Raw genomic sequence first — 56,718 nt, forward strand, 5'->3', positions numbered from 1 at the left:
GTCAGCGCGGCGCAGGAGGTCGGAATCGGCATGACGTTGTTGCCGGTGCTCTATCAGTACAGCGGCTTCGGGCAGACCGAGCCCCTGGCCCATCAACGGCGGTTCATCTCGTCGCCAGAGTGGATTCTGGAGCTGCGTCAGCGGCTGAAGGCATCCATGCCCGAACACGCCAATCTGCGCTATGGCGTGGCCCCGCATTCGTTGCGCGCCGTGTCCGAGGCGTCGCTGTCGACGCTGCTCGATGGTCTGAATGCCGATGACGACCAGGCGCCGATCCACATTCATATCGCCGAGCAGACCAAGGAAGTCGACGACTGCATCGCCACCCTCGGCCAGCGTCCGGTGGAATGGCTGCTGGCGCGCCAGCCCGTGGACAGCCGCTGGTGCCTGGTGCATGCCACGCACATGAACGACAGCGAATACGCCGACCTCGCGCGCAGTGGCGCTACGGCGGGCCTGTGCCTGACGACCGAGGCCAACCTGGGCGATGGTGTGTTCGATGCCCAGCGATATCTGGCGGCCAACGGTCGCTGGGGGATTGGCTCCGACAGCAATATCACCGTCAACCCCTGGTCCGAACTGCGCTTGCTTGAGTACGGCCAGCGCCTGCTGCACCGACGCCGCAACGTACTGGCCGACGTCAGCGCGCCGGTGATCGCCGACCGGTTGTTCAGTCAGGCGGTGATCGGCGGCGCCGCAGCAACCGGCCGGCGGGTTGCGGGGTTGTCGGTGGGGCAGCGCGCCGACTTTGTCGTGATCGACCGCGATGCGCCCAACGTCGACCCCGACAATCCGCGCCAACTGCTCTCTGCACTGGTGTTCTGCGAGCATGGCGGTAATCCGGTGCGCGACGTGTTCGTTGGCGGAAACAAAGTCATCGATAACGGCCAGCATGCGCTGCAGGTTAACGCTCTGCACGACTACCGCGCCGCCCTTGCCCAGTTGTTGAAGGAAACCGTATGAGTCACGACGCCGTATTCACCCTGCAGCAGGGCCACGGTCCGCTGCTGATCTCCATGCCGCATGTGGGGACCCATCTGCCCGACGACCTTCGTCACCGATTCAGCCCTACCGGGCTTGCCGTGGACGACACGGACTGGCATATCGAATCGCTGTACGACTTTGCCGGCGCCCTGGGCGCATCCGTCCTGCGGCCGCTGTGCTCGCGGTATGTGATCGACCTGAATCGCCCGGCCGACGGTGAAAACCTGTACCCCGGCCAGAACACGACCGGCCTGTGTCCGCTCACCACCTTCGACGGCGTGCCCCTGTACCTGGATGGGCAGGCGCCGGACGAGGCGGAAACGGCGCGTCGCCTCGAGTTGTATTGGCAGCCTTACCACCGCGCCCTGCAGTCGGAGCTCGAGCGAATCAAAGCCGCCCATGGCTATGCCTTGCTCTGGGATGCCCATTCGATTCGATCGGTCATTCCCCATCTGTTCGAGGGCGAACTGCCGGTGTTCAACTTCGGAACGGCCAACGCAACCTCATGCGCGGCCGGCATCGCCGAGGCCCTGCTGGCTTCGGCCAAGGATGCGGCGCCGGACTTGCCTGCAGTGTTGAACGGTCGCTTCAAGGGCGGCCACATCACCCGCACCTACGGCAACCCTGCACAACAGGTGCATGGGATTCAGCTCGAGTTGGCACAGCGCAGCTACATGCAGGAGGTCGCCCCCTATGCACTGGACCAGACGTTGGTGGCCCGGCTGAAGCCGGTGCTGGCGACGCTGGTGGCGCAGTTCATGGCGCTCAAACCCAGCTGAGTCTCACCACAAAAGCGCCACTAATGTAGGAGCAAGCTTGCTCGCGATGGATTCCGGAGCACCGCGTGTTATCCAGCCAACACGCGTTATCGTTGACGACCTTCGCTGGCGCCCAGCGCCTTGAGGTAGTCCGACTCCTGCGGTCGACCGGTGGACGCGACGACCCGATAGCCCAGGCCGTGCCCGTTGCCAGAAACCCCAGGCTGCATGCCGTGAGCCTGGTGTTCTCCGTGAAGGGCAGCTCCTGCCTCAGCGACTAATAAATGCCCATCATCCCTTCAATGCTGCGCACCATGGAAACCAGGCGTGGGCCGATGTCGTTTTTCAGCTGGCCTTCGTTCAGCATAAAGGCCGGTACGCCACAGTTGAAGACCAGAATTTCACCATCGGCCATGGCCCGCATCGGGACGGCGACGGCATGTATCTCACGCCGCAGATCGCCGTATGACACGCAAAAGCCACACTCATGAAACTCCTGGATACTCTCTTCGATACGGGTATGGAAGGTATTCCAGTCGTCTGGCGTCCGGACTTTGATTTCGTTGAGCAGCGCCGTGCGCTCTTCACGGGAAGAAGCGGCAATGATGGCGCGCCCCATCGCCGTGCGGGCCACGGGATAGCTCAGGCCGACGTCCGGCGGATGGCTCATCGGTCCGGCACTGCGGCTGCTTTCCAAGTACACCACGCTGAGCCGGTCACGCATGCCCAGTGACACCGAGCCGCGAATATGGTCCGCCAGCTCCTTCATGAAGGGCCTGGCGATCTGCCGGATATTGAGGCTGGCGAGCAGCGGGTAGCCCAGGGACAGCACGGCCGGGCCCAACTGATATTTGTTGTTCAGGCGGTTGAGGCGCAGATAGCCCAGTCGAACCAGGGTATAGGTGAAACGCGAGATCGTCGCTTTCGGCATCCCGGTCCGTGCGACTAGCTCCGCGTTGCCCAGTTGGGTCACGCGGGCGATGAAGCAATGCAGGATTTCAAGGCCACGGGCGAGTGTCGCGGCGAACTGCCGATCATCGGCGAACTCATCCGCCAGGTAATGCCTGGCCGGAGAGTGCCAATCCTGCGGTGCGAGATGACTGCCGGGCTCTGCGGGGCGCAACGCCGCCCGGGTCGTGGGTTTGGGCTTTTCATTCTTGTCCATGGCTCAGCTCCAGCGATTCAACAATCTAAGCAGATACTGTCATCGTTGTTCCAACTATTCGCACGGCCCTCGGCCTGTTGGCCGGCGGTGTTGTGCTCGACCAGTTCTCCACCAGGCTCGGTCCCCATGGCATTGTCATGAGCCTTGCCATCGCCTTTGGCGTGCTGGCGGCGCTGCTTTGTACCCTCGCCTATGTGCGCTGGCGCGCCAACGAAATCGCAATGCGCCACTCACGCAGGTTGCCCGCCACGCTGGCCATCCCGCTGATCGCGACGGCCACGCTGGGTATCGCGGCTGCGATTGTGCTGTTGTTGGTGGTAAAACTTTCGTGATCCAGCAGAGCGTTGAACTGCAGCGGCCACGAGACCCCGGCTTACAGGCCGAACGCACTGCGCTGTCATGGAGCCGAACCGGATGGGCAGTCTTGGCCAACGCCCTGCTGGCGCTGCGCTCGGGCTGGACCAATCATGAAGTCCCGATCACCCTCTTGGCATTCTCGTTGCTGTTCGCATCGGGAGCCGCAGTTTTCTATGGTGCGTGGCGTCGTCGGCAGTTGTTGAGCGCTCAAGCATCGATCGCGCCGCCTGCGCTTGCCATCGCGGCAGCGGCGGTTGTCACGCTGATCGCCTGTGTCACAGGCGTCGCCTCCATGGCAACGCAATGATGACTGTCCACAACCCATCGATACGCCGGTAATTCCGTGTAGGCGCTGGCTTGTCGGAACGCCGCACCGCAGCGAAGGCGGCCTCGAGCCTTGCAGCGGCCATGCAGACGCCTTCGCCAGCAAGCCGGCTCCTACAGGTCAGCGTTTTCCATAATCCATCCCGCCGGGACCGGCCGCAGTGTTGTGTCACACCGCGGCCGTTGGATCATTTTCAGGCGATTACGGGCAGGGCTATTGCTGCGCCCGGGCCTGTCAAAGGGGCAGGGTGGTCGGCCAGCGCTCTCATTGCTTGAGCGCCTTGATCGTTGCGGCAAAGAAGTCGTTGTCCTGGACGGTGGCCATGCGTTGTGGCTTGGGCAGGGCACTCCAGACCACTATCACCACGTTCTCCCGTGGGTTCACGTAGATGTGCTGGCCGAAGATACCGCGTGCTTCGAACGCGCCTTCGTTGGGCGTACCGTCGGAATCGGGGATCGGCCACAGCATGTAGCCATAGTTCACCTTCTTGCCATCGACGATCTTGGGCGACCCGGCTTCTTTGACCCAGTCTTTGGGCAGAATCTGCTGGCCATCGGCGACGCCGCCATTCATCAGGAACAGGCCAAAACGCCCGTAGTCGCGCAACCGGGCGGACAGGCCGCTGCCGCCGACTTCCAGGCCATTGGGCGATTCCAGCCACCACGTGGCGTCAGACTCCATGCCGACCTTGCTCCAGATGCGCTTGGACAGGTAGTCGCTCACGGGCATGCCGACAGCTGCGCGCACCAGGGCACCGGCGACGTGTGTCTCACCCGTGCTGTAGTTCCAGAGGGTGCCCGGTTCGGCGACCCGCGGCAGCGAGGCCATCAATTTCAGTACACCGCCGGGTGTGTGCGCATTTTGTATATCCAGCATGCGACGTCGATCGGACTTGGGATCGGTGTAAGCCTCGTTCCAGCCCACCCCGGAAGTCATCTGCACCAGGTTGCGTACCGTCACGCCATCATAGGCACTGCCCTTGAGTTCAGGCAGGTAGGTGACGATCTGGTCATCGATGCTCTTGATGTGGCCGTCCTGGATAGCGGCGCCGATCAGCGTGGCCGTGATGGACTTGACCACCGACATGGACATCCAGCGTGTCTTCTCGGTGTTGCCCAGCTGGTAGGTTTCATAAGCGATCTTGCCGTCCTTGATCACCAGCAAGCCGCTGACCCGATTCAACGACACGTAGTCGTACAGGTCGTAGTCCTTGCCATTGGATTGGAACTTGAAATTGGCCAGCGGTTTACCGGTCGGTAGCGCCAGGACCTTGCCGTCATGCTTGATGGTGCGGGTCGGGAACAGCCGGTCGATGTTGCGGAACGTATTGGCCTGCACGTCGGGCATCAAGGCGCCGTCATAGACTTGCTGAACGGTGCCGATGGTCTCGGCGGCATGCGGGTTGACCGCATTGCCGGCCAACGCCAGGGAGGTGGACAGGGCAATGGCAGAGGCCAGGACGATTTTCTTCAAAGGTAACGGAGCTGGAAGTACGCGCATTTTGTATTCACCAGATTGTTATCGTCAGTCAGGTATGGCAGGCAGCAGCCTGCCAACTCCGGATCAGTTGGGCGCCTGGTAGACGGATTGGCCTTCTACAATCGTTTCGAGCACCTTGATGTCCTTGATGGCCATCGGATCGACTTTCGCGATGTTGTCCGACAGAACCACCATATCCGCATACTTCCCGACCTCGATCGACCCACGGTCCTTTTCTTCAAAATTCTGGTAGGCCGCGTTGATCGTCGTCGCTCGAAGTGCATCGGCCACCGGAATGCGTTGAGCTGCGCCCAGGACTTGGCCGCTGGTGGTCACCCGGTTCACTGCAGCCCAGATCAGGCGCATCGGTTCCATCGGTACGATGGGGGTATCGGTGTGGATGGTGTAGATCAGGTCACGATCCTTGGCCGATCGCGTCGGGCTGATACGTTCCGCGCGGTTTTTACCCAGGAACAGGTCGCGATGCCGGTCACCCCAGTAATAGGTGTGCAGGACAAAGAAGGAGGGGATGGCGTTGAGACGCTTGACCTCGTCAAGTTGGTCCTCGCGCATCATCTGCGAGTGGATCACCACTTGCCGGGCATCTTTGCGCGGGAACACTTCTTGCGCTTTGCGGTAGGCGTAAAGCACATCGTCGATCGCCGCATCGCCATTGGCGTGAATCATCATCTGGCGGCCGGACTTGTGAACCTGCAATACCCGACTGGCCAGATCCTCACGGGTGAAGCGTGGGAATCCGCGGTAAGTCGTGTCGCCATGGAACGGCGTATGGTAGTGCTCGCCGAGAAATCCGGTATAGCCTTGAATCGACCCGTCCGAGAAGTCCTTGACCCCGCCCACCTTGATCTTGCCGCTTGTTAGCGCAACCTTGTCCACCGCGTCCATGGAGTCGAAACTGCTCCAGGTCACCACCCGGATCGGTAGTTTTCCAGCCTGAGCGGAGTCGTCGAGCATTTTCAACAGCACTGGCGTGGTCCCGGACCCGTGATTGGCCGTGGTGACACCGTGCGCCGCATACCATTGCCCGGCCAGGCGGATGCCCTCCAGTTGCTGGGCTTCGGTCAGCGCAGGCCTGAGTTTGCCAACCAAGGGCAATGCAGTCTCCTCCAGCACGCCATTGGGTTCGCCATTGGCATCCCTGCGAATGACCCCGCCAGGCGGGTTGGGGGTGTTGGCCGTGATGCCGGCAAGTGCCAGTGCTGCGCTGTTGGCGACCGTGAGATGACCGGATACATGGGTGATGTAAAGCGGCTGGGTACTGGAAACCTTGTCGAGATCGGCCCGTGTGGGATGGCGCTTTTCGGCAAGCAGCGTGTCGTCGTACCCCGAACCGCTGACCCACTCCTGCGGGCCGACCCTGGCCTGTTGGGCCTTCAGTAACCCGACGAGGTCGTCGATGTTGCGAACAGTACCGATGGGCGGACTGTTCAGGTCGGCCACGAATGTCCCGGTGATTCTGGAAATCGCGAAATGGCTGTGGGCATCATAGATACCGGGAATCATGGTTTTCCCCTTCAGGTCCACCACCCGGGTATTGGCGCCGATGTATCCGGCAAGGGCCTTGGATCCTCCCACCGCGACGATTTTGCCGTCTCGAACCGCAACCGCTTCAGCCGCACTATTGTCCTTGTCGACCGTCAACACGTTGCCATTGGTATAAACCACTTGGGCTTCTGTCCTGGACGGGTCTTCAGCGGCGTAGGCGTTGACCGCCAGTGAGGCAAGAAGCGCAAAGGTAAATTTCTGGTGCATTCAAAATCTCCTGGGTATCTGTTGCAGGGGGCTGCAACAGAACGGGAAGTCATTCAGCTCATGGACAGAGGATGTTTTTTTCGACCACGACCTCAGTCAATCCAGACTTTGGCCATGGTCAAGAGCAGTGGGAAGCGTCGGTTCAGGGGGTCACGAAGGCGGCTGAACCCTGCTTCCTGTCGGTCCCGTTCGTGTGGGATGGGCCGCTGTCATCGCGCGCGCGCTCATCGGCATCCGCCTGTTCTGCGGTAGAGAGATCCGAGGCCGTATGGCCGATACGCTTGAGCAGCAGAAGCATGCATACCAGAGAAACCAGGGCGTAGGACGCTGAAGCTATCGCCACGCCGATGATGCTGCCGGTCGAGTTGAGAATGCCTTGGGCCAATACCGGTGTCGCGCCGCCGACCAGCAACGAACAAAGCTGGTAGGAAATCGACAAGCCGCTGTAGCGCACCTTGGTCGGGAAAGCGCGCGCCAGGATGCCGCCGACGGCGCCATAAAACATGGAGTGCGGAATGGTGGCCAGGCACATGCCGAGCACCGCGATCCAGTAGATCTTGGTTTCCACGGCGAAGAACATCGCCGGCATGAGGATCAGCTCCGGAATGATCATCAGGGCGACGGCCTTGCGCATGTCCATCTTCGACACCAGCAGTGCGCCGAAGGGCTGGACAATGAACTGCACGACCAGGGAAATAACGATGACGCTGAGGAATGTGCTTTGTGCGTAACCCAACTCCTTGGTGGCCCAGGACAGGGCAAAGGTACTCTTGAAGTAAGTCACATGGATGATCGGCAATACACCGGCACCGAGCAGCACAATCTGCCAATGGTTGCGCAACACTTCCAGAATGGGCAGCTTGACGGTCTTCTTCTGCTTCATGAGTCGCTTCATGTCATCCGACTCTTCCAGCTTGAGGCGAATGACCATGCCGACGATCACCAAGGCTGCGGACAGCAGGAACGGAATGCGCCAGCCCCAGAGCATGAAGTCCGATACCGGAAGGGCACTGAGCCCGAAGAACACCAGGGTCGCCAGCAGATTACCTGCGGGGGAGCCCTGCTGGGCGAAGGCGGCATACATGATGCCCTTGCCCTTGGGCGCGTTTTCGCTGGCGATCAGAATGGCGCCACCCCATTCACCACCCACCGCGATACCCTGGATGATGCGCAGGACCACCAGGGCAATCGGGGCCCAGATGCCTATCTGCAGGTAAGTGGGCAGCAGACCGATGCAGGTGGTGGCCACCCCCATCATGACCAGCGTGATCACCAGGGTGGTCTTGCGGCCGATTTTGTCCCCCAGGTGCCCGAAGATAATCCCGCCTATCGGCCGCGCGACAAACCCGGCCCACAGTGTGAGGAAGGACAGCAAGGTGGCGGTGCCAGGCGCAAGGTCGGCAGGAAAGAACACCTTGCCAAAGACCAGGGCAGCGGCAATGCCATAGGCATAGAAGTCATACCACTCGATGGTTGTTCCGATGAACGAAGCCACTCCCGCCTTGCGGGCTCTCTTATGCTGCGCGGCAACTTCCTGGACGGCATTCATATTAAGTTCCTGCTTGTTATTATTTTCATATGACCCCTCGAAAACGGTGAAGAGGTTTGTTGATCGTATCGGCGCCCCCGGCGCTGGCAAGGTCCGATAGGTTGGAGCCTATACAGACGCAATGATAAAAAATAATGATTAAATTTTATTGTGTGATACGGGATTTCATATGGTCGAGCCGGTTTGAACACCAGCAGCACCCGGCGGCTGCAAGGCCTTGAATACTTCAAGGAAGCTCTGCGCAGCGGCGGACGGCAACACGGCAAGACGAATGGCGTGGATCTCGGAAAGTGCGCCAGTGCCGTTGATTTCGCAATAATGCACACCGTCCTTCCAGGTCGTGGCTAATGTCTGGGGCACCAGGGCTACACCCATCTCGTAAGCGACCATAGTCACCACGGTTTGCCAAAGGCGGGTCTCATGGCGAATTCGCGGGCTGAAACCGGCCGCCACGCAGCGGGCGATGATCAGATCGTGATAGTGAGGGGAGACTGTGCGTGGAAACAGGATGAAGTCGTCGTCCGCGAGGGACGCCAGGTCGATTCGCGATTGGTCCGCCAGCCGATGAGAGGAGGGCAGGCAGCAGAGAAATGGCTCGCGCAGAATAGGCTCGCAGCAAATGCTCTCGGGAAATTTGCTCCAGTGAACGAAACCTATATCAATCTGGCCGCGCTGCAATGCCTGCGACTGTTCGGCACTGTTCATCTCGGTCAGGACGATCTCGGTATCAGGGTGGTCCCGCTCGAATGCCTTGACCGCCTGAGGCAGGCCGCGGTACAGGATGGAGTTGACAAAGCCGACACTCAGACGCCCGGCGAAACCCTGGGCTGAACGCAAGGTCAGGCGCTTGGCCTGCTCGGCGCGCAGCAGCAGGTAACGCGCCTCGTCGAGCAGCACTTGGCCGGCGTTGGTCAAGCTCACCGACTTGTTATTGCGATTGAGCAACTGGATGTCCAGTTGGCTTTCGAGTTTCTTGATGTCGAAGCTCAGGGCCGGTTGGGAGATGAATAATCGCGCGGCCGCTCGTCCAAAGTGGAGCTCTTCGGCGACGGCGACAAAGTAACGAAGTTGCTTGAGATCCATGATGATCTGCCTCGTTCTACGATAAGTTTTGGTTATCGTAGTTGATTTACTTTGTATTAGATAGTTATCGGCGGCGACTCTACTCTTGGCTCACAAGAACCAGGAGAGTCACCATGAATGCCCTGCCGGAACGCGACCACGATCCACTGAATATCCCCGATAGCCGGGGTCTGAACCTGTTCGAATGCGATACCGGCCTGGCCGCTTTGCTCAAGGTTTATCTGCCGTCCGAACTTTATGCCAAATGGCTGCCGACCTGGCAGCAACTCGGCGCCCGAGCCGGTGGCGAGCTGGATGTGCTGGCGCTTTCGGCCGACAAGAACCCGCCGAAACTGTTGCCGCGCACCCGTCGTGGTGAAGACATTCAGAGCATTCAGAAGCACCCGGATTTCGTCGAGCTGGAGCGGGTGGCTTATGCCGAGCTCGGCCTGGCTGCGATGAGCCACCGTGACGACGGCACGCTGCCGCTGACCAAGTATGCCTTGACCTATCTGTTCGTGCAGGCCGAGTTCGGCCTGTGCTGTCCGGTCAGCATGACCGACTCCCTGACCCGCACCTTGCGCAAGTTCGGCTCCCCCGAGTTGGTGGCGCGGTACTTGCCGTCGCTGGTCTCGCAGGATTTCGACAGCCTGTTCCAGGGTGCCATGTTCATGACCGAGCAAGCGGCCGGCTCCGATGTCTCACGCACCCAGACCCGGGCGAGGCTGACGGATGGCGAGTGGCAATTGTTTGGCGAAAAGTGGTTCTGCTCCAATCCCGATGCCGACCTGGCCATGGTCCTGGCACGTCCCGAAGATGCGCCGCAAGGCATGTCGGGCGTGAGCCTGTTCCTGTTGCCCAAGCTGCGCCCGGATGGTTCGCGCAACGCCTACCGGATTCAGCGCTTGAAAGACAAACTCGGTACACGCTCGATGGCCAGCGGCGAGATCACCCTCGAAGGCGCCACCGCTTACCTGATTGGCGAAGTCGGTCGCGGGTTCCAGCAAATGGCCGACATGGTCAATATGTCGCGCCTGTCCAACGGCGTGCGCGCGGCCGGGTTGATGCGCCGGGGCGTCAACGAAGCGATGTACATCGCGCGTCATCGTCGGGCCTTTGGCAAGCACTTGATCGACATGCCGCTGATGCAGCGTCAGTTGCTGAAAATGATGTTGCCCACCGAGCAGGCGCGCTCGATGTTCATGCAAATCGCCACGCTGCTGCCCAGGGCCGATGCCGGCGATGAAGCGGCGCGCAAATGCGTGCGCATCCTGACCCCGCTCATCAAGTTCCGTGCCTGCCGCGACGCGCGCCGGGTCACCGGCGATGCCATGGAAGTGCGTGGCGGGATCGGCTACATCGAAGAATGGAGCGATGCGCGACTGGTGCGCGATGCCCACCTGGGTTCGATCTGGGAAGGCACCAGCAATATCGTGGCGCTGGATATCGGCCGCGCCGTGACCCGGGAGCAGGCCCTCGAACCTTTGCATCAGCATCTCGTCAGCGTACTGGCCGAGGCCGCCTTGCCGGCTGACAGCCATCGCTTGTTCGAGTCCGTGCTGCAACGGACCGTGGCGCGACTGGCCGAGGTTGCCCATGAGCGCCGCGATGAACAGGTGCGCCAGGCCGGTAGTTCGCTCTATCACATCGCCACCGCGATTTTCATGGCCTGGGAAGCCAGCCGTCAGCCGGATAACGCTCGCCGCCTGGCCTTGGCCCATCTGCTGCTGCAACACAAGCTTCTGCCCCGCGACCCGTTGAATCCCGAGCCTGCGATCGACGCCGGACTGCTGTCGCGCCTGGCCAACGAATGCCCGCTGTCGCAAGCCGAAGCCATGCAGCTGTTGCCGGTCTGAACGGCCCTCACCCTATTGAGCAGAGTGTACTTATGAATCAGTCCAAAGGGGCCCTCGAGGGCCTGAAAGTGATCGATCTCAGCCGAGTGCTGGGCGGGCCTTACTGCTCCCAGGCATTGGCGGACCATGGCGCCGACGTGATCAAGCTGGAACCCCTGGGCGGCGATGAAACGCGCGGTTGGGGCCCGCCCTGGGAGGGCGCGGACGCCTCCTATTATCGCGGCGTCAACCGCAACAAGCAGGGGATCGCCGTGGACCTGTCCCGGCCCGAAGGCATCGAGCTGCTGATGTCCCTGCTGGAAGGCGCCGACGTACTGGTCGAGAACTTCAAGCCCGGTACCTTGAAGCGCTGGGGCATCGATTACACCGAAGTCCTGAGCCAGCGTTTTCCCGGGCTGATCCACTGCGCGATCTCCGGTTTCGGTGGCGATGGCCCGTTGGGTGACCTGCCCGGTTACGACGCCGTGATCCAGGCGATGGCCGGGCTGATGAGCGTCAACGGCGATGCCGACAGTGGTGCGCTGCGCATTGGCCTGCCTATTGTCGACATGGTGACTGGGCTGAATGCCCTGGCGGGGGTTCTGCTGGCGCTCAATGAGCGCCATCGCAGCGGCCTGGGGCAGTCCCTGGACATCACCCTGTACGACTGCGGTGTGTCGTTGCTGCATCCGCATGTCCCTAACTATCTGGCTTGCGGCAAGATCCCGCAGTTGACCGGCAATGCCCATCCGAACATTGCCCCCTATGACAGTTATTGCACGGGCACCGAGCCGATTTTCCTGGCGGTGGGCAACGACGGCCAGTTCGCCAAATTGTGTGCGCAACTGGGCGCCAGCGAAATGCTCGAGGATCCGCGTTTTGCCAACAACGGCACGCGCTCGGGCAACCGCGAGGCGCTGAAGCAGGCGCTGGAAATGCACTTGGCCAGCCATGACGGAGCGGCTTTGGCGCAACAGCTGATCAGGGCCGGGGTGCCTTGCGGGGCCATCGCGACGATCGACACCGTGGTCGCCCATCCGCATACCGCGCACCGCGGCATGTTGGTGGATATCGGCGACGACTATCGGGGCATCGGCTCCCCGGTGAAGCTTTCGCGCACCCCGGCCACCTATCGCAGTGCGCCCCCCACCTTGGGGCAAAACACCCGTGAAGTGCTCGAAGGCCTGGGGCTGGATGAGCAGGTGATCGAAAAGCTCTATGCAACCGGCATCGTTCGCGGTTAACGCCGAACACCGATATCGCCAGTCGCGCTTGGGGCTGGCATTGGATCTACCCCTTATACCCTATGGCAGGAGAGCCCATGAGCCACGAGTCCGTTTGTCTTGAACCCTTGGTCCTGCTGGAGCAGCCCGCGCCGGGCGTGGCGCTGCTGCGGCTCAATCGGCCCAAGGCGCGCAATGCGCTGAACATGGCATTGCGTGAGGAACTGGCCGGGCATTTTCGGCGCCTCGATGAGTGTGTCGATACCCGCGTCATCATTCTCACCGGCAGCGACACGGTATTTGCCGCTGGCGCGGACCTCGGTGAGTTGGTCGACGCCACGGTGATAGATGTGTATGCACGGCATGCCGAGCGTCATTGGCAAGCCATTTCTGCGTGTAGCAAACCGGTGATCGCCGCGGTCAACGGCTTCGCCCTGGGCGGTGGCTGCGAGCTGGCGATGCATTGCGATCTGATCATTGCCGGCACCTCCGCACGTTTCGCCCAACCGGAAGTCAAGGTCGGGGTCATGCCGGGTGCCGGCGGCACTCAGCGTCTGGTGCGTGCCGTCGGCAAGTTCCAGGCGCTGCGCATGTTGTTCACCGGCTGCCAGGTGACGGCCGAAGAGGCGCTGCGCATGGGCCTGGTCAGCGAGGTGGTGGCGGACGCCGAGACCCTGGCGTCGGCCCTGGCGATCGCGGTCAGCATCGCCGCTATGCCGCAGATCGCCGTGGCGCAGATCAAAGAGGTGGTGCTTGCAGGCACGGATCTGCCGCTGGAGCAGGCGCTGGTGCTGGAACGCAAGGCCTTCCAGTTGCTGTTTGCTTCCAGCGATCAAAAAGAGGGCATGCAGGCCTTTCTGCAAAAACGCCAACCGGAGTACATCGGTCGATGAATCCACACTCATTGCAACGCATCGGTGTAGTCGGGACGGGCGCCATGGGGCAGGGCATCGCCCAGATCATGGCCCAGGCCGGCTTGAACGTCTTACTGTTCGATGCTCGCGAAGGTGCGGCGAGCGCGGCGCGAGAGCAACTGGCGGCGACCTTCGCCAAGTTGCAAGAGAAGGGCCGGATCACCCCGCAAGCGGCCAGCGAGGCGCTGGAGCATTTGCAGGTGGTCAATAGCCTGCAAGCCCTGGCTGGCTGCCAATTGGTGGTCGAGGCGATCGTCGAGAACCTCGAGGTCAAGCAGGGTCTGTTCCGGCAACTGGATGAGTTGCTCGATCAAACGACTGTGCTGGCGAGCAATACCTCGTCACTGTCGATCACCGCGATCGCTTCCGTCTGCAAGCACCCCGGGCGCGTGGCCGGGCTGCATTTTTTCAACCCGGTACCGCTGATGCGCCTGGTCGAAGTGATCGGCGGTATCGCAACCCGACCTGACGTCATCGAGCAACTGCAGGCGCTGGTCAAACGCGTCGGTCACTACCCGGCCATCTCCAAGGACTCCCCGGGGTTTATTGTCAACCACGCCGGTCGAGCCTTCGGCACCGAGGCGTTGCGCATGCTCAGTGAGGGCATCGCGCCGGTGGCGCTGATTGACGCCGTATTGCGCGACGGTGCCGGCTTTCGCATGGGGCCGTTCGAGTTGTTAGACCTGATCGGCCTGGATGTCAGCCTGCCGGTGATGGAGTCGGTGTATCGGCAGTTCTATGAAGAACCCCGTTATCGTCCCCATCCACTGTTGCAACTGATGCAAGCGGGCGGGCACCTGGGGCGCAAGAGCGGCCAGGGATTTTATCGGTACGAAGGGAAGGGCGCCGCACCGCGCTGGGTTCAGCCGGTGCCGCAGTGTCCGCAGCTGCCGCCTGTGTGGGTGGCGGGCGATGATGACATTGGCCGCACGCGCCTGTTGGCCTTGCTTGAGCACCTGGGCGCCGAGATCGAGCGCGGCCCGCACCCGTCCGCCGAGGCCTTGTGCGTGCTGGCCTCGCTGGGTGACGACACCGCCGAATCGGCCCTGCGGCACGACACAGACCCCGCGCGCACGGTGGCGATCGATACCTTGCTGGAACTCGATAGCCTGCGTTGCCTGATGGTCAGCCCGGCGACCCGGATGGACATGCAGAATGCCGCCCATGCGCTGTTCAGCGCCGATGGCGGCACGGTGGCGATGATCCGTGACAGCTGCGGTTTCATCGTCCAGCGCACCCTGGCCTCGATCGTCAACCTGGCCTGCGATATCGCGCAGCAGGGCATCGCCTCGGTCGCCGACATCGACATGGCGGTGCGCCTGGGCCTGGGTTATCCGCAGGGGCCGCTGGCATGGGGCGACCAGTTGGGCGCTACGCGCCTGCTGCAGATCCTGCAACGCATGCATGACCTCACCGGTGACCCGCGTTACCGCCCCAGCGGTTGGCTACGCAGACGGGCGCGCCTGGGAATGTCCCTGTGCCAGCCAGAAAACCTGATGCCGGCCTGATTTGACTCAACCCTTTTTTATCGGAAGCATTGCCATGCTTGATGCCTATGTTTACAGCGGTTTGCGTACGCCTTTCGGTCGACATGCCGGGAGCCTGTCCGGGGTGCGCCCGGATGATTTGGTCGGGGGCCTGTTGGCCCGGATCATGGAAGCGTCGAGTTTCCCTGCACAAGCGCTGGAAGATGTGATTCTCGGCTGCACCAATCAGGCCGGCGAAGACAGCCGCAATCTGGCGCGCAATGCCTTGCTCAGTGCGGGGTTGCCGATGAGCGTGCCGGGGCAGACCGTCAACCGATTGTGCGCCAGTGGTCTGTCGGCAGTGATCGATGCGGCGCGGGCGATCACCTGCGGCGAAGGCCGGCTGTACCTGGCTGGCGGCGTCGAGAGCATGTCCCGGGCGCCCCTGGTGATCGCCAAGGCCGAAAGCCCGTTCAGCCGGACCCAGGAAATGGCTGACAGCACTATTGGTGCACGCTTTGCCAACCCGAAGCTGGTGCAGCGCTACGGCAACGACAGCATGCCGCAGACCGGCGACAACCTGGCCGAGGTGTTTTCCATCACGCGCGAGGACGCCGACCGTTTTGCCGCCGCCTCTCAAGCACGCTACCAGGCCGCCTTGCAGGCTGGCGTGCTGGACGATGAAATCCTCGCCATCGACGTACCGGTCGGGCCCAAGGGCCAGACCCAGCGCATCAGTCACGATGAACATCCGCGACCGCAGTCCGACCTGGCCGCTTTGTCACGGTTGAAGCCGCTGTTTGCCGGTGGTGTCGTCACGGCAGGCAACGCCTCGGGAATCAACGATGGTGCCGCCGCCGTGCTGCTGGGCAACCGCGAGATTGGCATCGCCCATGGGGTACAACCCATGGCGCGGATTCTCTCCTCGGCAACGGTCGGGGTGGAGCCCCGAATCATGGGTATCGGGCCGCACCAGGCGATTCTGCGGGCGTTGCAGCGCGCCGGTATCAGTCTTGAACAGGTCGACTTGATCGAGATCAACGAGGCGTTCGCCCCACAGGTGTTGTCCTGCCTCAAGGCACTGGAGCTGAGTTTCGACGACCCGCGGGTCAATCCCAACGGCGGCGCCATCGCCATCGGCCATCCATTGGGTGCCTCCGGCGCCCGGCTGGTGCTGAGTGCCTGTCGCACCTTGCAACGCAACAACCTGCGTTACGCCGTCGTCAGCCTCTGCGTCGGGGTGGGCCAGGGCGTGGCCATGGTCATCGAGCGCGTCTGAGCCTGGAGCTCTGCGCAACCCCTTATATCAACAATAAAAAAGGGCGCTCAAGCGCCCATGGGATAGCTTTGTCATGAATCAGAATTCAACCCTGACACGCCTGGCACTGGGCATCTTCACCTGTTCCGTCGGCCAGCTCGCCCACGCCGACTTCATCAAGGACAGCCATGCCAGCCTGGGCTTGCGCAACATGTACCTCAACCATGACTACCGCGATCAGCCGGGCCCGGCCGGACAGAGCAAGACCGAGGAGTGGGCCCAGGGGTTCCTGCTCAATTACACCTCCGGCTTCACGGCCGGGGCCCTGGGTTTCGGCGTGGATGCCATGGTTCTGCAGGGCGTGACGCTGGACAGCGGCGCGGGTGATCATCGCGGCAGCTCGATGATTCCAAGCGACGGCAATGGCGCCGCCAATGCATGGAGCCGTCTGGGCGTGACCGGCAAATCGCGCCTGGGCAAGACCGAGGCGCGGCTGGGCACACTGATGCCCAAGTTGCCGATCCTGCAGTCGAACGACGGTCGCCTGCTGCCGCAGACGTTCGAAGGGGCACAACTCACCAGCCAAGACATCGATAACCTGACCCTCACCGCTGGCCGCCTGGAGCAGGCCACGTCACGGGCGTCCAGTGACCGTACCGGCCTGGCGGTCAGTGGCGGCACCCGGGAAAGCGATGAATTCCTGTTCGCCGGCGCCGACTACAAACTCAGCAAAAACCTGACCGCACAATACTATGCGGCCAACCTCGAGGATTATTACACCCAGCAGTTTTTCGGCTTGCAGCATACGCTCGTGCTGGGTGAAGGCCAGTCGATCAAGACCGACCTGCGTTACTTCGATACCGGCGCAAGCGGTGCCAACGGCTCAGCCCGCGGCCGCGCCGACGGTTACCGCGTCGGGGGCTATACCCAGGATAATTCCGGCGAAATCGATAACCGTACCTGGAGTGCGATGTTCACCTACTCCGTGGGTGGCCATGCGCTGACGGGGGGCTACCAGCAGATTTCCGATGGCAGCAACTTTGTCCAGCTCAATCAGGGCACGCTGCCCGGCAAAGGTGCCCAGGGCGCGAGTCTCTATCTGTTTACCGATCGCCTGCTCGCCAGCTTCAACCGTGCCGGCGAACGCACCTGGTTCGGTCAGTACGCCTATGACTTCGCTCCGTTGGGCGTGCCAGGGCTGCGTGGTTCAGTGAGCTATTTCAAGGGCGATCACATCAAGAGCGCCACCAACGTCGAGCAGCAGGAATGGGAGCGCGACCTGGCGCTGGACTACGTCATCCAGAGTGGCCTGTTCAACGGAGTGGCCCTGGGTTGGCGCCATAGCACACTGCGCTCGCAGGTTGCTCCCGCTCAAGACCTGAATCGTCTGGTGGTCAGCTATACGCTGGCGCTGTTCTGATTTCCTGGCCCACTGTTATACAAGGGACTCAGCCAGGTGCGGTGGAATTTACGGGCTTTCTACTTGGCGCGAGGTGCTGTGGCAGGCCACGAGCTTCTTGAATGGGGTCCATTCAATCAGAGAACAACTCAAACATCAGCTGACGCAACCAGCGATTGGCCGGGTCCTTGTTGTATCGCGCATGCCAGAACAGATTGATCTCGATGTTCGGCAACTCCATGGGCGGCGCAAGTACAGCGAGTCCGAAGGGTTGTTCGCAACTGATAGCAAATCGTTCGGGCACTGTCGCCAGCAAATCCGTGCGTTGAAGTATGTGGCCTATCGCGACGAAATGCGGCACCTCCAACCGTATGTTTCGTTCGATGCCTTCACGTGCGAGGAAGGTATCAACGACGCCGTGTCCGGTGTTCGCTGCTACCACACGAACGTGGTCATAGCTGCAAAAGCGCTCAAGTGTCAGCGGCTCCCGGGTGGCTGGATGGCCCTTACGGCACAAGCAGACGTAGCGATGGTGGAACAAGCGTTGTTGAAAAAAACCCGCTTGAAGGTGAGGAAGCAAGCCGACTGCAAGGTCAATCGCACCATTTTGCAACCCTTCGGCCAAGGTATCGACATTGTTGCGCAGCGTACTGATCGAGCAACCCGGAGCGCGTTCAGCCAAGGCATCCATCAGTCTCGGCATGAAGTAGATTTCGCCGATATCCGTCATTGCCATGGTGAATCTGCGTTTGCAGTGCAGCGGATCAAACGTGTCCTGCCGGCTCAGTGCATCGCGTAACGTTTGAATGGCTTGCGCAACCGGTTCGGCCAGTTGCCGGGCATAGGGAGTGGGTTCCATCCCCTGGTAGGTGCGCACGAAAAGTTCGTCGTTCAAGGTGGTGCGCAACCGCTTGAGCGCGTTGCTCACAGCAGGCTGGGTCAGTTCAAGATTATCCGCCGCAGTCGATACCCTGCGGTCGATCAGCAGTTGGTTGAACACCAAAAGAAGATTGAGATCGAGCTCCCGTAATTCCATAACGCCTCGTGCAGGTTGGCTCATGCCAGGGCAATAAACCCGTCGCCCCTCGTTGGGTCTGCACCGCTCTGAGATGGCCGCTGCAAGAGCCGCAAGCCTATCAATTGCCATGGCGTCGCGTCCATCTCAATGGCTGCGTGGCTTTTGCTCGTCCCTGATGTTTATTCACACTCGAAATAACAGGTATGTGGATCACTGCATTTATCACGCCTGACGCCTTGGCCATGATCACTGCAATGCCCAAATCCTGAACGGTTTACGTCACGCAAGAACGACACGCATACCGATCAGCCAGTTGGGCACCGCGCAACCTGCGCAGGCCTCTGAACCTGCACCTCTATAACAATGACAAAAAGAGCGATGCCATGCGTACGATCGATGTATCGGCCCTGATTGACGGGGCTCGTTTCAATGCCTTCCACGCGCGCGTACTGTTCTGGTGCGCACTGATTATCATCTTCGACGGCTATGACCTGGTCATCTATGGCGTTGTGTTGCCCTCACTGATGGCCGAGTGGGGCCTGAGCTCATTGCAAGCTGGAGCGTTGGGTAGCTGTGCGCTGGTAGGCATGATGTTGGGTGCGCTGTTTTTCGGATCATTGTCTGACCGGATAGGCCGACGTAAAACCATCATGATCTGCGTAACCCTTTTCAGTGGAGTTACAGCAATCAACGGCCTGACGCAGACCCCAGAGGCGTTTGCGCTGTGCCGGTTTGTTGCCGGCCTGGGTATTGGCGGGGTCATGCCGAACGTTGTCGCGTTGATGAACGAGTATGCGCCCAAGCAATCGCGCAGTACCTTGGTTGCCCTCATGTTCAGTGGCTACTCTTTGGGCGGAATGTTGTCTGCCGGCCTGGGCATGGTGCTGATTCCCCTGTGGGGATGGCAAGCTGTGTTCTATGTAGCCTTGATTCCACTGTTGGCATTGCCATTTTTAATACGACAGTTGCCCGAGTCGATGGATTTTCTTCTGCGCACCGGGCAGACGATCAAGGCCCAGTCGCTATTGGCGCAGGCCGTACCGAGTTATGTGCCAAGTTCAGCCGATCAGTTGAACCGTATAGCCGCTAAAGGCTCGAGCGTGTCAATTGCACAGTTGTTTCAAGAGGGGCGCAAGTTGAGCACCTTCATGCTCTGGCTGGCGTTTTTCTGTTGCCTGCTGATGGTCTATGCATTGAGCTCCTGGTTGCCAAAACTCATGAGTGCCGCAGGGTACGGATTGAACTCGAGCCTGGCGTTTCTGGTGGTGCTCAATCTTGGTGCGATCATCGGCGCGGTAGCCGGTGGATGGCTGGGCGATCGAATCGGCATTGCCAAGGTCTTGTTCGTCTTCTTCTGCTGCGGGGCGTTGGCCCTGAGTCTACTGGCGCTCAAAGCGCCATTACCTGTGCTCTATTTGCTCATTGCCGTAGCCGGTGCGTGCACCATAGGCACGCAAATCCTGGCCAACGCCTGTACCGTCCAATATTACCCGCCGCAGATACGGGCTACCGGCCTCGGTTGGGCAATGGGCGTGGGTCGCACCGGTGCAATCATTGGTCCATTGCTGGGTGGCGCCTTGCATGCCTCTTCGCTGCCGTTACAGGCGAGCTTCCTCATCTTCGCCATTCCGGGATTGGTCGGGGCCATAGCCATTCTGGTCTTTCTGATACAAAACGCTTCGAGTCGTCAGGGCACAGCGTCCAGGCAATATTCACATTGATGATGCTATGTATTGGAGTTGCGGTATTTATCAATAGCACTCAGCTGGCGATGATTGGGTGACTCCAATAACAATCAGTCTCATGGGTGCCTTGCTATGCATACTTCTCAATCTACCTTGCACATCGGTATTGTCGGCGGTGGTATCGCCGGCGTTGCCTTGGCCCTGGATCTGTGCCGTCACTCCCATCTCAGCGTGCAGTTGTTCGAAGCTGCATCGGCCTTTGGCGAGGTCGGTGCAGGTGTCTCCTTCGGCGCCAATGCCGTACGCGCCATCGCGGGTCTGGGCATTGCCGAACCCTATCGGCAGATCGCCGACCGCACGCTTGATCCATGGCAGGATATCTGGTTCGAATGGCGCCGTGGCGAGGATGCCGGCTACCTTGGCGCCAGCCTGGCCGAAGGGGTAGGGCAGTCTTCGGTGCACCGTGCGGATTTTCTCGACGCGTTGGCCAGCCAACTGCCAGAAGGCATCGCACAATTCGGCAAGCGCGCGGTTAGCGTAGAGCAGGATGACAAACAGGCCCGCGTGTTATTCACCGATGGCAGCGAACATCATTGCGATCTATTGATCGCCGCTGACGGCATCAAGTCTTCGATTCGCGATCATGTTCTTCAAGGCCTTGGCCACCCCCTCGCGGCACCCCGCTTCAGCGGCACCTGTGCCTACCGCGGGATGATCGACAGTCAACAGTTGCGCGCGGCCTACCGGGCTCGGGGTGTCGATGAGCACCTGGTCGACGTCCCGCAGATGTACTTGGGGCGTGATGCCCACATCCTCACATTCCCGGTCAAACAAGGCCGACTGATCAATGTAGTGGCCTTCACTTCCGACCGCAGTCGGCCTGACCCGACCTGGCCGAGCGATTCCCCATGGGTTCGCAATGCCACCCAGGAAGAGATGCTTGCGGCCTTCACCGACTGGGGTGATGCCGCGCGCGTGCTGCTCGAATGCATTCCGTCCCCCACCCTTTGGGCTCTGCATGAACTCGAAGAGCTGCCAGGTTACGTACACGGCCGCGTAGGGCTGATCGGCGATGCGGCCCACGCGATGTTGCCGCATCAGGGGGCCGGTGCAGGACAGGGGTTGGAAGACGCCTGGCTCCTGGCCCGCTTGCTGGCTGAGCCACAAGTGCTGGCGAGCCGGCCACAGGCTGTGCTGGAGGCCTATGACGCCATCCGCCGTCCACGTGCCTGTCGTGTGCAGCGCACATCCTGGGAAGCCGGCGAACTCTACGAACTGCGCGATCCTGTTGTAGCCGACAACGAGCAGATGCTGGGTAAAACCCTCGCAGAGCGTTTCGAGTGGCTGTGGGATCACGACATGCAGTCCGACCTGCAAGAGGCTCGCAATCAACTGGGTTGGAAAGTTCTCGGCTAATGCCATTGATATCGACGCCGATCCGGTGTGGCAGGCGACCCACATGGAAAGCCGCCTGCCTACGGCCTGAAATGTTAGAACCGTAGCAAACAGTCGGCAGAAGCCCCCCAGAGGTAGTCGAGTGCTACACCTGTTTTATGCGTATGAAGGGCTTCGCGAAACGAGTCCAGGCGCCCGCTCCATGATGACGCGAGGCGCCGGAACCGTTGACTACATTTCAAGCGATCAATCATTCGACACGCAGCACGGACGCTATTGACTCTCCTGCTTCAAGACGTTCCAGCAGGCCGGGTTCTGCACGATCACTGGCCAGTGCCTGGTCGATGACTGCGGCAAGCGCCTGGCTGTCGAGAATCAGTAAACCGTTATCGTCACCCAGCACCAGATCGCCCGGGTACACCTGAACCCCTCCGCACTGCACCGGTACATTCAACTGGCTCTCGGCGTTGCCGTGCAGTTTGGTGGTCAGCAGGCTGGTGCCACGGGCGAACACGGGCAGTCCGGCTTCGCGCAGTTCAAGGATATCGGTCACCAGGCCATCGACCACGATGGCCCTGGCGCCTCGCGCTCGAGCCGCACAGGCGGTGACCGTGCCGACACAGGCGTGACGTCGATCACCGTTCATGTCAATCACCAGCACGTCGCCGTCTTGCAGGCTTGCCAGGGCGCGGTTGACGGCAATGGCATCGGCGTCGATCACGCTCAGTGTGACGGCCCGACCTACCACTTTGACGGCACTCAGCATCGAACGAATGTCGGTACTGACAAAGCCGTCCTCGAGCAGATGGCCGAGGGTGGCGAAGCTGACCTGATGGAGCTTTTCAAGCAATTGAGTATCGGCGTTCATGGGTTACCTCCGCGTTGCGCAATCAATGAGTTCGGCCACACAGTCAATTTCCAGTGCCACCCCCCAGAGTGCCACGCAGACCGTGGTGCGTGCCGGTGGCGCATGGCCGAGCACCTCGGTATAGACCCGGTTGAAGGGTTCCAGTTGAGCTGGATCGGTGAGATAGCCGTTAACCTTGATCACGTGATCGAAGTCCGAGCCCGCCGCGATCAGGATGGCTTCCAGGTTACGCAAGGTCTGGCGCACTTGTTCTTCGAAGCCTTCGGGTTGCTGGTCCAGTCCGCCCACGGCGGGTATTTGACCGGCAGTGAATACCAGATGGCCGCTGACCACCGCCTGGGAGTAAGGACCGACCGGGCCGATTGTGCCGGGTGCTGCCTGGATGCGTTTCATGAGTGAGCCTCGCTGAGAATAGAGGCCCGCCGACCCGACATGGGCGGCGGGCCGGTGAATCAGAACAATGCCAGGGTGTAGCTGACGATCAGGCGGTTCTGGTCCTGATTGGCGTCGGCCTCGGAGTGCAGAACGCCATAGCGCCAACCGAAACCCAGGCCTTTGAACGAGCCGTCCTGGATGACGTAATCCAGGGCCAGGTCACGCTCCCATTCCTGCTGATCGCTGCCGCTAGTGGTCTTGATCTGGCTGCCTTTGAGATAAACCAGCGACGCGCGAAGGCCCGGCACCCCCGAAGCAGCGAAGTCATAGGCGTACTGGCCGAACCAGGTGCGTTCGCCGGCCCGGTTGAAGCTGGCGAGCATGCGGTCGGTGAACAGATACAGGCTTGCGCCACCGGCCCCTTTGTCCGCCAGGGAACCCTGGTTGAGCTGGACGAAGTTGCTGCCATCGGAAACGCTCTGGTAACCGCCGGTCAACCCGTGACCACCAAGGCTGTAGGTGAAGAGGGCGCTCCAGGTGCGGTTGTCGATTTCACCGGCACCGTTTCGGCTATAGCCGCCCACCCGGTAACCGTCAGCCCGCCCGCTGGCCGAGCCGTTGGCGCCGTCGGAGGATGTATCGAAGTAGCGCAGGTCAGTCTTCAACGACTGGCCTTCGCCCAGTGCGAGCACATGCTGCAGCCCGAAAAAGTGCTGGGTGTAGTAATCCTCGAGATTGGCCAGGTAATACTGGGCGGTCAGATCTTTAGTGACTTTGTAGTCGGCACCGGCGAACAGAAACTCGTTGCTCTCCTGACGCCCACCGCTGACCGCCAAACCGGTGCGATCACTGGAGCCACGCCCGGTAGCGTGCTCCAGACGGCCGGCGGTCAAGGTCAGCTGGTCGAGGTCGCTGCTGGTAATCTGGCCGCCTTCAAAGGTCTGTGGCAGCAGGCGACCGTCGTTCGCCAGCAAGATCGGCAGCTTGGGCATCAGCGTGCCGTAACGCATTTCGGTCTTGTTCAAACGGGCTTTTGCGGTCAAGCCCAGGCGGCTCCATTCATCGGCAGCGCCATCACCCTCAGTCGGGATCATCGAGCTGCCGCGATGGCGGCCCTGGCCGCTGTCCAGGGTCAGGCCCATCAGCCCCAGCGCATCGACGCCAAACCCCAGGGTGCCGTCGGTGAAACCGGAGGCGTAATTGAGCATGAGCCCCTGCGCCCATTCCTCTGTCTTGCTCTGGCCGGCACTGCCGGGCCGGTCGCGGTAGTCGTTGTTGAAGTAGAAGTTACGCAAGCCCAGTGTGGCCTTGCTGTCGCTGATGAAATCGGCTGAAGCGACCTGGCTCAGGGTCAAAAGGCAAGCGCCGGCGCTCACGCAAAACAGGTGCAGGGTTTTTTCCATGGTGTACGAATCCGGAGGGTGCGTGAATGGCAGCAGGATCAAGTGCAGGTGGATTTATTTTTGTTGTGGGTCACTTGGTGCTATTCAGCCCGCCCGGCGCTCAAGTCGCGCTTGAAGGTTTCGGTCAGCAGCAACAGGGCAATCAGGGAGATGACCGCAGAGCCGATCAGGTACCAGGCCACTGACGAGCCTTTGCCGGTCATCGCCAGCAGGGCCGTGGTCACGATTGGCGTGGCCGCGCTGCCCAGCAGCCCGGAGAGCATGTAAGCCACCGATAGGCCGGAATAACGCACACGGGTGCCGAACAGCTCGGCGAGGAAGGTTGCGATGGGCCCGTAGTTGGCGGCGAACGCGGTCATCAACAGGCCATAGCCGAGAAACACCAGCGGCAGCTCGCGAGTATCCATCAGCCAGAACATCGGGAAGGCGACCAGCGCTTCACCGACGATACCGGCGATGATCACCGGCTTGCGGCCGAAGCGGTCGGATAGTGCGCCGAAGGCTGGTAAGAGCACGATGCACAGCGCACAGGAGGCCAGTACCACGCTGAGCATGATGGTGCGGCTGAAGCCCAGGGTCTGGGTTCCATAGGTCAGGCCGAAGGCGACGATGATGTTGAAAGACGCGCCGGTCGACATGGTCGCCACGCCGCCGAGCAGGACTTGCTTCCAGTATTTGCTGAAGACTTCGGCCAGCGGCAGCTTGATTTGCGGCTCGCTGGTTTGAGCCTTGTGGAACGCAGGGGTCTCGGTGATGTTGAGGCGGATGTAAAGGCCCACGGCAATCAGCAGCGCGCTGGCCAGGAACGGGATGCGCCAGCCCCAGGCAAGCATGTCTTCAGCCGGCAGCAGCCAGGCGATCGCCAGGAAGGCCAGGTTCGCAATCATGGTACCGGCCGGCACGCCGATCTGTACCCATGAACCATACAAGCCACGCTGGTGAGCGGGGGCATGCTCGACGGCCATCAACACCGCACCACCCCATTCACCGCCCAGGGCCAGGCCCTGGATGATCCGCAGGGTCAACAGCAGGATCGGTGCCCAGATGCCAATGCTGGCGTAATCCGGTAATAGACCGATGGCGAAGGTTGCCGCGCCCATGGTCAAGAGCGAAATCAGCAGCATCGATTTGCGCCCAAGCTTGTCGCCGTAGTGGCCGAACAAGGCCGCCCCGACGATGCGCGCACCATAAGCCGAAGCAAAGGTGCCGAACGCCAGGAGGGTGCCGATCAAGGCATCGAACTCCGGGAAGAAAATCTTGTTGAACACCAGGGCCGAAGCCGTGGCGAAAACAAACAGGTCGTACCATTCCACCGTGGTGCCGATGACGCTGGCGACGGCGACTTTTCTCATGTTGACGCTGGGTTCGACCGTCGAGGTAGCGGTCGGGATGTACGTGGGGCTGTTCATGCCTTTTATCTCCAAATTGAGCGTCGGGCTCAGCGGATTGATTTATTGGTTGGCAGTGTGGGTAACGGTGATGTTGTGGCTGGAAATCGGTTTTTGTTGTTTTTCAGGCGCAAGCGGGCCCTGCCTCTGAGGTCGTGTGGATGACGCGACCTCAGAGGTTCGGTGTTGCTTGCACAATCAGTCGCTCAGGTGCCGGGCTCGCTGCAGCACCGCATTGAGCAGCACGTCGCAGCCCATGCGGACATCGTCAGGCAGGGCGTCTTCGGCTTCGTTGTGGCTCAGGCCGCCGACACAGGGAATGAAGACCATAGTGGTCGGGCAATGCCCGGCGAGGTGGATGGCGTCATGGCCAGCGCCGCTGACGATGTCCTGGTGGGGGTAACCCAGCATCTGGACCGCCGAACGCACGGCAGCCACGCAGTCGGCATCGAAGGGCGTCGCCGGGCTGAGCCAGTGACGACCGATCGACAGGCTCAGACCGCGCTTGTCTGCAACGAATTGCAGGTGCTCGTATACGGCTTGCTCCATTGCGGCGATCTGTTGGTCTTCGTGGTGGCGCAGGTCGACGGTAAAATTGATCCGGCCGGGGATGGTATTGCGCGATGACTTGGCGATCTCCAGCTGGCCCACGGTGACCAGCCCCTTGGGCGCGAAGTCTCGGGCGAGGGCTTCCAGCACGCTGGCCATTTGCGCGACGCCGAACAGGGCATCCTTGCGCAACGGCATGGGTGTGGTGCCGGCGTGGGCACTGACACCGTCAACCTGCACATCCAGCCAGCAGATCGCCTGGCCACCCGTGACAACGCCTACCGGCAGGCCGTTGTCCTCCAGGATCGGACCTTGTTCGATATGGGCCTCGAAGTAAGAATCGAAGGCCCGCTGCAGGGGCAGGTCTGCGCCATGGCCGATATCGGCCAAGGCTTCAGCGACGCTGATGCCCTGGGCATCACGGGCATCCAATGCGGTTTGCAATGGCAGAATGCCGGTGAACACCGCCGAACCGAACATGGCCGGGGTAAAGCGCGCGCCTTCCTCGTTGGTCCACACGGCGATCTCGATGGGCTGGCGGGTTTCGATGCCTTGATCGTTCAGGCAACGCACCACTTCCAGGCCGCTCAGCACGCCGTAGATACCATCGAAGCGCCCACCTTTGGGTTGGGTGTCCAAGTGGCTGCCCATGACGATCGGCGGCAGGCTGTTGTCCAGGCCTTCACGACGGGCGAAAAGGTTGCCGATGGCGTCGAACGCAATACTCAGACCCGCCTCACGGCACCAGCCCATGAACAACTCGCGACCGGCCAGGTCTTCCCTGGACAGCGCCAGGCGACAATTGCCACCGCGCTCGGTGGCGCCAATTTCGGCCATGTCCATCAGGCTGCCCCACAGGCGCTCACCGTTGACGTTGGATACTTTCATCATTCACCTCTTGTCGCGTGTCTTAGTAGCCCAGGGACGTATCGACCGGGTTGTTCAGGGGTTCACCACGGGCCAGCCGCCGGGTGTTTTCGGCAATCTGGCTGGCGATGCAGTCGTGGGACGCCGCCGAGGCCATGTGCGGGGTGACGATCACCCCGGGCATGCGCCACAGGCGATCGTCGACCGGCAGGGGTTCACGCTCGAAGACGTCGAGCACCGCACCGCGCAACTGACCGCTGCTCAATGCCTGTTGAAGATCGTCGATGCGTACGTGCTGGCCGCGACCGCAGTTGACGACCACCGCACCTGGCGCCAGGGCCTGGAAGGTTTCAGTGCAGAGAATGCCTCGGGTAGCCGAGGTCAACGGCAGCAGGTTGATCAAAAGATCGAGGCCTTCGAGAAAGCCGCTGAACGCCTGTTGGCCGCTGTGGCAGACCACGTTGGGTAGGTTTTTCACGCCGCGCGCCCAGCCGCGAACGCTGTAGCCGGCGCTGGCCAGGTCTTCGGCAATGGCTGCGCCCAACGAACCCAGGCCCATCACACCGACCTTGAAGTCCTTTGCCTGAATCTGTACCGGGCGCTGCCAGAGCTGGTCCGGCTGTTGCTGCAAGACCTGATCGAAGCGTCGGTGATAGTGAATCACCGCCCAGCGTACGTACTCGGTCATGCCTTGGCGGTGCGCGGGATCGACCACTCGGCACACGGGCAAGTCTGGGCAGCTGGGATCGGTGTGCAAGTGATCGACGCCCGCGGCGACCGAATGCACCAGTTGCAGGTTGGGCAGCGCGCCCAGACTGTTGGCCGGCGGGAACCAGCATGCCGCGACCTGGGCTTCACTAGCGACCGGGTCATCGGCCAGCACCACCCGTATATCCGGCGCCTGACGGGCAAAGGCCGCCTGGAGCTGGCCGAGCAGGATGCTGTCGCGCGACAGCAGTACGATGGTGTTCATGAGCAATAGGACTCGCGCTGATCTTCAATCAAGGTCAAGGCGGCATTCCAGCTCAGCCCCATGATCTCCTCGGCTTCGTCGCGGCCGAACTGTTCTGCAGTGTGTCGACAGACTTCTTCGCTGGGGTAGACCAGTTGGCTGCCACCGGCCAGCGCCGCGACCTGCGCCTGGCAGGCGCGCTCCAGGAAGTGAATTTCGTGGAAGGCTTCAGCCACGTTTCCTCCGGCCGCCAGCAGGCCATGGTTACGCAGGATCATGGCCTTGTGTGGTCCCAGATCGGCAACCAGTCGTTCGCGTTCGGACAGCGACAGCGCAATGCCTTCATAGGTGTGATAAGCCAATTTGCCGTAGAACTTCAGTGCATGCTGGCTGATCGGTAACAGGCCTTGCTCCTGGGCAGCCACGGCCATACCGGCTGCGGTGTGGGTATGCACCACGCAATTGAGATCCGGGCGGGCCATGTGGATCGCCGAATGAATCACGAAGCCTGCGGCATTGACACGGGTACGCTCGTTCGCACCGCCCACCACCTGACCATACTGGTCGATGCGCACCAGGTCGCTGGCTTTCATGCGATCGAAGATCACGCCGTAGCGGTTGATCAGGAAGTGGTGTTCAGGGCCTGGAATGCGCAGGGTGATGTGGGTGTCGATCAGGTCGGTCATGCGAAAGTAAGCGACCAGTCGATACAGTGCGGCCAGTTCGCAGCGGGCTTTCCACTCGGCGGGGGCAATGTTGTCGGGTGTGTACATGTGAGCTCCTTGTTAATGCGCAAATTGGGTGGCGGCGACAGTGGTGGTGGATTCGCCGCGCAGCCGGGCCAGGCCGCAAACGCCGATCAGCGACAGGGCAGCCAGTAAACTGAAGAAGATCGCCAATGGCATCCACTGGCCGGCATAGTGGCTGGCCAAGAGGGTGCCGATAATGGGGGTGGATCCCCCGGCGATGGCGCAGATCAGTTGATAGGCGATGGAGATTCCCGAGTAGCGCAAATGCGCTGGAAACGCCTGGGCCATGTAACCGGCGATCACCGCATAGAGGCCAGACAGAACGACCACGGCCATGGCAATGCCGAGGGTCATCAGGACGATGTTCTGAGTGCCGACCAGCAGGAACATGGGGTAGGGGACCAGCATGGACAGCAGGGCGGCCAACTTCAGGAAGCGGCCCTCACCGATGCGCTCGGCCAGCAGTGCGCTGATGGGTTGGGAGATGAACTGGATCACTGTGACCAGGAACAGGCAGTCGAGAATCGTCGAGCGCGCAATGCCCTGGTACTGCGTGACATAGGTGATCATGAACGTGTTGGTGAAGAAGAACCCGGCCGAGCCGATGGTCACTGCAGCCGCCGCGAACAGAATCTGCCGCCAGCAGGTGCGAATCACCTCAAGTACCGGATACTGTACGGTTTCGCCCTTGTCGGCGATTGCCTTGAACTCCGGAGACTCTTGCACGCCAAAACGAATCGCCAGGCCAATCATCATCAGCACACCACTGAACAGGAACGGCAGGCGCCAGCCCCATTCGGCGAATTCCTCAGGTGAAAGCGAGGTCACCAGGCGGAAGGCGATCAATGCCAACAACAAACCCGCCGGGCTGCCCAATTGGGCGAAGGATGCGTAGAAGGTCTTACGCTTGGCCGGGGCGTGCTCACTGGCCATCAGCACGGCACCGCCCCATTCACCGCCCACCGAAATGCCCTGGATGATGCGCAGTGCGATCAAACCGATCGGGGCCCAGATGCCGATGCTGGCATAGCTGGGCAACAAGCCGATGGCGGTGGTTGCCAGGCCCATCAGCAGCATGGTGAACAGCAGCATTTTTTTGCGTCCCAGGCGGTCGCCCAGATGGCCGAAGACCATGCCGGCCATGGGTCTGGCAATAAAGCCCACCGCAAAGGTGCCGAATGCGGCCAGGGTACTGAGCATGGAGTCCGAACTGGGGAAAAACACTTGCCCCAGGATCAGTGCCGCCGCGGTGGCATAGATGTAGAAGTCGTAGAATTCGATGGTCGTGCCAATGAAGGCTGCAGCCGCTGCGCGACGTGGCTGGTTGGTGTGAGTACGCATGCAAGGCCCTTCTTTAATTATTATTCCGACAGGGATCAATCGGATCACGGTAACGCTCTGTCCCTCTGGCGCTTCCGTGCTTTATCTCGTAGCCTCCATAATTAAGCAATTTGCTAATTCTTAATCGCCGATTAAGTCGTGCTAATAATGGACGTCAAGATGAGCAGCAAAAACACCAATGAAGAGCTGATGCAGGCGAGATGGGGAGGGCGGCGTTTCCTCAATGATCGTCTGGACTGGAACTTGTTGCGCACGTATCTGGCCATTGGTCAGGAAGGGAGCATCAGTCGCGCTGCAGCGCGGCTGTTCATTACCCAATCGGCTGTCAGTCAATCGCTCAAGCGGCTGGAAGAGCAGTTGGAGTGCGCCTTGATTTCGCGCAAGGGGCCACGCTTCGATCTCACCGAGGCGGGAGAGGAAGTGCTGCGAATTGCCGAAGAGATGTACGGCAACGTGTCGCGCATCGGCTCGGCCATCGAAGGCCCCCAGGATGATGTGGTGGGCAAGGTTCGCCTGCTCTCGATCAGCCGGGTGCAATCGACGGTCTATGATGATTTTCTTGCGAGTTTTCATCTCAACCACCCGCGTGTGGAGTTGGAAATAGAGGTTCTGCGCAGCTCCGACATTCTCAGTTCGCTGATGCAGAAGACCGCCACCGCCGGTGTCGGTCTATGTCGCATTGCTCAACCCAAGCTTGAGCAGCGTTGCCTGATACGTCAGCGATATGCCTTTTTTTGCGGCAAACGCCATCGTTTTTTCGGCAAGCGGGGCCTCGATCTGGCTGAGTTGCAAGGGGAAAATTTTGTCAGCTTCACAAGCGATCAGATTGGCGGCAATCTTTCGCCGCTTACCGTGTTTCGCGACCAACAGGGCTTCACCGGCAGGATCGTCGCTTCGTCATCAAACTTTGAAGAAATCCGCAGGTTGGTGATCGCAGGGTTTGGTATCGGCTGTTTGCCAGAGCACTTACTCGATGTAGACCTGTACAACGGCATGCTCTGGCGCCTGCCGCCCAGGGATGGTGTTTCGGATGTAGACATTCACTTGTTATGGAACCGCGAGCAAAAAATGACCCATGCAGAAACTGTATTTCTTGAAAGTTTCCAGCATGCCATTGCAGTCGCAGAACAATCCGTTGATCAGGAAGTCGGCAAGCAAGACTGACGTATTGATTGGCATCATCGGTGACGGGTGGTCTGCGCATTCCCGCAAGGCTGCTTGAGCCTTCGCGGCATACGCCGGTGATCAGTCACCTCGCAACACACCCGATCTACACTCCAAATATTGACCGACGTGCCCCTTCTTGCGGCTTGACAGCCGCTCTTAAAGTCATATAGCTTGAAATCGTATACTTTCTACCGAGTGGAGAAGCTGATGACACGTCTAAGAGTTTTTTTCGCATCTACCGCAGCGGCCCTGGGGCTCTCATTGGCAATTTCTGCACCGGTACAGGCCGATACCTTGTCGAAAGTTCGCGAGCGTGGAGTGCTTGTCTGTGGTGTGCACCCTGGCCTGGTCGGCTTTGGTGCGCCCAACAGTGCAGGTGATTGGCAGGGGTTTGATGCGGATTTCTGCAAAGCATTTGCGGCGGCGATTTTCGGGAAGCCGAAAGTCAAGTTTGTCCCGCTGTCCGATCAGGCACGTTTCACGGCGCTGCAGAACGGCGAAGTCGATGTTCTCTCCCGAAACACCACCTGGACCCTGACGCGCGATACCACGATGGGCCTGCAATTTCCGGTGGTGGATTTCTTCGATGGCCAGGGCTTTCTGATCAACAAGAAACTGGGCGTCACCAAGGCGGCGGAGCTCGATGGCGCTACGGTCTGCATTCAGCAGGGCACCACCAGCGAGTATGTGGTGCGCAATTTCTTCGACAAGCTGAAGATCTCGTTCAAACCTGTGGTGATCGAAAGCGGGACTGAATTCTTCTCCGCCTTTTTCGCAAGCCGCTGTGATGTGATCACCAGCGATGTGTCGCAGCTGGCGGTTATCCGGCTCAACTCGGGCAACCCTGAGAACTACGCCATCCTTCCTGATGTGATCTCCAAGTCGCCAATGGGTCCGGTCGTGCGAGGCGATGACAAGCACTTTGCAGACCTCATCAAGTGGACAGTTTTTGCGACCTTTACCGCAGAAGAACTGGGTATCACCAAAGAAAACGTCAAACAAATGCTCACCAGTAACAACGAAGACGTCCGGCGCCTGTTGGGTGTAACACCTGGCGTTGGGGCAGGGCTGGGTCTCAAGGATGACTGGGTGATCAATGTCATCTCCGCGGTAGGCAACTACAAGGAAATCTTCGAGCGCAACGTGGGTGCAAATACGCCCTTGCAGATGAAGCGTGGCCAGAATTCCCTGTGGTCGGACGGTGGTCTGCTGTACGCCCCGCTTTTCTGATCCGTGATGTGAATGGCTCAAACGCCGCATAGATGGCGAATCAGAAACGAGAGGTGAAGGTCATGTCGGCAAGAGATGGCGCAGTTAAACACCAGCACCGGGCAGTCACGTTGTTGGTCCAGCTTGTAGTACTCACGGCTGTCGTGATTGCGGTTTGGTATTTCGGGCACGTGATCAACGAGCGCCTTACACAGAAAGGGATCAATACCGGGTTCGGCTTTCTGTGGACTCGCGCCGGCTTCGACCTCAGCGAAAGCATGATTGCTTTCAGCGGTGACAAGTCCTATGCGTACGCCTTGCTTGCGGGGTTTTCGAACACGCTCAAAGTGGCGTTTTGCGCCATTGTGTTCTCCGTGCTGCTCGGGGTATTGGCGGCGCTGGCGCAGTTGTCAAAATTCGGCCTGGCCAGACGCATTGCCAAAGTGTATGTCTCGACAATCCGCAATACACCGCTACTGTTGCAGCTGTTCTTCTGGTTCGCTGTTTTTACTTACGGTCTACCGGTAGTCCGGGAGGCTCTGGAACCAGTACCGGGTGTGTTCATCAGTAATCGTGGGATCAATTTCCCATGGCCGTCTCCCTTCGCATTGACAGCGATCGTTGCGATCTTTTGCACCGTCGTAGCGTTTGTCCTCAGAAGCGTGCGGACCGGTGGCAGCACACTGAAAAACCCGGGAGCCTTGCTGATACTCCTGAGCCTGATTGCGTTTGTGTCCACGGCCTATGCCCTGTGGTCCGGGCAAATGACATTTGAATGGCCCGCAGCAAGCAAGTTTTCAATCGGCGGCGGTGGGCACTTTTCACCCGAGTTCATGAGTATGTTCATCGGGCTCTCGGTGTACACGGGCACCTATATAGCCGAAGCGATCCGTGGGGCCGTGCAGTCCATTGCTCAGGGACAGGTTGCAGCAGGTTATGCACTGGGCCTGACGCACTTTGGCGTGCTGCGTTACATCGTGATGCCACAAGCGTTCCGGATCGCGATGCCGGCGGTGGTCAGTGAACTGCTGAACCTGATGAAAAACAGTTCGCTCGGTGTCGCCGTTGGATACCCGGAACTGGTCTCGGCGGGAAATACCGCCATGAATCAAACGGGCCAGGCCATCGAATTGATCAGCATATTCATGCTGGTTTACGTCACGGTAAACATCATTACCACGCGGATAATCGGTCTTTGGGAGAAACATTATGCCTGGTGATCTGAATAATGGTGCCCAAGTGTCGATTCCCGCACCCCTAACGCTGATCCAGCGCCTCAAAGGCCTGGGCGCAGGTATGCCAAGCCGGATTGTGCTCGGCGCCCTGTTTCTTTGGGGCGTGGTTTTGGTGGGCCCGGGTATCTTCAAATGGTTGTTGCTTGATGCAACCTTTAGCGGCGATGCCGCGCTATGCCACCAGAACGGAGGCGCTTGCTGGGCGTTCATCGGCACCAAGCTCAATCTCATCCTGTTCGGGGCCTATCCTCCGGAATCGCTTTGGCGTCCGATCACCTTCGTTGCATTGATCGCGGCGGTTGCGCTCTGGTGTTTGTTTCGAGTCCGCCATCACACAGTGTCCATTGTGCTGTGGGTATTGGCCGCGTTGATTGGTTATCTATTGATGAGTGGCGGAGTGTTCGGTCTTGAATCAGTGGATCGTGCGCGTTGGGGCGGACTGCCGATTACCCTGCTGATCAGCATTGCCGGCCTTGTGTGTGCGTTCCCTCTGGGTGTGCTGCTGGCGTTGGGTTGTCGGTCGCAGATGCCGCTGGTCTCTGTTCCGTGCCGGCTTTATGTGGATCTCATCCGCAGTGTTCCGGCAATCACCATTGTCTTCATGACCTTTGCGATCATTCCGTTGATACTTCCGGACGAGCTTATTTTCGACAAGCTTTTTCGGGCAGGTATCGGTCTCTCGCTGTTTACCGCCGCTTACTTTTCCGAAGCCTTGCGCGGTGCCCTGCAAGCACTTTCAGTCGGCCAGCGCCAAGCGTCGGCAAGCCTGGGGTTCGGCTATTGGGGCAGTCATGCCTACGTCATCTTGCCGCAAGTCATCGCCCATTCGCTGCAACCGATCGCCAACATCGCCATCGCGTTCGTCAAGAACAGCTCGCTGTTGATGATCATCGGACTTTTCGATTTGCTTGGATCGGCAAGATCAAGCCTCTATGACGAAAACTGGCAAGGGTTCTACAAGGAGCTCTATCTGTTTGTCGGCGTCATCTACTTCGTTATCTGCATGTATATCCAACACTACGTCGCGTCGATTGAACGTGAGCGTAGGGCCCGCCTGTATCAATAATGGATAAATCCATGAAAGAAATAATAGAAGTACCGTTTTTATCTGACGCGCTCAGACGTTTGAATACTCCGACCTCTTTGCTGATTCGCTCGGGTTCGATGCTCTATACCTGTGGCCTGCCGCCGCTCGATCCGTTGACCGGGAATATTGTTCGAGGCACGATTGTTGAACAGACTCACGCGGTATTGCAGGTGATGAAAGTTGTTCTTGAATCGGCAGGGTCCTGCCTCGATAACGTGGTGAAAACCACGATCTTCGTGACGGATCCATCGATGATGGACGAGGTGAACGCCGTGTACCGCAAGTATTTCCCTGAGAATCCACCCGTCCGCTCATTCGTTGCAGTCAAGCCTTGGCCGTTTCCGTTTGATATTGAAATCGATGTGGTCGCCCATCTTTAGAGATCGGATTTTCTGTCAGATGCTCGATGAAGGAATGTATTCGATGAAAAATGACATTGCCGTATTTGATGCAACTCAAGTGGCCAAACTCATCGGTCAGATTGATGTGCTGTCCGCATTGCGTCGCATGTTCCTGGCGTTGGCACAGGAAAAGGCGGTGCAACCGCCACAACTGCGCAATCCGTTTCCCAATGGGCAAGGCAACTTTATCAGCTATCTGGGAACGCTTGGCGAAGAGCGGGTCTTTGGCGCAAAGCTCTCGCCCTACATCCCGCGTCCGGAAGGGGCCCTGGTGACGGCCTGGACGTTGATGATGTCGATGGATGACGGTCAACCTCGCTTGCTCTGTGATTCGGGACAACTGACGGTTGAGCGAACGGCGGGAACCACAGCACTCGCCGTCGATTTGCTCGCGCCCGCGCATGTCAGCAAACTGGCCGTGGTGGGAGCAGGGCGGCTGGGTCAGGCTCATGCCCGGCATGTCCTGGCACTGCGCGAGTGGGGGGATATCAGGTTGTACTCACCGAATATTGGCTCTCTACCAGCGTCCGAGCAACAGGCACTCCGGGACATCGATCCGCGCGTCAGTATTCATGCCGAACTCGCCAGTGCTGTCGATGATGCGGATGTCATCATGCTGTGCACCTCGGCCGGTCGAACGGTGCTTGACCCCGCCATGCTGAAAAAGCCGGCGCTGATCACGTCCATTTGTACCAATGCGCCCCTGGCACATGAAGTGCCGCCTGAGTCCTTGCTGAACATGAATGTCTATTGCGATTACCGGGCTACGACGCCCGACAGTGCAGGGGAGATGCTCCTGGCAAAAGACCAGCATGGCTGGTTGCCCGAGAGTATTTGCGGAGATTTGCCGGAGCTGATGACGGGAGTCGCCCGACTTCCCGATCCCGAGCGCCATACCTTCTTTCGCTCGATCGGATTGGGGCTGGAGGATATCGCCATTGCCAATGAGCTTTATCAGTTGCATATGAAGAACAACTGAGTAGAGGTTTGGAAAGTCGTTCTGCCTATTTCAGCGTAATAATAAGCCGGGGGATGGAAACATCCCCCGGCTTATTATTTGGGAGGCTGCCATGGCCGCCGTTACCGATACGCTGAAGCTGTTTCTCGCCGGCGACGTCATGACCGCCCGCGGCATCGACGCAGTATTGCCGCATCCTGGCGATCCGCGGCTGTACGAAGCTTACGTCAAGGATGCCGACGATTATGTCCGGCTGGCAGAACGACGCAATGGCCCGATTCCCCGTCCAGTCGATTTCCCCTATGTCTGGGGTGCTGCGCTGGATGAGTTCGAACTTCGCCAGCCACACGCACGTATCATCAATCTGGAAACTGCAGTGTCCCGCCGCGGACGGCCGGAGCCAAAGGGCATCAATTACCGCATGAGCCCGGAGAACTTCCCGGCGATCAGCGCAGCCGGCATCGACTGCTGCGTGCTGGCCAACAACCATGTGCTGGACTGGGGCGCAGCCGGCCTGGCCGACACGCTGGAGACCCTGGCGAGCAACGGTATCTGCAGCGCCGGCGCCGGGCACGACCGGCAATCTGCCGAAGCGCCCGCCGTGCTGTCGCAGCCTGGCCGGCGGCGCTTGCTGGTGTTTGGCCTCGGCGCACCCGACAGCGGCATCGCGCCGGACTGGGTCGCCACGGAGAGGCGCGCGGGCGTCGCGCGGCTGGAGGATCTGTCGATGCAAAGCCTGCGCCCGGTGGCCAAACGGATTCTCGAGGGCAAAAAGCCGGGGGATCTGGTGGTCGCCTCCATTCACTGGGGCGGTAACTGGGGGTTCGATATCCCGCGCGAGCAAGTCCGGTTCGCCCATGCCTTGATCGACGAGGCCGGAGTTGACGTGGTGCACGGGCACTCCTCGCACCACGTCAAGGGCATCGAGGTGTACCGCGAACGCCTGATTCTCTATGGCTGCGGTGATCTTCTGGACGATTACGAAGGCATCGAGGGCCACACAGCCTTTCGCGGCGACCTGGGGCTTCTATACTTTGCCTCGCTGGAGCCGGGCGGGCACCTGCAGTCGCTGGAGCTGATACCCACCCGCCTGCGGCGCTTTCGCCTCTGTCGCGCCGAAGGGGATGACCGTCAATGGCTGCATGACACCCTTTCTCGGGAGTGCGCACGCCTAGGCAGCAGCATCCAGCCGGGCGCGAAAAATGCCTTCGAGTTGCTTTGGTAGGAGTCCCTGGCAACTCCGAGTGATCAATGTTGCAGGATCTTGGAGAGGAAGTCCTTGGCACGCGGGGAGCGTGCTTCGGGGGTGCCGAAGAACGCTTCCTTTTTACAGTCTTCAATGATTTTTCCCGCGTCCATGAAAATCACGCGATCACTGACCTTCCTGGCAAAGCCCATTTCGTGGGTGACGCACATCATGGTCATGCCCTCGTCTGCCAGCTTGATCATGACGTCCAGAACCTCGCCGACCATTTCCGGGTCCAGGGCCGAGGTGGGTTCGTCAAACAGCATCACGATCGGGTCCATCGATAACGCACGAGCAATGGCCACGCGCTGCTGCTGGCCACCTGAAAGTTGCCCTGGAAACTTGTCTTTGTGGGCGCTCAGGCCAACACGATCGAGCATCTTCAAACCCCGTTTGAGCGCCTCGTCCTGGCCACGGCCCAGCACCTTCATCTGGGCGAGTGTCAGGTTTTGCGTCACGGACAGGTGCGGAAACAACTCGAAGTGTTGAAACACCATGCCGACGCGGCTGCGTAGCTTGGGCAGGTTGGTTTTCGGGTCCGAGAGGCTGATGCCGTCGACGACAATTTCGCCTTTCTGGAAGGGCTCCAGTGCATTGACCGTTTTGATCAGCGTTGATTTGCCAGAACCGGAAGGGCCGCACACCACGACGACTTCACTCTTTTGTATGGCGGTCGAGCAGTCGCTCAGTACCTGAAAGTTGCCGTACCACTTGGAAACATTTTTTATGTTGATCACGGTGGTTGTCCTGATGTGGTTGCAGATGGCGCAAGAGGGACGAGGACCTGATCGCAACCGGCTAACCAGGGTGTCTCCAACTCCTTCCTACTGTAGAAAGTATACGATTACTGATTCGCCAACAACAACAACAAAGCGATGAATCAGGCTCGTATTTCAGATGAATGGGGAGAGGGACTGGATTGCCGTTCGAGGGGCAGGGCTGAGGATGCCGTCCTTGTTCGTTTTCGTATAATCGTATACGGTTGTACATAATGATGTAGTTGTTACTCGTATCTGCCAACCCCAGACACGCCTTTAAATCGCTCCTGGCCACTTAGTGTCATATGTCTAACCAATCACCACTGAAATACATTGCAGGTCTGATTCCGCTGGCACGTGTGTCCGCGCCCCAGTTTGTGGCTGCTGTCATCAGGGAAGCGATTGTCACCGGCGCGCTTTCCGGCAGCGAACCGCTTCGTCAGGACCTGATCGCTACCGAACTCAACACCAGCAAGGTGCCGGTTCGCGAGGCGCTGCGCGAGCTTGAAGGTCAGGGACTGGTCCAGTTCATGCCGAATCGGGGCTTCATGGTGACACCGCCGTCCCTGAATGAAATGAATGAGTGCTTTGAGTTAAGAGCGGTTTTAGAGCCGCTGGCCGTCCGCCATTCGGTACCGCTCTCGACACCGGAGCAACTCGATGCTGTCGAACGCATCATCGATGAGTTCGAGAAAGTTCAGGATCCTCTCCTGAGCAGTCAATGGAACCTTTCGCTGCATACGGCGCTTTATGCACCTGCGCAAATGAAACACCTGGAAAATATGATCACCCGTGCGCACACCATTGCGCAGCGCTATACGCACATCTATATGCAGTTGCGATCCGCAGGGATTGATAGCCAGGACGAGCACCGTGCGATCCTCGCGGCGTACCGGGCAAAAGACGTGGAGGCGGCCGTTGCGTTGATGACAACGCATCTCAAGCAAGCATCGGATGAGGCGGCTGAGTACCTGAAGGACCACTTTGAGGTGTAGGAGCAGCCGGTCGACACTCGATTGCTTCGGGCGGCGTTCCGACGATGGACTCGAGGACGGCGCGTTTATTCAGAAAACACGCGTTATCGTTAACGTCCATCGCGAGCAGGCTCGCTCCCACAGGGGCGCAGCGTTTAGCCTGCGCACCTTCTTTTTTTCTCCTTATCTGGACTTCAATACTTTCGGATTGGAGTTGCCCCAGATCGTGTAGAGATCCGCCAACAATGCGCCGTTGATGGTCTCAAGCTCCGTCTGGGTAATCTCGTCATTGCCCTGTTTACCGTACAGAACGACCTCGTCTCCCGGCTGCACGCCCTTGATGCCACTGACGTCAACCATCAGCGTGTTCATGGTGACCTTGCCGATCACCGGCGCGCGTTGGCCGTGGATCAGCACTGAGGCTTTATTGGAGAACGCTCTTCGATAACCGTCGGAGTAACCGGCCGGGATGTTGGCGATCAACGAGTCTTTGCCCAGGGTAAAGGTGCGGTCGTAGCTGATCGAACTGCCCGCCGAGTAGGCGTTGACTGCCGCGACCCGGGATTTGAACTGCATCACCCGCTGGAATTCGTTATGCCCACCCACTGGGTAACCATAGAGCGCAGCCCCTGGGCGAACCATGTCCAGCCAACCTTCCGGCACCTCAAGGGTGGTGAAGGTATTGGCGCAGTGCAGGGTGATCCGGCTGCGGTCCAGTTTGGCGTGCTCGATCAGCCAGCCGGACTGTTCCTTGAATTTGGCCAGTCCCTGAAGCACATCTTCTCGTTCTTCGACCGGGAAGTGGGTCATGATTCCGACGATGTTCAGGTGATCCAGCCGGGTCAGATCCACCGCCTGTTGTTTTCCTTCGGCCGTGCTCATTTCCAGACCGTTGCGGCTCATGCCCGCCGAATTCAGCGCCAGGTGAACAGGCAGCTTCACGCCCTTGCGGGTGGCCAGTTCATTGAGCTGACGTGCAACCTCCAGGTTGCCGACCAGTTCTTCGATGTTGTAGCGCAGTGCATTCCCGACCTCTTCAACGGTAGCGCTGCGCAAACGCATCAGGCGTCCCTTGAAGCCTTTTTCCCGTGCAACACGCGCCTCCTCGTTGCTCGCCACGCCGATACAGTTGATCCCCATCCGGATGGCGGAAGGGATCAGTAAACCAATGCCGTTTCCATAAGCGTCGGCTTTCATCACCGCACACATCTGGCTTTTACCCGCCAGCCGTTGCTGGAGCTTGGTGATGTTCCCTTCGAAGGCCGCTTGATCTATCTCCAGCCAAGTGTTGGCCTGGCCTGATTGATTGTCGGCGCGAGGATGTTCAGGTGTGGGGTCGAGCAAAGGGGCGGCATTGACCACCGGCATCATTGTCGTCAAGGCCAGGGCGAGCGTCAGCGTGCTGAGCATGAAACGTGGCATATCGAGTCTTCCATACTGGATAAGGTATTAAGCCCGAAGCCTTACGTCGGCTGGTGCTGAAGGCTGCAGCAGCGAGAACAGGTCCTTGGGATCTTGCAGCTCCGGCACCAGTTGGATGTCGCTGCCAATGTCGAGTGTTCTTGCAACATCCAACACATAGCGCAAGGCGGAGTAGTCCTCGATGGCGAAGCCGACCGAGTCGAACAAGGTGACTTCCTCGGCGTGCTGGCGACCTTGAGTCTGGCCATTGATGACTTTCCAGAACTCGATGACCGGTGAGTCGACGGGCATCTGCTGTATTTCGCCTTCAATGCGGCTTTGCGGTTCGTACTCAACCATGACCCGCGCACGCTCCACGATGTCCCGGTGCAGCTCGGTCTTGCCGGGACAGTCACCGCCCACAGCGTTGAGGTGCATCCCAGGCTCGATCATCTCCGGCGTCAAGATAGTTGCGTATGCCTTGTCGGCCGTGACCGTGGTCACGATATCGGCACCACGTACCGCTTCCGCGACGGATTTGGCAACGGTCACCTGTATGGCGGGGTAGGCCCGCAGGTTGGCTACCAGCTTCGCCGTCGCGGCAGGATCGATGTCGTAGAGGCTGATTTCATTAATGCCTGACAATGTATGAAAGGCCAGGGCCTGGAATTCGCTTTGTGAGCCGTTGCCGATGAGTGCCATGCGGCGACTGTCCGGTCGGGCGAGGTAGCGGGCCGCGAGTGCAGAAGTGGCAGCGGTGCGAATGGCGGTAGTCAGCGTCATTTCACTCAGTAAAACAGGCTTGCCGGTATTGACGTCTCCCAGTGCACCAAACGCCATGACCGTCAGCATGCCATTGTGCGTGTTCTTCGGATGTCCGTTGACATACTTGAAGGCGTAGAGCGCTGCATCAGACACTGGCATCAGCTCGATGACGCCCTCGGGTGAGTGGTTCGCCAGGCGCGCGCATTTTTCGAAATCCGGCCAGCGTACGTAGTCTTGACGGATGTACTCGGCCATTTCGATCAGGCAACGCGGCAAGCCTTTTTCCTGCACCAGACGGCTCAGATCATTGACGTCAATGTAACGGGTCATATTGGGTTCCTTTGGGCGTTTTTGGGTGTGCCGGTCTGGACTACCTTTCGCTTTGGCGACTGAAACTCAGGAGGTGGTCCATGTATTTGCAACGGATCTATTGTCGAGGCAATGGAGAGAAGATTTCGGCCAATACTGACCCTGGATACAGCGCGAGAAGTCGAAAAACAGAGCGTGCACAGCGGAATCGGCCGGGTGACAAAGTGACCGCTCGGACCTCGCTCGCACGGCGCAAACGCCATGTGCTTCACGAAGCATCAGTTGCGCAGATGAAGAAGGCCTCCAAGACCCTCACATGTCCTGTGCCGCTCCCATCCCGTGGAGAAACAGTGACTTACGGCAGACGACAGAATCGGCTGTGAAAGCCCTTCGTTCAGCGCAGTTACGCTGTTTGAGCGAGGCGTTACGACACCAGCGCCACCCCGGAAATTGGCATTCTGACGGTCCGTTTCAAGCGCTTGTCGCTCGCTGCCTGAGATGGAATGCAACTCCGGCGACTGGCTGCTTACGGTCGAAAACAACAACAAAAACGGCTGCGGTGAAGACCGCATCGACTCTCTGCCCCTGTCAAAAAAGTGTGGTCCGACGCCAGCGCCGGATCGCGATAAATCCAGATAATCCGGGACTCAAGAAGATGAACATCAAATGGCTGACTTTGCCGGCACTCGCTTTGGTGTGCTGCACCACGGGCGCAAGCGCCAAGGAATGGAAGGAGCTGCGATTTGGCGTCAACCCAAGCTACCCACCCTTTGAATCCACCACGGCCGATGGCGGGGTTCAGGGCTTCGGCGTGGATCTGGGCAATGCGATATGTGCCGAGTTGAAGCTGACCTGCGTATGGGTCAGCAATGACTTCGATGGGCTGATTCCGGGACTCAAAGCCGGTAAGTTCGATGCGATCGAATCTTCGATGACCGTTACCGACGCGCGCAAAAAACAGATCGACTTTACCGATCGACTGTACGCCGGACCGACCGCCATCGTCACCCGCAAAGACTCCGGACTGCTGCCTACCGCCGAATCGCTGCGCGGAAAAACCATCGGTTACATGCAGGGCACGATTCAGGAAACCTACGCCAAGGCCAAACTGGGTCCGGGCGGGGTGAAACTGCGGGCCTATCAGAATCAGGACCAGGTCTATGCCGACCTGGTTTATGGCCGTCTCGATGCGTCGATCCAGGACAAGCTGCAAGCGCAGATGAGTTTCCTGACCTCGCCACAAGGGGCGGACTTCCACAACAGTGAAGGCATCAGCGACCCACTGGTGCCGTCAGAAATCGCCATTGGTGTGCGCAAGGACAACGAAGAGCTCAAAGGCATGCTCAATGCCGCCATCAAGGCCCTGCACGACAAGGGCATCTACGCGCAGATCCAGCAGAAACACTTCGGTGATCTGGACCTCTACAACAACTGATCCTCGCGCCCCGATCGATGTGTAGCAGCAACCGGGGCGCATCAAGACAGGTGACTGGCGTGAATTCCTTCCTGAATGTTCTGGGGGTCGACCTTTCGGCCCTGCAAGGCTATGGCCCTTTGTTGCTGCACGGCACCTGGGTCACCCTCAAACTGTCGGCGCTCGCGCTTTTGGTGAGCATGGCGTTGGGGCTGCTCGGCGCGGCGGCCAAGCTGTCGCCGCTGAAGCTGTTCAATCTACCGGCGACTTTTTACACGACGCTGATCCGAGGCGTGCCGGACCTGGTGTTGATGCTGCTGATTTTCTACAGCCTGCAAGGCTGGCTCAGCAGCCTGACCGAGGCCATGGGCTGGCCCTACATGGAAATCGACCCGTTTGTGGCCGGCATCATCACCCTGGGTTTCATCTACGGTGCGTATTTCACCGAGACCTTTCGCGGGGCGATTCTGAGTGTGCCGCGCGGGCAACAGGAAGCCGCGGCGTGCTTTGGCCTGAACCGTTGGCAGCGCTTTCGTTTCGTGGTGTTCCCGCAAATGATGCGTTTTGCCTTGCCGAGCCTTGGCAACAACTGGCTGGTGCTGCTCAAGGCCACGGCGCTGGTATCGATCATCGGTTTGTCGGACCTGGTCAAAGTCGCGCAGGAGGCCGGCAAAAGCACGTTCAATATGCTTGATTTCCTGCTGCTGGCCGCAGCGCTTTACCTGCTGATCACCAGCGCTTCGAACTATGTTTTGCGCGTGCTGGAACGGCGCTACAACCAGGGTGTACGGGGGATGGCGCGATGATCGAGTTGATTGCCGAATACTGGAAACCCTTTCTGTTCAGCGACGGTGAAAGCTTCACCGGATTGGCGATGACCCTGTGGTTGCTGGTGGCGAGCATTACCATGGGGTTCTTCCTGTCGCTGCCCCTGGCGATCTTGCGCGTCTCGCGCTGGGGTGTTTTGCGTTGGCCGGTCCAGCTGTTTACCTACATCTTTCGCGGCACGCCGTTGTATATCCAGTTGCTGATTTGCTACAGCGGGATCTACGGCATCGCTGTGGTCCGTTCGCAGCCATTGCTCGAAGCGTTTTTCCGCGATGCAATGAATTGCACCCTGCTGGCGTTCACCCTCAACACCTGCGCTTACACCGTGGAAATTTTCGCCGGAGCGATCCGCAGTATTCCCTACGGTGAAATCGAAGCGGCACATGCCTATGGCCTCAGTGGCTGGCGCCTGTATCTGCAACTGATCCTGCCTTCGGCGCTGCGCCGTGCGCTGCCGTACTACAGCAACGAAGTGATCCTGATGTTGCACGCGACGTCGGTGGCCTTTACCGCAACGATTCCGGACATCCTGAAAATCGCCCGAGACGCCAATGCGGCGACCTTCATGACGTTCCAGGCATTCGGCATTGCCGGTCTGCTGTACCTCACGCTCTCGTTCGGGCTGGTCGGGGCGTTTCGCCTGGCGGAGAAACGCTGGCTGAACTTTCTGGGCCCGGCCCACTGACTTTCATCATTCATCCAGAGCGGTGCCGATAAGCGTGCCGCTCCAGGAGTACTCGCATGTACAAACTCACGGTTGAAAATCTGTATAAACGTTTTGGTGACAACGAAGTGCTCAAGGGCGTCTCGTTGAACGCACGGGCAGGGGACGTGGTGAGCATGATCGGTGCCAGCGGTTCGGGCAAAAGCACCATGCTGCGCTGCATCAACTTTCTGGAGCGGGCGGACGAAGGCGCTATTGCCTTGGATGGCGAGCGAGTCCTCACCCGTCAGGGCGTCGGTGGCATGCGCGTTGCTAACCCGAAGCAGTTGCAGCGTTTGCGCACGCGACTGGCGATGGTGTTCCAGCATTTCAACTTGTGGAGTCACCTGACCGTGCTGGAGAACATCGTGCTGGCGCCGTGTCGAGTCCTGGGCATGAGTCGCAAGGCCGCCGAAGAGAGCGCACGGGCGTACCTGGACAAGGTCGGCCTGCCGCAACGGGTGGCCGATCAGTACCCGGCGTTTCTGTCGGGCGGGCAGCAACAACGGGTGGCGATCGCCCGTGCCCTGGCGGTGGAACCGGAAATCCTGTTGTTCGACGAGCCCACCTCGGCGCTCGACCCGGAACTGGTCGGCGAAGTCCTGAAGGTGATTCAGGCGCTGGCCGAAGAAGGCCGGACGATGTTGATGGTGACCCACGAAATGGGCTTTGCCCGGCAGGTCTCCAGCCAGGTGTTGTTCTTGCATCAGGGGCGGGTCGAGGAGCAGGGTGATGCTACGATACTCGACCGGCCAAACAGTGAACGTTTGCAGCAATTTCTATCGGGTCGTTTGAAGTGAGGCAAGGCGTACATGGCGGATATCCGCGATCTGTCGATCGTGCTTGATCGTATCGATCAGGCAATCATTGAAGTGTTGCGCCACGAAGGGCGCATCACTTATCAAAAGCTTTCCGAGCGCGTGCACCTGACCCCCAGGCCTTGTCTGGAACGGGTACGCAAGCTGGAACAGCTTGGGGTCATTCGCGGCTATGGTGCGATTCTCGATGAGAAGAAACTGACACCGGGCTTGTCATTGCTGGTGCTGGTGGCGTTGTCGAACCAGAGCGGACGCGCGGCGCAAAAGGCCTTCGAGGCCAAGGTCCGTGCCTGCCCGCAGGTGCTGGAATGTCGCCTGATCAGCGGCGCGTTCGACTACAGCCTGCGCATGCGCTGCCGTGACATGGAGCATTACCGGGTGTTGACCGAAGTCTGGTTTGACGACCCGGATTTGCACATCGACAAACTGGTCAGCCACCCGGAGCTGGCGATGGTCAAGACCACCATGGAGTAAGCATCAAACGCAATAGAACCTGTGGGAGCGGGCTTGCTCGCGAAAGCGTCGTGTCAGTCCACATTGATGGTGGATGACACGACGCTTTCGCGAGCAAGCCCGCTCCCACATTTGATTTGTGTTGTTCACCGAATCGGCTGAAGGGTCAGAATCTTCAGCCGTTTTCATCACCGCCAAAGCCGTTATCAACCGGGTTTTTCCCACTTCAAAACAGACAATGAGCCTCTCTCGACCCTCATTGAGTCTGTGCCCATGCAAACCACCAATACGGTTCTAATGATTCGCCCGACACGTTTCTCCTTCAATCAGGACACAGCGGCGAACAACCGTTTCCAGCGTCCGGCAACCGTTGCTGAAGACGTGCAACTCAAGGCCCTTGCCGAGTTCGATGGCTATGTTGACGCGTTGCGTCGGCACGGCGTCGAGGTCCTGGTGCATAACGACCGCGAAGCGCCGCATACCCCGGACTCGATCTTCCCCAACAACTGGTGGAGCAGCCACCCGGACGGCACCCTGGTGCTGTACCCGATGCAGGGCCACAACCGGCGTCTGGAGCGGGACAAAGGTGTACTCGACGGATTGTTGGACCAATTCCGGGTCGAGCAGGTACTGGACCTGTCCAGCCTCGAAGAGCAGGAGGTTTTCCTGGAGGGCACCGGCAGCATGGTGCTGGATCGCCAGCAGCGGATTTGCTACGCCGGGTATTCAACCCGCACCCACGCCCGGGCCCTGGATCGGTTGGTCAGCCATTTGGGCTATGAACTGTGCGCGTTCAACGCGGTGGACCGCCAAGGCGTGGCGATTTATCACACCAACGTGATGATGAGTGTCGGCACCCGCCTGGCGGTGGTTTGCCTGGCGTCCGTGCCCCAACCGGACGAACGTGAGGCGCTGCGTAAACGGCTCGAAACCAGCGGCAAACAGGTCATCACCTTGAACTGGGCGCAGCTGGAATCCTTCGCCGGCAACATGCTGCAAGTGCACAACGCGGCGGGCGAGCCGCTGCTGGTGATGTCGCGCACAGCCTGGCAATCCCTGGACGCCGATCAGCGTCGCTTGATCGAAACGCACACCACGCCGTTGCCGGTGAACATCGACACCATTGAGCGCATCGGTGGCGGCAGCGCGCGCTGCATGCTGGCCGAGGTGTTTTTGCCCAGACAGCAGGATGCCAGGGAGCAACTGCGATGATCGTTCGTCCTGCAACGCCTGATGAGCAACAAGACCTTCATCGCCGTCAAGGCTGAAGGCTGCGAACACCGGGATGGCATCGACATCTTCGACGGTGGCCCGCAGATCGAATCCGCCACCGCGGCCATCCCTGCGGTGCGCGACAGCCAGGTGCTGCAACTGAGCATTGGCACACCGGGGCAGCAAGCGGCGACTTACCTGATCCGTAACCGCCCGTTTGCCGAGCCCCACATCCCTTAGGGCGAGTCACTCTCTGCGTCCCGCCTGCTTTTGGCCGATTGTAATCAGTCGCGACCATCGTCATTCACAGTTCCGTAAACGGGTTTCCAGAATCAGATGCGTATTTTCCGCAGGGAGAGCGGTGCCTGTTCTTTCTGTGTGACGGGATGATGTTAAAATATGTTATTCCGAAAAAATACTTCACATAATCCGTTCATTGGTGGATTATCTGCCCAGCCGGTATGACAACCGGATAACACGACAACAACAGGACCGCCTTGATGTTCGATGAGATTCCGACTCACGTGCTGAACGACAGCTCCTCTCATCGGGTATATCCGCTCGGTGCTGATCCTGTCTGCCGAAGCCCTATCTACAACGCGGCCAACGTCTGCACCTTGCTGACGCTGAAGCAGTCGCTGCTTTCCTCTGGAGTACCCCATGAATAACAAGAATGTCGGTGTAGTCGGTCTGGGCGCGATGGGGCTGGGCATCGCCCGCTCGTTGTTGCGCAGCGGTTTCAATGTGCATGCCTGTGATGTGCGCGCTGCCGTAACGGAGCAGTTTGCCGGGGAGGGCGGTGTGGCTTGCCTGTCACCGTCGCACATGGCCGCTGAGTGTGACGTGATCATTACCGTGGTGGTCAACGCCGAGCAGACCGAGACCGTATTGTTTGGTGAGGGTGGGGCCGTGGCCTCTCTGCGGCCGGGCAGCCTGGTGATCGGCTGCGCCACAGTCGCTCCGACTTACGCCGTGGATCTTGGCCAGCGCCTGGCCGCGGTGGGCCTGCTCTATCTGGATGCACCGATTTCCGGTGGCGCCGCCAAGGCTGCCGCTGGCGAGATGACCATGATGACCTCGGGCCCGGCCGACGCCTATTCCAAGGCTGAGTCGATCCTGGCGGGCATGGCCGGCAAGGTGTATCGCCTGGGTGACGTTCATGGCCTGGGGTCGAAGGTCAAAATCATCAACCAGCTGCTCGCCGGGGTACATATTGCCGCGTCTGCCGAAGCCATGGCACTGGGCTTGCGTGAAGGGGTCGATGCCGATGCGCTGTACGAAGTGATTACCCATAGCGCCGGTAATTCCTGGATGTTCGAAAACCGCGTTCCGCACATTCTCAAGGCTGACTACACGCCGTTGTCCGCGGTGGATATTTTCGTCAAGGACCTGGGCCTGGTGCTGGATACCGCCCGGGCCAGCAAATTCCCTCTGCCACTGTCGGCCACCGCTCACCAGATGTTCATGCAGGCGTCCAGTGCAGGCTTCGGCCGTGAGGACGACTCGGCGGTGATCAAAATTTTCCCGGGCATCGAATTGCCGACTGCCAAGTCCTGAGTCCGTTTGAGGAACACCCCATGACAACATCCACCGCACGCCCGCTGCTGGGCTGCATAGCCGACGATTTCACCGGGGCCACGGACCTGGCCAACATGCTGGTGCGTGGCGGTATGCGCACCGTGCAAAGCATCGGCATCCCGAGCGCGCAAGTGGCTGCCGGGCTTGATGCCGATGCGATCGTCATTGCCCTGAAGTCGCGTACCACGCCAGTGGTCGAAGCGGTCGAACAGTCCCTCGCCGCGCTGGCCTGGTTGCGCGAACAAGGCTGCGAGCAGATTTTTTTCAAGTATTGCTCGACGTTCGACTCCACCGCGGCCGGCAATATCGGCCAGGTCAGCGAAGCACTGCTGGCCGCACTGGGTAGCGACTTCACCCTGGCTTGCCCGGCATTCCCGGAGAATGGCCGGACGATCTTTCGCGGTCACTTGTTTGTGCAGGATCAGTTGCTCAGCGAGTCGGGCATGCAGCATCACCCGTTGACCCCGATGACCGATGCCAATCTGGTTCGGGTGCTGCAAGCGCAGACCCGCCTGAACGTCGGCCTGTTGCGCTATGACACCATTGCCCGCGGCGCTGAGCAGGTGCGGGCGCAAATCGCTGAACTGAGGGCTCAGGGTGTCGGCATGGCCATCGCTGATGCCTTGTCGGATAGCGATCTATATACCCTGGGTACCGCTTGTGCTGATTTGCCGTTGTTGACGGGTGGTTCGGGGCTGGCCCTGGGCCTGCCGGATAATTTCCGTCGTGCCGGCAAGCTGCGCGACCTCGATGCCTCCAGACTCCCGGTGGTGTCCGGCGGGGAAGTGGTGTTGGCGGGCAGTGCTTCGATCGCCACCAATGGGCAAGTGGCCGCCTGGCTCGAAGCTGGCCGGCCAGCCCTGCGCATTGACCCGTTGGCCTTGGCGGCTGGCGAGCCGGTGGTGGCGCAAGCCTTGGCCTTCGCCCGCGATAACGACCAAACCGTATTGATCTACGCCACCAGCTCCCCGGAAGAGGTCAAGTTGGTGCAACAGCAACTGGGTGTCGAGCAGGCCGGTAGCCTGGTGGAAAACGCCTTTGGCGAAATTGCCCAAGGCCTGCGCCAGAGCGGCGTGCGCCGCTTCGTGATCGCTGGCGGAGAAACCTCGGGTGCTGTGGTCCAGGCGTTGGGCGTGCAGTTGCTACAGATTGGCGCGCAGATTGATCCAGGTGTACCGGCGACCGTCAGCAGTACTGACGAACCTTTGGCGTTGGCACTCAAGTCGGGCAACTTCGGTGCCCGGGATTTCTTCAGTAAAGCCTTGAACCAACTCGCCCAGGCCGGGGGTGCGCAATGAGTAACGAGAACGCCCTGCGCGAAGAAATCTGTGAGGTTGGCCGCAGCCTTTACCAGCGTGGATACACCGTCGGCAGCGCCGGCAATATCAGCGCGCGCCTGGACGATGGTTGGTTGATCACGCCGACGGATGTCTGCCTCGGGCGTCTCGATCCGGCGACCATCGCCAAGGTCAACCTGGCCGGCGAATGGGTGTCCGGGGACAAGCCTTCAAAGACCCTGGCGCTGCATCGCCAGGTCTACGACCGCAACCCGAATGTCGGCGGCGTGGTGCATACCCACTCCACCCATCTGGTGGCGTTGACGCTGGCCGGTGTCTGGCAGGCGGACGACATTCTGCCGCCGCTGACGCCGTATCAGGTCATGAAAGTCGGGCATATCCCGTTGATTGGCTACCAGCGACCCGGTTCGCCGAAGGTTGCCGAACAGGTCGCCCTGCTGGCCAATAGCGTTCGCGGCGTAATGCTCGAACGACTTGGCCCGGTGGTCTGGGAGAGTTCGGTATCCAGGGCCAGCTACGCCCTGGAAGAGCTTGAGGAAACCGCGCGGCTCTGGTTGATGAGCAATCCAAAACCTGAACCGCTCGATCAGGCGGCGCTGAACGAACTGCGAGACACCTTCGGTGCGCACTGGTAAAGCGCGGGCGTAACACGACCTAAAACGATACTGCAGGCCCTGTCCGGGAAACGCACAGCGACTCTCGACGGACCCGGCTTGCCTGAAAAAACAATAACAACAGGAAATCCAACATGACTCACCTTCACTGCGGCATGTTCAGATCCAGTGGCAGACCCGTTTCATTTACCCGGCGTGGAGGGTTTGTGAAATGAGCCCGTTAGTCCTGTTGATTACCGCAGGGGTGGGCATCGCGCTGTTGTTGTTCCTGGTGCTCAAGTACAAGTTTCAACCCTTCGTGGCCTTGATGCTGGTGAGCATTCTGGTGGCGCTGGTGGCCGGGGTGAAACCGGCCGATCTGGTCGCTACCATCGAAGGCGGCATGGGCAAGACCTTGGGCCATATCGCGATCATCATTGCCCTGGGCGCGATGATCGGGCGGATCATCGAGCTTTCCGGCGGTGCCGAGGCGCTGGCCAAGACGCTGATCACTCGTTTCGGCAACCGGCGTACGCCCCTGGCGTTGACGATTGCCGGCTTCATGGTCGGGGTGCCGGTGTTCTTCGAGGTCGGCGTGATCATCCTGATGCCGCTGGCCTATGGTGTGGCACGCAGTGCGCGTAAGCCATTGTTGGTGTTTGCGCTGCCGATGTGCGCCGCGTTGTTGACCGTCCATGCCTTCCTGCCGCCACACCCGGGCGCAGTGGCCGCTGCCAGTCAATTGGGTGCGGACCTGGGCCGCGTGCTGATGTTCGGTCTGCCAATCACCGCATTCCTTTGCTATGTCGGCTACCGCGTGGCCGGGCGCATGACCCGTCGGGCGTACCCGATGACCGACGATATCCGTGCCGAGGTCTATGGTCCGCATGTGACCAACGAGGATCTGGCCGCGTGGTCCAATGGCAACGACAAGAGCCCTGAACGAGCGGCTGTGGCCGTGTCGCACATGGGCCTGGAAGAGGCTACCAGCAGCATCGTTTCCAAGTTGCCGCCGGCGCCAGCACCAGGGTTTGGCCTGATCGTCAGCCTGATCGCACTACCGATCATTCTGATTCTGCTGGGGACGCTGTCCACCTCGTTGTTGCCTGCCGAATCGATCCTGCGCGGCATCATGACCGTGCTCGGCGCGCCGCTGGTGGCGCTGTTGATCGACACCTTGCTGTGTGCCTGGCTGCTGGGTTCGCGTCGGGGCTGGAGCCGCACCCAGGTGTCTGACGTGATCGGTTCGGCCTTGCCCGGTGTGGCCATGGTGATTCTGATTGCCGGTGCCGGCGGTGTGTTCGGCAAGGTGCTGGTGGATACCGGGATCGGTGCCGTGGTCTCCGATATGCTGCGCACTACCGGTCTGCCGGTGCTGGCGCTGGGTTTTCTGCTGACCATGCTGTTGCGCGCGGTGCAGGGCTCGACCACCGTGGCGCTGGTGACCACTGCCGGCATCATCAGCCCGCTGATTGCGACCCTCGATCTCACCCCCAACCACATGGCCCTGCTGTGCCTGGCCATGGGTGGTGGCGGCTTGGCCATGTCCCATATCAATGACGCCGGCTACTGGATCTTCACCAAGCTGGCCGGGCTGAATGTGGCCGACGGTCTGCGCACCTGGACGGTATTGACCACCTTGCTCGGCACCTTGGGTTTCTGTATTACCCTGCTGATCTGGCCCTTTGTCTAACCCTTTTTCTCAGGAGCTACCATGCCTCGTTTTGCTGCAAACCTCAGCATGCTCTACCCGGAACATGAGTTTCTGGATCGCTTCGCCGCCGCGGCTGCCGATGGTTTCGAAGCGGTGGAGTATCTGTTTCCCTACGATTACAGCGCTGAAGAACTCAGGCAACGCTTGAGCGACAATGGCCTGGTGCAGGCACTGTTCAACGCGCCACCCGGTGATTGGGCGGCGGGGGAGCGGGGCACGGTGTCGTTGCCGGGCCGGGAGAGTGAATTTCGTAGCGGGTTTGATCGCGCCCTGGATTACGCCAGCGTGCTGGGCAATTCGCGCATCCATGTGATGGCCGGGCTGTTGCCGTCGGAGAGCGATCGCCCACGGCATCACGGCGTGTACCTGGAAAACCTGGCCTACGCCACCGCTCAGGCGGACAAGGCCGGGATAACGGTATTACTCGAACCGATCAATACGCGGGACATGCCGGGCTTTTTCCTCAACCGCCAGGACCAGGCCCAGGCCATCTGCAAGGAAGTGGGTGCCAGTAACCTGAAGGTTCAGTTCGACTGCTACCACTGCCAAATCGTCGAGGGCGACCTGGCCACCAAACTGCGTCGGGACTTCGATGGTATCGGTCACATCCAGATTGCCGGCGTGCCGGATCGGCATGAACCGGACCTGGGGGAAGTCAATTATCCCTATCTGTTCGAGCTGATCGACCAGTTGGGTTATGACGGCTGGGTAGGGTGCGAATACCGGCCACGAGGCAACACGTCTGCCGGCTTACAGTGGTGGCGCGACTGGAAGGCGCGCCAGATGCAATAGAGGAGGGCGGTGACGGGCTCCGCTGGATGCAGGAGCCCGTCGTCTCAGGCCGGTGTATTGTCAGCCGGCAGCAACAGTTCGACACCCTGCTTGCGGATGCCATCGGCCGCAGCGTGGGTCAATGCGTCGTCGCTGAGGATGATGTCGAACTGCTCGAGCCCGGCGATCCTGTACATACTGAATGTGCCGTATTTCGAACTGCTGGCCACCAGCACCACTTGCGACGCCGATTGCATCGCGGCTTGCTTGACCTCCACCTTCAGCGCCGAAGGCGTGGTGAGGCCACGACGCAAATCCCAGGAACTGGTCGATATGAACGCGATATCGGTGACCACCTGACGCAGGGTGGCAACCGCCAGGCCGCCTACACACGATTGATTGGAGTGATCCAGCTGCCCGCCGGTATGAATCACCGTGACATGGGGGGCTTCGATCAGTGCCTGGACAATGCCGAAGTCGTTAGTCACCACGGTCATGCCGGACAGCGCCTTGATAAAGGGGACGATTTCCAGCGTGCTGGTTCCCGCATCCAGGTAAATCGTCATGTCGGCATGCAATAGCCGGGCGGCGAGCCTGGCCATGGCCTGTTTCTGCGGTAACTCGACCACCGCCTTGAGCTGATGGCTGGGCTCACTGTGCAGCTGGCTGGCGATCCGCACCCCACCCGTTACCGAATAAGCACGACCTTCCTGTTCCAGCAACGCGATGTCGCGGCGTATGGTCATGTGCGAACAGTCGAACATATCCATCAATTGATGAACGCTCAGCACCTGATGCTTGCGCAACTGTCGCAGCATCAATTCACGGCGCTGTTCAGGGATCATCGGTGCGCCGCTTTCGACGGCGATGTCCTTTTGACTAGGCATTCGGGCTCCAGAATGAAGAAATCCGCAGACAAGAAAGGCGGGTAAACATAGTAGCGAATCTGCGGCTGGATCAGTAGCGCGACGAGGCACCGAGCCCGTTCTTCTGTTTAAAAGGTGATTTTTTAGCACGGCTACCCCCACAGGGCAAAACCGATACGGAGCATCACGCAGTAGCTTCTGCAGTAGTTTCTAAAGCTGCTGATCAATCAAAACCGCGTTGCTATAGATCAAGCTTCCATCGCTCGCTCGATGCCCGACCAAATGGTACTGACCGCGCTCGTTGTGGATATAGACGCGCATCTGGCAGTCGGACAAAGGTCCGTATCCCTCTGGCAAGATCAATTCCAGTGTGTTCATGTCGACATCGACCATGGCTTCACGCTCATGGGTCTTCTGCAGGCGTTCTTCAGCTTGCTCCAGACCCAGATGGAGGGGGCCATCGACGTAAAAATGGATTTCACCCATCGGGGTCGACTTTTGTTCTCCGTTGACTTTGCACCAGCCTTCGATCGTCAAGGCACTCATGGCGAAATCTCCGTTGTGGACGGCTGGACGCTATCGCTATTGGCCGTCACTGGTCTGACCGCTATGCATAGGCGAAGATCTTTGCGGGCGCTGTTAACCGATCTTTGCCTTCCGTAATCCGACTTTGATTATAGCTGGCAACAGGACCTCGCTTGCTCGACGTGTCGTCCAGGCGAGGTGTGTTGCTTAATAGTTACAGTTATATATAGCGAATAGGTTTCAAGTGATCAAGTTGATGCTGAAGTTGGAATATCCAAGGGGCAAGGCTTTTCAGGAAAAGCGCTTGTTCCGGCCATGAACTATACTTCCTGCGGACTTTGCCACGAACACAGGTGGTATCTGTCTAGCCTGTTTTGGCGTCAGATTAGTATTGATTTGACGATGTTGTTCTGTGGCGATGCTTATGCATGCCGATGAGTAACAGGAATAGGATGAAAGCAAAATGGCAATGGCAATTATTCTTGTACTAATCGTTATTGCATCAGTGCTGTTCCATATATTAGCGCCTTGGCATGCGACACCGGCAGCGTCCAACTGGGGATCCATAGACACCACCCTGTTCATCACCCTGATCATCAGCGGAATATTCTTCATCGCCATCACGGTTTTCATGGCGGTAGCTGTGATGCGTTATCGTCACAAGGAGGGTTCCAGGGCGCACTACCAGCCAGAAAGTAAAAAGTTGGAAACATGGTTGATTATCGTGACCTCGATAGGCATTGCCGCGATGTTGGCGCCAGGCCTGGTTGTTTACAGTGACTTCATCCGGGTGCCGAAAAATGCTTATGAGCTTGAAGTGGTCGCCCAGCAATGGCAGTGGGCCTTTCGTTTTCCCGGCCAGGACGGGAAGCTGGGCAAGTCGGATATCAAGTTTGTTGATTCCGCCAATCCCTTCGGCCTTGACCCCAAGGATCCTGTCGGGCAAGACGATGTGCTTATAAGAAACAATGAAATTCGCCTTCCGCTCGATCAGCCAGTAAAAGTTTTACTGCGCTCTAAAGATGTGCTGCACAATTTTTATGTGCCGCAAATTCGAAGCAAGATGGACATGGTGCCGGGGATGGTGTCGTACTTTTGGTTTACGCCGACTAAAACCGGAAAATATGAAATCCTTTGCGCTGAATATTGCGGCCTGGGTCATTACAACATGCGCGGTCAGATGATCGTGGAAGAACGGGACGCCTTCGATCGATGGCTGAGCAGCCAACCGACTTTTGCGCAAACATTAACGACAGCGGCCAGCCCCAGTCGGGACAGCGTGCTGGAAAAAGGTCGCCAGTTGGTCGAACAGCTCGGCTGCAGTGCCTGCCATAGCCAGGACGGCAGTGCCAGTCTCGGCCCGGGATGGAAGGGGCTGTACGGCCGCACCGAACAGCTTGCCGATGGCACCGGTGTGCAGGTCGATGAGGCCTACCTGAAAGAGTCGATCCTCGATCCGAAGGCCCGATTGGTACAAGGCTACCCGCCAGTCATGGTGGCCTATACTCTCAATGACGATGAATTGGGCGCACTCGTCGCCCTGATCAAATCACTGGGTGCCGCGCAGCAAGACAATGAACCTTCTGCCAGCGAAGCGTCGGGCCCAGGTGACGACTTGGCGGCGCAGGGACAGCGGTTGGCTCAGTCGCTCGGCTGTCTGGCCTGCCACAGTGTCGATGGCAGTCAGGGCGTCGGCCCCACCTGGCAGGGGCTGTATGACAAGACAGTAACCCTTGCCGACGGTACGACGATAAAGGCCGATGAGGGCTATATAAAGGATTCGGTTCTTAATCCCGGTGCCAAAATCGTCAAGGGCTATGCAGCCATCATGCCGGCCTTTGCTCCGAGCGATAAGGAGTTGAACGCACTGATCGCTTTTATCAAATCCAAAGCGAATGCCGACGCCGATGCGAACAAGGCGGAGCCAGGGAAGTAGCCGTAAAGCAGCCAGGAATGCACCGAAACTTCGACAGGAGGATGACGTGATGGCCTATGCGGAGCACGCCGAAACAGAAGCACTGCACGAACCCAAGAGTTTCCTGACCAAATATATCTGGAGTCAGGACCACAAGGTCATCGCCATTCAATATTCCTTGACGGCTTTATTCGTGGGCGTTATCGCCGTAGTGTTGTCCGGCTTGATGCGCATGCAGATCGGCTTCCCCGGCAGTTTGGCGTTCATGGACGCCAGTGCTTACTATCAGGCGATGACCATGCACGGCATGATCATGGTCATTTACTTACTGACGGCCTTGTTTCTGGGTGGCTTCGGCAACTATCTGATCCCACTGATGGTGG

55 protein-coding genes (2 of these 55 cut by a window edge) are annotated in these 56,718 nt (G+C 59.6%); 35 read left to right on the plus strand and 20 right to left on the minus strand.

The features are described from left to right. Nucleotides 1-963, plus strand: partial view of a formimidoylglutamate deiminase gene (locus F8N80_RS08025; protein ID WP_150746394.1) — the 3' portion only. It extends 432 nt beyond the left edge of the window; 963 of the gene's 1,395 nt are visible here — the last part of the coding sequence; its start codon lies off the left edge, out of view; its stop codon occupies nt 961-963. Continuing rightward, nucleotides 960-1,763: an N-formylglutamate deformylase gene (hutG, locus tag F8N80_RS08030; protein WP_150746366.1), complete on the plus strand. Its 804-nt coding sequence runs from the start codon at nt 960-962 to the stop codon at nt 1,761-1,763. The genes F8N80_RS08025 and hutG overlap by 4 nt, the downstream gene beginning before the upstream one ends. 86 nt (nt 1,764-1,849) lie before the next feature. Here the strand turns inward: hutG and F8N80_RS31900 are convergent, their stop codons facing one another. Together F8N80_RS31900 and F8N80_RS08035 are read right to left on the minus strand one after the other, a co-directional pair. After that, a complete protein-coding gene (locus F8N80_RS31900) occupies nt 1,850-1,972 on the minus strand; it encodes a hypothetical protein (protein WP_263596950.1) in 123 nt (40 codons plus the stop codon). A gap of 47 nt (nt 1,973-2,019) precedes the next feature. Beyond that, on the minus strand, nt 2,020-2,907 hold the full coding sequence (locus F8N80_RS08035; protein ID WP_224790660.1) for an IclR family transcriptional regulator: 888 nt from the start codon (nt 2,905-2,907) through the stop codon (nt 2,020-2,022). Nucleotides 2,908-2,963: 56 nt separating this feature from the next. Between F8N80_RS08035 and F8N80_RS08040 the strand changes: the two genes are divergently transcribed. Together F8N80_RS08040 and F8N80_RS08045 are read left to right on the plus strand one after the other, a co-directional pair. Next, entirely contained in the window at nt 2,964-3,239 is a 276-nt protein-coding gene (locus F8N80_RS08040) for a YidH family protein (RefSeq protein ID WP_369074129.1), read from the plus strand. Beyond that, entirely contained in the window at nt 3,236-3,571 is a 336-nt protein-coding gene (locus F8N80_RS08045) for a DUF202 domain-containing protein (protein WP_191632884.1), read from the plus strand. Before F8N80_RS08040 ends, F8N80_RS08045 begins: the two co-directional genes overlap by 4 nt. 282 nt (nt 3,572-3,853) lie before the next feature. Here F8N80_RS08045 and F8N80_RS08050 read toward each other — a convergent pair whose 3' ends face one another. From F8N80_RS08050 to F8N80_RS08065, 4 genes are all read right to left on the minus strand, one after another. Continuing rightward, on the minus strand, nt 3,854-5,089 hold the full coding sequence (locus F8N80_RS08050) for a serine hydrolase domain-containing protein (protein WP_150783647.1): 1,236 nt from the start codon (nt 5,087-5,089) through the stop codon (nt 3,854-3,856). Between the two features lie 63 nt (nt 5,090-5,152). Beyond that, on the minus strand, nt 5,153-6,841 hold the full coding sequence (locus tag F8N80_RS08055; RefSeq protein ID WP_150746363.1) for an amidohydrolase: 1,689 nt from the start codon (nt 6,839-6,841) through the stop codon (nt 5,153-5,155). A gap of 142 nt (nt 6,842-6,983) precedes the next feature. Further along, nucleotides 6,984-8,390 carry an MFS transporter gene (locus F8N80_RS08060; RefSeq protein ID WP_150746362.1) on the minus strand — a complete coding sequence of 469 codons (1,407 nt, stop codon included), beginning with the start codon at nt 8,388-8,390 and terminating at the stop codon, nt 6,984-6,986. A gap of 165 nt (nt 8,391-8,555) precedes the next feature. Then, entirely contained in the window at nt 8,556-9,473 is a 918-nt protein-coding gene (locus F8N80_RS08065; RefSeq protein ID WP_150746361.1) for a LysR substrate-binding domain-containing protein, read from the minus strand. 113 nt (nt 9,474-9,586) lie between these two features. Here F8N80_RS08065 and F8N80_RS08070 point away from each other — a divergent pair, with 113 nt between their 5' ends. From F8N80_RS08070 to F8N80_RS08095, 6 genes are all read left to right on the plus strand, one after another. After that, complete coding sequence (locus tag F8N80_RS08070) at nt 9,587-11,308, plus strand: acyl-CoA dehydrogenase family protein (RefSeq protein WP_150746360.1); 1,722 nt, start codon at nt 9,587-9,589, stop codon at nt 11,306-11,308. 32 nt (nt 11,309-11,340) lie between these two features. Then, nucleotides 11,341-12,531, plus strand: a complete 1,191-nt coding sequence (locus tag F8N80_RS08075) for a CaiB/BaiF CoA transferase family protein (RefSeq protein WP_150783648.1) — start codon at nt 11,341-11,343, stop codon at nt 12,529-12,531. Nucleotides 12,532-12,608: 77 nt separating this feature from the next. Then, nucleotides 12,609-13,403 (plus strand): enoyl-CoA hydratase, encoded by a 795-nt coding sequence (locus tag F8N80_RS08080; protein ID WP_150746358.1) that lies wholly within the window; start codon nt 12,609-12,611, stop codon nt 13,401-13,403. Then, nucleotides 13,400-14,932, plus strand: a complete 1,533-nt coding sequence (locus tag F8N80_RS08085; protein WP_150783649.1) for a 3-hydroxyacyl-CoA dehydrogenase — start codon at nt 13,400-13,402, stop codon at nt 14,930-14,932. The genes F8N80_RS08080 and F8N80_RS08085 overlap by 4 nt, the downstream gene beginning before the upstream one ends. Nucleotides 14,933-14,966: 34 nt before the next feature. Further along, complete coding sequence (locus F8N80_RS08090) at nt 14,967-16,169, plus strand: 3-oxoadipyl-CoA thiolase (RefSeq protein ID WP_150746356.1); 1,203 nt, start codon at nt 14,967-14,969, stop codon at nt 16,167-16,169. Between the two features lie 73 nt (nt 16,170-16,242). Next, nucleotides 16,243-17,568 carry an OprD family porin gene (locus F8N80_RS08095; protein WP_150746355.1) on the plus strand — a complete coding sequence of 442 codons (1,326 nt, stop codon included), beginning with the start codon at nt 16,243-16,245 and terminating at the stop codon, nt 17,566-17,568. A gap of 112 nt (nt 17,569-17,680) precedes the next feature. On the opposite strand, the gene F8N80_RS08100 is transcribed toward F8N80_RS08095, so the two are convergent. Continuing rightward, on the minus strand, nt 17,681-18,583 hold the full coding sequence (locus F8N80_RS08100; protein WP_150746354.1) for a LysR family transcriptional regulator: 903 nt from the start codon (nt 18,581-18,583) through the stop codon (nt 17,681-17,683). Nucleotides 18,584-18,948: 365 nt separating this feature from the next. Here F8N80_RS08100 and F8N80_RS08105 point away from each other — a divergent pair, with 365 nt between their 5' ends. Both F8N80_RS08105 and salA read left to right on the plus strand, forming a co-directional pair. Further along, nucleotides 18,949-20,286 (plus strand): MFS transporter, encoded by a 1,338-nt coding sequence (locus F8N80_RS08105; RefSeq protein ID WP_150783650.1) that lies wholly within the window; start codon nt 18,949-18,951, stop codon nt 20,284-20,286. A 96-nt stretch (nt 20,287-20,382) separates the two neighbouring features. Continuing rightward, nucleotides 20,383-21,666, plus strand: coding sequence for a salicylate 1-monooxygenase (gene salA / locus F8N80_RS08110; RefSeq protein ID WP_150783651.1), 1,284 nt, complete (start codon nt 20,383-20,385; stop codon nt 21,664-21,666). A gap of 229 nt (nt 21,667-21,895) precedes the next feature. Here the strand turns inward: salA and F8N80_RS08115 are convergent, their stop codons facing one another. The 8 genes from F8N80_RS08115 to F8N80_RS08150 form a co-directional block, all read right to left on the minus strand. Then, a complete protein-coding gene (locus F8N80_RS08115; protein WP_150746351.1) occupies nt 21,896-22,513 on the minus strand; it encodes an RraA family protein in 618 nt (205 codons plus the stop codon). Between the two features lie 3 nt (nt 22,514-22,516). Then, complete coding sequence (locus F8N80_RS08120; RefSeq protein ID WP_150746350.1) at nt 22,517-22,906, minus strand: RidA family protein; 390 nt, start codon at nt 22,904-22,906, stop codon at nt 22,517-22,519. Between the two features lie 59 nt (nt 22,907-22,965). Further along, complete coding sequence (locus tag F8N80_RS08125) at nt 22,966-24,291, minus strand: OprD family porin (RefSeq protein ID WP_150746349.1); 1,326 nt, start codon at nt 24,289-24,291, stop codon at nt 22,966-22,968. Between the two features lie 80 nt (nt 24,292-24,371). After that, the gene (locus F8N80_RS08130) at nt 24,372-25,700 is read right to left on the minus strand and encodes an MFS transporter (protein WP_150746348.1); all 1,329 of its coding nucleotides are present in this window, start codon (nt 25,698-25,700) and stop codon (nt 24,372-24,374) included. A 177-nt stretch (nt 25,701-25,877) separates the two neighbouring features. Beyond that, a complete protein-coding gene (locus F8N80_RS08135; protein WP_150783692.1) occupies nt 25,878-27,116 on the minus strand; it encodes a Zn-dependent hydrolase in 1,239 nt (412 codons plus the stop codon). Between the two features lie 22 nt (nt 27,117-27,138). Then, nucleotides 27,139-28,068: a 2-hydroxyacid dehydrogenase gene (locus F8N80_RS08140; protein WP_150746346.1), complete on the minus strand. Its 930-nt coding sequence runs from the start codon at nt 28,066-28,068 to the stop codon at nt 27,139-27,141. Continuing rightward, on the minus strand, nt 28,065-28,820 hold the full coding sequence (locus F8N80_RS08145; RefSeq protein ID WP_150746345.1) for a class II aldolase/adducin family protein: 756 nt from the start codon (nt 28,818-28,820) through the stop codon (nt 28,065-28,067). Before F8N80_RS08145 ends, F8N80_RS08140 begins: the two co-directional genes overlap by 4 nt. A 12-nt stretch (nt 28,821-28,832) precedes the next feature. Then, entirely contained in the window at nt 28,833-30,137 is a 1,305-nt protein-coding gene (locus F8N80_RS08150) for an MFS transporter (RefSeq protein WP_150746344.1), read from the minus strand. A 159-nt stretch (nt 30,138-30,296) separates the two neighbouring features. On the opposite strand from F8N80_RS08150, the gene F8N80_RS08155 reads away from it, so the two are divergent. The 7 genes from F8N80_RS08155 (at nt 30,297) to F8N80_RS08185 (ending at nt 37,419) form a co-directional block, all read left to right on the plus strand. Further along, nucleotides 30,297-31,301, plus strand: a complete 1,005-nt coding sequence (locus tag F8N80_RS08155; RefSeq protein WP_150746343.1) for a LysR family transcriptional regulator — start codon at nt 30,297-30,299, stop codon at nt 31,299-31,301. 210 nt (nt 31,302-31,511) lie between these two features. After that, nucleotides 31,512-32,534, plus strand: coding sequence for an amino acid ABC transporter substrate-binding protein (locus F8N80_RS08160; RefSeq protein ID WP_150746342.1), 1,023 nt, complete (start codon nt 31,512-31,514; stop codon nt 32,532-32,534). Nucleotides 32,535-32,596: 62 nt separating this feature from the next. Next, a complete protein-coding gene (locus F8N80_RS08165; protein WP_150746391.1) occupies nt 32,597-33,733 on the plus strand; it encodes an ABC transporter permease subunit in 1,137 nt (378 codons plus the stop codon). Next, nucleotides 33,723-34,814: an amino acid ABC transporter permease gene (locus F8N80_RS08170; protein WP_150746341.1), complete on the plus strand. Its 1,092-nt coding sequence runs from the start codon at nt 33,723-33,725 to the stop codon at nt 34,812-34,814. Before F8N80_RS08165 ends, F8N80_RS08170 begins: the two co-directional genes overlap by 11 nt. An 11-nt stretch (nt 34,815-34,825) precedes the next feature. Beyond that, nucleotides 34,826-35,215: a RidA family protein gene (locus F8N80_RS08175; RefSeq protein WP_008018114.1), complete on the plus strand. Its 390-nt coding sequence runs from the start codon at nt 34,826-34,828 to the stop codon at nt 35,213-35,215. Nucleotides 35,216-35,258: 43 nt separating this feature from the next. Beyond that, complete coding sequence (locus tag F8N80_RS08180) at nt 35,259-36,215, plus strand: ornithine cyclodeaminase family protein (RefSeq protein WP_150783652.1); 957 nt, start codon at nt 35,259-35,261, stop codon at nt 36,213-36,215. A gap of 91 nt (nt 36,216-36,306) precedes the next feature. Continuing rightward, a complete protein-coding gene (locus tag F8N80_RS08185) occupies nt 36,307-37,419 on the plus strand; it encodes a CapA family protein (RefSeq protein ID WP_150783653.1) in 1,113 nt (370 codons plus the stop codon). Nucleotides 37,420-37,442: 23 nt separating this feature from the next. Here the strand turns inward: F8N80_RS08185 and F8N80_RS08190 are convergent, their stop codons facing one another. Continuing rightward, nucleotides 37,443-38,177, minus strand: coding sequence for an amino acid ABC transporter ATP-binding protein (locus tag F8N80_RS08190; RefSeq protein ID WP_150783654.1), 735 nt, complete (start codon nt 38,175-38,177; stop codon nt 37,443-37,445). A gap of 326 nt (nt 38,178-38,503) precedes the next feature. On the opposite strand from F8N80_RS08190, the gene F8N80_RS08195 reads away from it, so the two are divergent. After that, nucleotides 38,504-39,193: a GntR family transcriptional regulator gene (locus F8N80_RS08195; RefSeq protein WP_150755298.1), complete on the plus strand. Its 690-nt coding sequence runs from the start codon at nt 38,504-38,506 to the stop codon at nt 39,191-39,193. A gap of 162 nt (nt 39,194-39,355) precedes the next feature. Here the strand turns inward: F8N80_RS08195 and alr are convergent, their stop codons facing one another. Together alr and F8N80_RS08205 are read right to left on the minus strand one after the other, a co-directional pair. Continuing rightward, nucleotides 39,356-40,594 (minus strand): alanine racemase, encoded by a 1,239-nt coding sequence (gene alr / locus F8N80_RS08200; RefSeq protein WP_150783655.1) that lies wholly within the window; start codon nt 40,592-40,594, stop codon nt 39,356-39,358. Nucleotides 40,595-40,621: 27 nt separating this feature from the next. Beyond that, on the minus strand, nt 40,622-41,668 hold the full coding sequence (locus F8N80_RS08205) for an ornithine cyclodeaminase (RefSeq protein WP_150783656.1): 1,047 nt from the start codon (nt 41,666-41,668) through the stop codon (nt 40,622-40,624). A 634-nt stretch (nt 41,669-42,302) separates the two neighbouring features. Here F8N80_RS08205 and F8N80_RS08210 point away from each other — a divergent pair. The 13 genes from F8N80_RS08210 (at nt 42,303) to otnI (ending at nt 53,050) form a co-directional block, all read left to right on the plus strand. After that, entirely contained in the window at nt 42,303-43,082 is a 780-nt protein-coding gene (locus F8N80_RS08210; RefSeq protein ID WP_150747889.1) for a transporter substrate-binding domain-containing protein, read from the plus strand. Nucleotides 43,083-43,099: 17 nt separating this feature from the next. After that, a complete protein-coding gene (locus F8N80_RS08215; RefSeq protein ID WP_440131182.1) occupies nt 43,100-43,867 on the plus strand; it encodes an ABC transporter permease in 768 nt (255 codons plus the stop codon). Further along, nucleotides 43,864-44,574, plus strand: a complete 711-nt coding sequence (locus tag F8N80_RS08220; protein ID WP_150783657.1) for an ABC transporter permease — start codon at nt 43,864-43,866, stop codon at nt 44,572-44,574. The genes F8N80_RS08215 and F8N80_RS08220 overlap by 4 nt, the downstream gene beginning before the upstream one ends. Before the next feature lie 56 nt (nt 44,575-44,630). After that, a complete protein-coding gene (locus F8N80_RS08225; RefSeq protein WP_007986657.1) occupies nt 44,631-45,392 on the plus strand; it encodes an ABC transporter ATP-binding protein in 762 nt (253 codons plus the stop codon). Nucleotides 45,393-45,404: 12 nt separating this feature from the next. After that, nucleotides 45,405-45,884 carry an Lrp/AsnC family transcriptional regulator gene (locus F8N80_RS08230; protein WP_007974731.1) on the plus strand — a complete coding sequence of 160 codons (480 nt, stop codon included), beginning with the start codon at nt 45,405-45,407 and terminating at the stop codon, nt 45,882-45,884. Nucleotides 45,885-46,136: 252 nt separating this feature from the next. Then, nucleotides 46,137-47,075, plus strand: a complete 939-nt coding sequence (gene ctlX / locus F8N80_RS08235; RefSeq protein ID WP_150747886.1) for a citrulline utilization hydrolase CtlX — start codon at nt 46,137-46,139, stop codon at nt 47,073-47,075. A gap of 21 nt (nt 47,076-47,096) precedes the next feature. Next, nucleotides 47,097-47,315, plus strand: coding sequence for an arginine N-succinyltransferase (locus F8N80_RS08240; protein ID WP_224790661.1), 219 nt, complete (start codon nt 47,097-47,099; stop codon nt 47,313-47,315). Between the two features lie 260 nt (nt 47,316-47,575). Then, complete coding sequence (locus tag F8N80_RS31130; RefSeq protein WP_191632885.1) at nt 47,576-47,743, plus strand: hypothetical protein; 168 nt, start codon at nt 47,576-47,578, stop codon at nt 47,741-47,743. Then, on the plus strand, nt 47,736-48,632 hold the full coding sequence (ltnD, locus tag F8N80_RS08245) for an L-threonate dehydrogenase (RefSeq protein ID WP_150747885.1): 897 nt from the start codon (nt 47,736-47,738) through the stop codon (nt 48,630-48,632). The genes F8N80_RS31130 and ltnD overlap by 8 nt, the downstream gene beginning before the upstream one ends. A gap of 20 nt (nt 48,633-48,652) precedes the next feature. After that, nucleotides 48,653-49,951, plus strand: coding sequence for a 3-oxo-tetronate kinase (gene otnK / locus F8N80_RS08250; protein WP_150783658.1), 1,299 nt, complete (start codon nt 48,653-48,655; stop codon nt 49,949-49,951). Beyond that, the gene (gene otnC, locus F8N80_RS08255; RefSeq protein ID WP_150747883.1) at nt 49,948-50,586 is read left to right on the plus strand and encodes a 3-oxo-tetronate 4-phosphate decarboxylase; all 639 of its coding nucleotides are present in this window, start codon (nt 49,948-49,950) and stop codon (nt 50,584-50,586) included. The genes otnK and otnC overlap by 4 nt, the downstream gene beginning before the upstream one ends. 190 nt (nt 50,587-50,776) lie before the next feature. Beyond that, a complete protein-coding gene (locus F8N80_RS08260) occupies nt 50,777-52,237 on the plus strand; it encodes a GntT/GntP/DsdX family permease (RefSeq protein WP_150747882.1) in 1,461 nt (486 codons plus the stop codon). Between the two features lie 21 nt (nt 52,238-52,258). Beyond that, entirely contained in the window at nt 52,259-53,050 is a 792-nt protein-coding gene (gene otnI, locus F8N80_RS08265; protein ID WP_150783659.1) for a 2-oxo-tetronate isomerase, read from the plus strand. Nucleotides 53,051-53,094: 44 nt separating this feature from the next. On the opposite strand, the gene F8N80_RS08270 is transcribed toward otnI, so the two are convergent. Both F8N80_RS08270 and F8N80_RS08275 read right to left on the minus strand, forming a co-directional pair. Further along, nucleotides 53,095-53,916: a DeoR/GlpR family DNA-binding transcription regulator gene (locus F8N80_RS08270; RefSeq protein ID WP_150747880.1), complete on the minus strand. Its 822-nt coding sequence runs from the start codon at nt 53,914-53,916 to the stop codon at nt 53,095-53,097. Nucleotides 53,917-54,105: 189 nt separating this feature from the next. Beyond that, nucleotides 54,106-54,441 (minus strand): hypothetical protein, encoded by a 336-nt coding sequence (locus F8N80_RS08275; RefSeq protein WP_150747879.1) that lies wholly within the window; start codon nt 54,439-54,441, stop codon nt 54,106-54,108. A gap of 442 nt (nt 54,442-54,883) precedes the next feature. Here F8N80_RS08275 and F8N80_RS08280 point away from each other — a divergent pair, with 442 nt between their 5' ends. After that, entirely contained in the window at nt 54,884-56,356 is a 1,473-nt protein-coding gene (locus F8N80_RS08280) for a cytochrome c oxidase subunit II (protein ID WP_150783660.1), read from the plus strand. Nucleotides 56,357-56,405: 49 nt separating this feature from the next. Then, on the plus strand, nt 56,406-56,718 hold the 5' portion of the coding sequence (ctaD, locus tag F8N80_RS08285; RefSeq protein ID WP_150783693.1) for a cytochrome c oxidase subunit I. It continues 1,463 nt past the right edge of the window; 313 of the gene's 1,776 nt are visible here — the first part of the coding sequence; it begins with the start codon at nt 56,406-56,408; its stop codon lies beyond the right edge, outside the window.

The organism is Pseudomonas fluorescens, assembly GCF_902497995.1.
GTDB lineage: Bacteria > Pseudomonadota > Gammaproteobacteria > Pseudomonadales > Pseudomonadaceae > Aquipseudomonas > Aquipseudomonas fluorescens_BK.

What these genes read in the sequence shown, in the direction of transcription:
- F8N80_RS08165 (WP_150746391.1), top strand. Translation starts at nt 32,597, where the DNA reads ATGTCGGCAAGAGATGGCGCAGTTAAACACCAGCACCGGGCAGTCACG.
- ctlX (WP_150747886.1), top strand. Translation starts at nt 46,137, where the DNA reads ATGCAAACCACCAATACGGTTCTAATGATTCGCCCGACACGTTTCTCC.
- F8N80_RS08035 (WP_224790660.1), bottom strand. Translation starts at nt 2,907, where the DNA reads ATGGACAAGAATGAAAAGCCCAAACCCACGACCCGGGCGGCGTTGCGC.
- F8N80_RS08185 (WP_150783653.1), top strand. Translation starts at nt 36,307, where the DNA reads ATGGCCGCCGTTACCGATACGCTGAAGCTGTTTCTCGCCGGCGACGTC.
- F8N80_RS08210 (WP_150747889.1), top strand. Translation starts at nt 42,303, where the DNA reads ATGAACATCAAATGGCTGACTTTGCCGGCACTCGCTTTGGTGTGCTGC.
- F8N80_RS08050 (WP_150783647.1), bottom strand. Translation starts at nt 5,089, where the DNA reads ATGCGCGTACTTCCAGCTCCGTTACCTTTGAAGAAAATCGTCCTGGCC.
- F8N80_RS08105 (WP_150783650.1), top strand. Translation starts at nt 18,949, where the DNA reads ATGCGTACGATCGATGTATCGGCCCTGATTGACGGGGCTCGTTTCAAT.
- otnC (WP_150747883.1), top strand. Translation starts at nt 49,948, where the DNA reads ATGAGTAACGAGAACGCCCTGCGCGAAGAAATCTGTGAGGTTGGCCGC.
- salA (WP_150783651.1), top strand. Translation starts at nt 20,383, where the DNA reads ATGCATACTTCTCAATCTACCTTGCACATCGGTATTGTCGGCGGTGGT.
- F8N80_RS31900 (WP_263596950.1), bottom strand. Translation starts at nt 1,972, where the DNA reads ATGCAGCCTGGGGTTTCTGGCAACGGGCACGGCCTGGGCTATCGGGTC.
- F8N80_RS08180 (WP_150783652.1), top strand. Translation starts at nt 35,259, where the DNA reads ATGAAAAATGACATTGCCGTATTTGATGCAACTCAAGTGGCCAAACTC.
- F8N80_RS08115 (WP_150746351.1), bottom strand. Translation starts at nt 22,513, where the DNA reads ATGAACGCCGATACTCAATTGCTTGAAAAGCTCCATCAGGTCAGCTTC.
- F8N80_RS08145 (WP_150746345.1), bottom strand. Translation starts at nt 28,820, where the DNA reads ATGTACACACCCGACAACATTGCCCCCGCCGAGTGGAAAGCCCGCTGC.
- F8N80_RS08230 (WP_007974731.1), top strand. Translation starts at nt 45,405, where the DNA reads ATGGCGGATATCCGCGATCTGTCGATCGTGCTTGATCGTATCGATCAG.
- alr (WP_150783655.1), bottom strand. Translation starts at nt 40,594, where the DNA reads ATGCCACGTTTCATGCTCAGCACGCTGACGCTCGCCCTGGCCTTGACG.
- F8N80_RS08275 (WP_150747879.1), bottom strand. Translation starts at nt 54,441, where the DNA reads ATGAGTGCCTTGACGATCGAAGGCTGGTGCAAAGTCAACGGAGAACAA.
- F8N80_RS08120 (WP_150746350.1), bottom strand. Translation starts at nt 22,906, where the DNA reads ATGAAACGCATCCAGGCAGCACCCGGCACAATCGGCCCGGTCGGTCCT.
- hutG (WP_150746366.1), top strand. Translation starts at nt 960, where the DNA reads ATGAGTCACGACGCCGTATTCACCCTGCAGCAGGGCCACGGTCCGCTG.
- F8N80_RS08125 (WP_150746349.1), bottom strand. Translation starts at nt 24,291, where the DNA reads ATGGAAAAAACCCTGCACCTGTTTTGCGTGAGCGCCGGCGCTTGCCTT.
- F8N80_RS31130 (WP_191632885.1), top strand. Translation starts at nt 47,576, where the DNA reads ATGTTCGATGAGATTCCGACTCACGTGCTGAACGACAGCTCCTCTCAT.
- F8N80_RS08090 (WP_150746356.1), top strand. Translation starts at nt 14,967, where the DNA reads ATGCTTGATGCCTATGTTTACAGCGGTTTGCGTACGCCTTTCGGTCGA.
- F8N80_RS08150 (WP_150746344.1), bottom strand. Translation starts at nt 30,137, where the DNA reads ATGCGTACTCACACCAACCAGCCACGTCGCGCAGCGGCTGCAGCCTTC.
- F8N80_RS08175 (WP_008018114.1), top strand. Translation starts at nt 34,826, where the DNA reads ATGAAAGAAATAATAGAAGTACCGTTTTTATCTGACGCGCTCAGACGT.
- F8N80_RS08130 (WP_150746348.1), bottom strand. Translation starts at nt 25,700, where the DNA reads ATGAACAGCCCCACGTACATCCCGACCGCTACCTCGACGGTCGAACCC.
- F8N80_RS08095 (WP_150746355.1), top strand. Translation starts at nt 16,243, where the DNA reads ATGAATCAGAATTCAACCCTGACACGCCTGGCACTGGGCATCTTCACC.
- F8N80_RS08070 (WP_150746360.1), top strand. Translation starts at nt 9,587, where the DNA reads ATGAATGCCCTGCCGGAACGCGACCACGATCCACTGAATATCCCCGAT.
- F8N80_RS08280 (WP_150783660.1), top strand. Translation starts at nt 54,884, where the DNA reads ATGGCAATGGCAATTATTCTTGTACTAATCGTTATTGCATCAGTGCTG.
- F8N80_RS08060 (WP_150746362.1), bottom strand. Translation starts at nt 8,390, where the DNA reads ATGAATGCCGTCCAGGAAGTTGCCGCGCAGCATAAGAGAGCCCGCAAG.
- F8N80_RS08085 (WP_150783649.1), top strand. Translation starts at nt 13,400, where the DNA reads ATGAATCCACACTCATTGCAACGCATCGGTGTAGTCGGGACGGGCGCC.
- otnK (WP_150783658.1), top strand. Translation starts at nt 48,653, where the DNA reads ATGACAACATCCACCGCACGCCCGCTGCTGGGCTGCATAGCCGACGAT.
- F8N80_RS08100 (WP_150746354.1), bottom strand. Translation starts at nt 18,583, where the DNA reads ATGGAATTACGGGAGCTCGATCTCAATCTTCTTTTGGTGTTCAACCAA.
- F8N80_RS08055 (WP_150746363.1), bottom strand. Translation starts at nt 6,841, where the DNA reads ATGCACCAGAAATTTACCTTTGCGCTTCTTGCCTCACTGGCGGTCAAC.
- otnI (WP_150783659.1), top strand. Translation starts at nt 52,259, where the DNA reads ATGCCTCGTTTTGCTGCAAACCTCAGCATGCTCTACCCGGAACATGAG.
- F8N80_RS08075 (WP_150783648.1), top strand. Translation starts at nt 11,341, where the DNA reads ATGAATCAGTCCAAAGGGGCCCTCGAGGGCCTGAAAGTGATCGATCTC.
- F8N80_RS08195 (WP_150755298.1), top strand. Translation starts at nt 38,504, where the DNA reads ATGTCTAACCAATCACCACTGAAATACATTGCAGGTCTGATTCCGCTG.
- F8N80_RS08270 (WP_150747880.1), bottom strand. Translation starts at nt 53,916, where the DNA reads ATGCCTAGTCAAAAGGACATCGCCGTCGAAAGCGGCGCACCGATGATC.
- F8N80_RS08080 (WP_150746358.1), top strand. Translation starts at nt 12,609, where the DNA reads ATGAGCCACGAGTCCGTTTGTCTTGAACCCTTGGTCCTGCTGGAGCAG.
- F8N80_RS08220 (WP_150783657.1), top strand. Translation starts at nt 43,864, where the DNA reads ATGATCGAGTTGATTGCCGAATACTGGAAACCCTTTCTGTTCAGCGAC.
- F8N80_RS08155 (WP_150746343.1), top strand. Translation starts at nt 30,297, where the DNA reads ATGAGCAGCAAAAACACCAATGAAGAGCTGATGCAGGCGAGATGGGGA.
- F8N80_RS08160 (WP_150746342.1), top strand. Translation starts at nt 31,512, where the DNA reads ATGACACGTCTAAGAGTTTTTTTCGCATCTACCGCAGCGGCCCTGGGG.
- F8N80_RS08140 (WP_150746346.1), bottom strand. Translation starts at nt 28,068, where the DNA reads ATGAACACCATCGTACTGCTGTCGCGCGACAGCATCCTGCTCGGCCAG.
- F8N80_RS08135 (WP_150783692.1), bottom strand. Translation starts at nt 27,116, where the DNA reads ATGAAAGTATCCAACGTCAACGGTGAGCGCCTGTGGGGCAGCCTGATG.
- ltnD (WP_150747885.1), top strand. Translation starts at nt 47,736, where the DNA reads ATGAATAACAAGAATGTCGGTGTAGTCGGTCTGGGCGCGATGGGGCTG.
- F8N80_RS08065 (WP_150746361.1), bottom strand. Translation starts at nt 9,473, where the DNA reads ATGGATCTCAAGCAACTTCGTTACTTTGTCGCCGTCGCCGAAGAGCTC.
- F8N80_RS08225 (WP_007986657.1), top strand. Translation starts at nt 44,631, where the DNA reads ATGTACAAACTCACGGTTGAAAATCTGTATAAACGTTTTGGTGACAAC.
- F8N80_RS08240 (WP_224790661.1), top strand. Translation starts at nt 47,097, where the DNA reads ATGAGCAACAAGACCTTCATCGCCGTCAAGGCTGAAGGCTGCGAACAC.
- F8N80_RS08260 (WP_150747882.1), top strand. Translation starts at nt 50,777, where the DNA reads ATGAGCCCGTTAGTCCTGTTGATTACCGCAGGGGTGGGCATCGCGCTG.
- F8N80_RS08205 (WP_150783656.1), bottom strand. Translation starts at nt 41,668, where the DNA reads ATGACCCGTTACATTGACGTCAATGATCTGAGCCGTCTGGTGCAGGAA.
- F8N80_RS08215 (WP_440131182.1), top strand. Translation starts at nt 43,100, where the DNA reads ATGTGTAGCAGCAACCGGGGCGCATCAAGACAGGTGACTGGCGTGAAT.
- F8N80_RS08170 (WP_150746341.1), top strand. Translation starts at nt 33,723, where the DNA reads ATGCCTGGTGATCTGAATAATGGTGCCCAAGTGTCGATTCCCGCACCC.